Here is a 55,918-nt window from a genome sequence, read left to right as displayed (position 1 = left end):
GGAACAGATCATCAACGACATCCTCGACCAGTACGAGCGGCACATGCAGTTCCTGCACCTGGTGCGCTGATTGGGCTGAACGTCAGACCAGGCCGCCGTTGGCTCGCAGGATTTGCCCGTTCACCCAGCCGGCGGCCGGGCTGACCAGGAAAGAGATGATGCTGGCGATGTCCTCTGGCTGCCCGAGGCGTTCCAGGGGCGGCATTTTGGCGAAGTTCTGGATCTGTTCTTCGCTCTTGCCGTGCAGGAACAGTTCGGTCGCGACCGGGCCGGGGGCTACGGCATTGACCGTGATTTGGCGGCCGCGCAGTTCCTTGGCGAACACTTGCGTCAGTGATTCGACCGCGGCTTTGCTGGCGATGTACACCGAATAGCCGGGCAGGTTCAGGCCAACGGTGCTGCTGGAAAAGTTCACGATCCGGCCACCGTCGTTCAGACGGGCTGCGGCTTCGCGCAGGGTGTTGAAGGTGCCGCGGGTGTTGATGGCGAACGTCTGGTCGAACAGTTCGTCAGTGTGCTGGGCCAAGGGCATCACTTGGAGGGTGCCAGCGTTATTGATCAACACATCCACCTTGCCCAGTTGCGCTTCGGTTTCATCGAACAGCCGGCGGACGTCGCCGGCAGAGGACACATCCGCCTTGATCGCTATGGCTTGGTGGCCGGCCTGGCGCAATTGCACTACCAGTTTCGAGGCTTCGGCGGCGCTGTTGGCGTAGTTGATGACGACGGCGAAACCATCGAGGGCCAGTTGCTTGGCGATTTCGGCACCGATGCCGCGGGAGGCGCCGGTTACGATGGCAACTTTGGAGGTTTGAGGGGGCATGGCAGGGGTCCTTTTGAAGTGGATGAAGCCAGATTCACATGTTTACCCTCGGCGATAAATATCCGACGGTTGCCTTGACTGTTTAATAATTGATAACAATACCCGCGCTGGACGACTCCTCGTTGATTGGCCGATGCATTGCCAATCTGCGGCAGATCACCTGCGTCGACGAGCCCTCGTCCACACCTGATATGCGAACTTTCAGCCTGACGGAGGCGTCTGTGAGGTGTTAGTTTGCGCCTAGTGGCCTGTGTGGTTAGTTCTGTTAGTCAAGTTCGGCGCCAGAAGCCCATATCCTGCGTTGCTGTTCCTCGCCATAGCGGGCTATGACTCGTCACGGCGCCTTGGCTATGGACTTCTGGCATCCGAACTTGAATTAACGAACTAACCACACAGGCCACTAGCATCCGCCATCCGAACAGAGAGACTTTCGATGACCTACACCGCTGCCGAGAATCGCTACGAGTCCATCCCTTACCGCCGTGTCGGTCGCAGCGGTCTGGTGCTGCCGGCGCTGTCGCTGGGGTTGTGGCACAACTTCGGCGACAGCACGCCGATCGACACACAGCGTTCCTTGCTGCGTACGGCGTTTGACCTGGGTATCAATCACTTCGACCTGGCCAACAACTATGGCCCGCCCTACGGCAGCGCCGAGATCAATTTTGGCCGCTTGCTGCGCGAAGACTTCAAGCAGTACCGCGATGAATTAATCATCTCCAGCAAGGCCGGTTGGGACATGTGGCCGGGTCCTTACGGCCAGGGTGGTGGTTCGCGCAAGTACGTGCTGGCCAGCCTGGACCAGAGCCTGCAACGCCTGGGCCTGGACTATGTGGATATCTTCTATTCCCACCGCTTCGACCCCGATACCCCGTTGGAAGAAACCGCCAGCGCGCTGGCCACGGCGGTGCAGCAGGGCAAGGCGTTGTACATTGGCATCTCTTCGTATTCCGGTGTGAAGACCCGGGAAATGGCTGCGCTGCTCAAGGAGTGGAAAGTCCCACTGCTGATTCACCAACCGGCCTACAACCTGCTCAATCGCTGGGTCGAGAAGGACCTGCTGGACGCCACCGATGAATTGGGCGCGGGTGTGATTGCCTTTACGCCGCTGGCCCAGGGCCTGCTGACCGACAAGTACCTCAAGGGCATTCCGGCCGATGCCCGGGTCAATCGCCCAGGGGGTGGTTCGTTGCAGGCTTCGCACCTGTCGCAGGAGAACATCGCCCATGTGCGTGCCCTCAATGAAATTGCCCAGCGTCGCGGCCAGAGCCTGGCGCAAATGGCCCTGGCCTGGACCCTGCGCGATCCACGGGTAACCTCCGCCCTGATCGGCGCCAGCCGGCCGGAGCAGATTATCGAGAACGTCGGGGCGTTGAAGAACCTGAGTTTCAGCGCTGAAGAACTGGCGCAGATCGATCGGTTTGCCCAAGAGGGCGGGATCAATCTGTGGGAGAAGCCTTCGTCGGCTGAGTAACGCCTACACCCCTGTGGCGAGGGAGCTTGCTCCCGCTGGACTGCGCAGCAGGCCTATTTTACGGCCGCTACGCAGCCGAGCGGGAGCAAGCTCCCTCGCCACAAAAGCGTCCTCGTCAAAGAGGGGTTAGTGACTGACCGCCAGAATGCTTGCCTGGTACGCCCCTACAAACACATCGAAATCCTCCACTTCGTTCTGCTCAAGCTCAGCTTGCTGAACCAGGGATTGACGGGCGTTTTCTTCGAATGCGCTCTGTTCCCGGGCAGGCAAGGGCTCGGCGCGGAAGAATTCGGCATGGGCCTTGCTCTGGCGCAGGGAAAACTGGGCGAAACTTTCCTGATGTTCTGCCATGGCGGCCAGCACTTGGGCGGAGGGCGTCAGAGACGCGTCCCGCACCTTCGCCAATTGCGCGTCCAATGCCTGGCGGTGGGCGTCGCCCCCCTGGCTCTGGTCGAGCAGCGATGCCAATGGCGCGATTTTCTCCAATAACTCGACGGCCCAGGATTGCATGTCCACCGCTTGACCCTGGCGCTGCAACTGCAAGCCCGGCCGACGGCCCTCCTTGACCACCGTCAGGAAGTTGTTCGTCGCGTTGCTGCATTCGTTGTTTTCCAGGAGCGGACTGTCGTTGAGGCCGCAATACAGCAGGAACGCATCGAGGAAGCGCGATTCGGTGAGGTCGATGCCCATCGGCAGGAACGGGTTGATGTCCAGGCAACGGACTTCGACGTACTGGATGCCTCGGGCCACCAAAGCCTGGACCGGGCGCTCGCCGGTATAGGTCACGCGTTTGGGGCGGATGTTGGAGTAGTACTCGTTTTCGATCTGCAAAATGTTGGTGTTGAGCTGCACCCACTCACCATTCTTATGCGTGCCGACTTCGACGTAGGGCGCGTACGGTGTCGCCACCGCCTTGCGCAGGCTGTCGGTGTAGCTCGTCAGGTCGTTGTAGCAGGGTGTCAGGCCTGCCTGGGCGTTGCTCTGGTAACCCAGGTCGCTCATGCGCAGGCTGGTGGCATACGGCAGGTACAAGGTGTCCGGGTCCAGCTGTTCCAGCTGGTGCGGGCGGCCACGCAGGAAGCCGGCATCCAGCGCCGGCGAGGCACCGAACAGGTACATCAGCAACCAGCTGTAGCGACGGAAATTACGGATCAGCGCGATGTAGGCCGACGACTGGAAGTCGCGGTCGTTCGCTTCAACGTCTTCGGCCTGGCGCAGCAGCGGCCAGAGTTTTTCCGGCAGGGAAAAATTGTAGTGGATCCCGGCGATGCATTGCATGGTCTTGCCATAGCGCAGGGCCAGACCCTGGCGATAGACATACTTGAGCCGACCGATGTTCGAGGTGCCGTAATAGGCGATCGGGATGTCTTCCTCGGCCGGCAGCGGGCACGGCATCGAAGGACTCCACAGGTACTCGTCGCCGAGCTTGCTGTAGGCAAACCGGTGGATCTTGTCGAGGCTGTGCAAGGTATCGGCCACGTCAGCCTGGGCCGGGGTGATGAACTCCAGCAACGACTCGGAATAGTCGGTGGTGATCTGCTCATTGGTCAGCGCCGAGCCCAGGGCCGCAGGGTGCTGGGTCTGCGCCAGATGCCCCGTGTCCGTGACGCGCAGGCATTCACGTTCGATGCCGTGCAGGCACTGCTCGAGGAGGGATAGGTTGGCGCGCTCGCCGAGCAGAGCCAGGCGGCGGTTTAAAAGGTCGCTCAAGTTGAATTCCTTCACGCGTCAGTCGCCCCAATATGGGGGTGGTCAAGACGGTCTACAAGGGTGAAGTTAAAACTGGCGTTTTCGCCTGGTTTTTGTGCTGCCCAAGGCCAGTCGCGCAACCCTCTGTGGGAGCGGGCTTGCTCGCGAAGAGGACGTGTCAGTCAGCATTGGAGTCGCCTGACACACCGCCTTCGCGAGCAAGCCCGCTCCCACAAGGGATTTCGACACCGCATTCGCAGCGTCGAAATTAACCCAAATCGATGAGAGGGAGCTATAGGACTGCGAAGGTGCCTTGTGCTTTTGCGACCAGTTTGTCGCCTTGCATCACCTCAGCCTCGACCACCAGCGTGCGCCGGCCCGGGTGAATGACCCGGGCCGTGCAGAGCACCTCACCGTCGGAGACGGCGCGAATGTAGTTGATCTTGCATTCGATGGTCGCGCTCTGCTGGTCAAAGCCGTGGACACTGGAACAAGCCAGGCCCATGGCGATGTCCACCAAGCTGAACAACGCTCCGCCGTGCAGTTTGCCGCCACGATTGCGCAGCGGTGGCTCAAGGCTCAGGGCGACTTGCGCCACCCCGTCCTCGAGACTGTGCAGCTGGCAGCCGAGCAGCTTGAAAAACGCGCTTTCCACCAACCCGGCTGGCGCATCCATCAGCGTTTCTTCAACTGTTTGGCATTGGCGAACAGAGAAGCCATGGCGTTGTTCGCCGGGGCCTGCGTGGCGGTTTCCTTGCGCGGCGCGGTGTTTTGCGACTGGCGTGGCGTAGAACCGGGACGCGCCCCGCGGGCGCCGTCGACCTTCTCGCCGGGCGTGTCGCTCATGCGCATCGACAGGCCAACGCGTTTGCGCGGGATGTCGACTTCCATGACCTTGACCTTCACCACATCACCGGCCTTCACCGCTTCGCGTGGGTCCTTGATGAACTTCTCCGACAGCGCCGAGATGTGCACCAGGCCGTCCTGGTGTACGCCGATGTCGACGAAGGCACCGAAGTTGGTGACGTTGGTCACCACGCCTTCGAGGATCATGCCCGGTTGCAGGTCCTTGAGGTCTTCGACGCCGTCCTGGAACTCGGCGGTCTTGAACTCGGGGCGCGGGTCGCGGCCGGGTTTCTCCAGTTCCTGGAGGATGTCGGTCACGGTGGGCAGACCGAAGGTTTCGTCGGTGAATTTTTTCGGGTCCAGGCGCTTGAGAAACGCCGCATCACCGATCAGCGAGCGGATGTCGCGGTCAGTCTGGGCGGCGATGCGTTGCACCAGCGGATAGGCTTCAGGGTGGACAGCCGACGAATCCAGCGGGTTATCGCCGCTCATGACACGCAGGAAACCGGCGGCCTGTTCGAAGGTTTTTTCACCCAGGCGCGGGACTTTCTTCAATGCGGCGCGGGTCTTGAACGCGCCGTGTTCATCGCGGTGGGTGACGATGTTCTGCGCCAGCGTGGCGTTGAGGCCCGAGATACGCGCCAACAGCGCTACCGAAGCGGTGTTCACATCCACGCCCACGGCGTTCACGCAATCTTCCACCACAGCGTCCAGGCCACGGGCCAGTTTCAACTGGGAAACGTCGTGCTGGTACTGGCCGACGCCGATGGATTTCGGGTCGATCTTCACCAGTTCCGCCAGTGGGTCCTGCAGGCGGCGGGCAATGGACACCGCGCCACGGATCGACACGTCCAGGTCCGGGAATTCCTTGGAGGCCAGTTCCGACGCCGAATAAACCGAAGCGCCGGCCTCGGAAACCATGACCTTGGTCATCTTCATGGCCGGGTATTTCTTGATCAGTTCGGCGGCCAGTTTGTCGGTCTCGCGGCTGGCGGTGCCGTTGCCGATGGCGATCAGGTCCACCGAATGCTTGGCGCACAGCGCGGCGAGCACGGCGAGGGTCTGGTCCCACTTGTTATGCGGCACATGGGGGTAGACCGTGGCATGGTCCAGCAGCTTGCCGGTGGCGTCCACCACGGCCACTTTGCAACCGGTGCGCAGGCCCGGGTCCAGGCCCAGGGTGGCGCGCGGCCCGGCCGGTGCGGCCAGCAGCAGGTCGTGCAGGTTGTGAGCGAAGACGTTGATCGCCTCGGTCTCGGCGTTGTCACGCAACTCGCCCAGCAGATCGGTTTCCAGGTGGGTGTAGAGCTTGACCTTCCAGGTCCAGCGCACCACTTCGGCCAGCCATTTGTCGGCGGCGCGGTTCTGGTTCTGAATGCCGAACTGCTGGCCGATCATGCCTTCGCAGGGGTGCATGGTGCCGGGCAACTCATCGCCCACCTTCAGCGCGGAGCTGAGAATGCCTTCGTTACGGCCGCGGAAAATCGCCAGGGCGCGGTGGGATGGCATGCTCTTGAGCGGCTCGTCGTGTTCGAAATAATCGCGGAACTTGGCGCCTTCCTCCTCTTTGCCGGCGATCACTCGGGCGCTGAGAGTGGCTTCCTGCTTAAGGTAATTGCGCAGCTTTTCCAGCAGGTTGGCGTCTTCGGCGAAGCGCTCCATAAGGATGTACTTGGCGCCTTCGAGCGCCGCTTTCACGTCCGCCACACCTTTTTCGGCATCGACGAAACGCGCGGCTTCGGTTTCCGGGGCCAGGCTTGGATCGTTGAACAGGCCATCGGCCAGCTCGCCGAGACCGGCCTCCAGGGCGATCTGGCCCTTGGTGCGGCGCTTTTGCTTGTAGGGCAGGTACAAGTCTTCGAGACGGGTCTTGGTGTCGGCCAGCTTGATGTCGCGCTCAAGTTGCGGGGTCAGCTTGCCCTGTTCCTGGATACTGGCCAGGATGCTGATGCGCCGCTCGTCGAGTTCTCGCATGTAGCGCAGGCGCTCTTCCAGGTGACGCAACTGGATGTCATCGAGGCTGCCGGTCACTTCTTTGCGGTAACGGGCGATAAAGGGCACCGTGGAGCCTTCATCCAGTAGCGCGACGGCCGCTTCGACCTGTTGTGGGCGTACGCCGAGTTCCTCGGCGATGCGGCTGTTGATGCTGTCCATAAAACCACCTGAAAAATTGTGAAATCAGACTCGCCACCGCACATAGCAGGGTTCGGCGAGACTGGTTGAGCGGCCTGGCGTGCGCCGCTGCCTGGGTCAAGAGGCTGCCTGTTGACCCGCGAAATTCAGAAAGTGCTGCCTGGCAAGGGAAAAACGATGTATCGGGATCACGATCCGACATTCCCTGGCACAAAAGGCCGCGCATTATAACCAGCGTTGCGTTCTTAGGGGGGCGTCGTGGTCTGTAGGCTCAATACCTGGATTACTGGAGATAGAGGAAAAATCTGCTAACAATGCACACGGTGCGTATAACGGCAGCTAGGCCATAATGCGCGCCGAGATCAAAGGAGCTTCCTATGAGCAGCACAGCACAAACTGCTGAAGGCGAAAAAATTCTTATTGTTGACGACGATCCGGGGCTGAGCAGCCTGCTGGAGCGCTTTTTCGTCAGCAAGGGCTACCGCGCCCGCACCGTACCGAACACCGAACAAATGGATCGGTTGCTGGCCCGTGAAGTCTTCAATCTGGTGGTCCTCGACCTGATGTTGCCTGGCGAAGACGGTTTGACGGCCTGCCGTCGCCTGCGTGGTGCCAACAACCAGATCCCGATCATCATGCTCACTGCCAAGGGCGATGAGCTGAGCCGTATCAAGGGGCTGGAACTGGGCGCCGACGATTACCTGGCCAAGCCGTTCAACCCGGACGAACTGATGGCCCGGGTCAAGGCGGTGTTGCGTCGTCAGTCGGCCCCGGTGCCTGGCGCCCCGGGCAGCGAAGATGAAAGCGTGACCTTCGGCGACTATGAACTGTCCCTGGCCACCCGCGAACTCAAGCGTGGCGACGAGATACACATGCTCACCACCGGTGAGTTCGCCGTGCTCAAGGCCCTGGTAATGAACGCCCGTCAGCCGCTGACCCGCGACAAGCTGATGAATCTGGCCCGTGGCCGTGAATGGGATGCACTGGAGCGCTCCATCGACGTGCAGATTTCCCGCCTGCGCCGGATGATCGAGCCCGATCCTTCCAAACCGCGTTATATCCAGACCGTCTGGGGCGTGGGGTACGTCTTCGTGCCGGATGGCGCCGCCAGCAAGTGATCGGTGATTTGTAGGAGCGGGTGGCCCGGCTGGTTGAATGTCTTCCTCCAGGCGACTCGCGGTCCGTTATTGTGCGAGCATCGCTCGCTCCTGCAAGTGTGTAGCGGCTATTCATGAAAACCCCCGTTTGGTTCCCCCAGAGTTTCTTTTCCCGCACCCTCTGGCTGGTGTTGATTGTCGTGCTCTTTTCCAAGGCGCTGACGCTCGTCTACTTGTTGATGAACGAAGATGTGCTGGTGGACCGGCAGTACAGCCACGGCGTTGCCTTGACCCTTCGAGCCTATTGGGCCGCCGATGAAGCCAACCGGGAGAAGATTGCCGAAGCGGCGACCCTGATCCGGGTGGTTGGCGCCGGTGTGCCGGAAGGCGAGCAACACTGGCCTTACAGCGAGATCTATCAACGGCAGATGCAGGATGAACTCGGCGCCGATACCGAAGTGCGATTGCGCATGCACTCGCCTCCGGCGCTGTGGGTGCGTGCGCCGAGCCTGGGGGATGGCTGGTTGAAGGTGCCGTTGTACCCCCACCCGTTGCGCGGCCAGAAAATCTGGAACGTGCTTGGCTGGTTCCTGGCCATCGGCCTGTTGTCGACCGCTTCGGCGTGGATCTTCGTCAGCCAGCTCAATCAGCCGCTCAAACGCCTGGTCTACGCGGCCCGGCAACTGGGCCAGGGCCGTAGCGTGCGGTTGCCCATCAGCGACACTCCCAGTGAAATGACCGAGGTGTACCGCGCGTTCAACCAGATGGCCGAGGACGTCGAGCAGGCCGGGCGCGAGCGTGAACTGATGCTGGCGGGCGTCTCCCACGACCTGCGCACACCGTTGACCCGTTTACGGCTGTCGCTGGAGTTGATGGGCGAGCACACCGACCTGACCGATGAAATGGTCCGCGATATCGAAGACATGGACGCGATTCTCGATCAGTTCCTGGCGTTCATTCGCGACGGTCGGGACGAGTCTGTGGAAGAGGTCGACCTCAGCGAGCTGGTACGGGAAGTGGCCGCGCCCTATAACCAGAACTCCGAAAAAGTGCACCTGCGCCTGGAGCCGATCCAGCCGTTCCCGCTGCGTCGGGTGTCGATGAAGCGATTGTTGAATAACCTGATCGGCAATGCCTTGAATCACGCCGGCACGGGCGTCGAGGTGGCGGCCTATGTCTCCGGTGATACCAGCGCGCCCTATGTGGTGCTCAGCGTCATGGACCGTGGTGCCGGGATCGATCCGTCGGAACTGGAAGCCATTTTCAACCCCTTCACTCGGGGCGATCGCGCTCGGGGCGGAAAGGGCACGGGATTGGGCCTGGCCATTGTCAAGCGCATCGCTTCGATGCACGGCGGCAATGTCGAACTGCGCAACCGCGTCGGCGGTGGGCTGGAAGCGCGGGTGAGGTTGCCGTTGGGGTTGTTGTTGCCTAGGGATGCGGTATAGAGGCAGCTGCAAGCCTCAAGTTTTAAGCTGCAAGTGAGCGGCGGCTAACTCTTGCAGCTTGAAGCTTATAGCTTGCCGCTGCTCTTCAGCCCTTCCCCTTGGTCCGGGTCATGTTCGGCCCGCCATTCTTTTCCAGATGCTCGATGATGATCCCCGCCACGTTCTTGCTCGTGGTGGTCTCGATCCCTTCCAGGCCCGGTGAGGAGTTGACCTCCATCACCAGCGGCCCGTGATTGGAGCGCAGGATGTCTACGCCCGCCACGGCCAGGCCCATGACTTTTGCGGCGCGCAGGGCGGTCATGCGTTCTTCGGGGGTGATCTTGATCAGACTGGCACTGCCGCCGCGATGCAGGTTGGAGCGAAACTCCCCGGGTTTGGCCTGACGCTTCATCGAGGCGATCACCTTGTCGCCGACCACGAAACAGCGAATGTCCGCGCCACCGGCTTCCTTGATGTATTCCTGAACCATGATGTTCTGCTTCAGGCCCATGAACGCCTCGATCACCGACTCTGCCGCCGTCGCGGTTTCACACAAAACCACGCCGATACCCTGGGTGCCTTCCAGCACCTTGATGACCAGGGGCGCGCCGTTGACCATGGCAATCAGGTCGGGAATGTCGTCGGGAGAGTGGGCGAAACCGGTCACCGGCAAGCCGATCCCACGGCGGGACAACAATTGCAGCGAGCGCAGCTTGTCCCGGGAGCGGGCAATGGCCACGGACTCGTTGAGAGGAAACACGCCCATCATTTCGAACTGACGCAGCACCGCGCAGCCATAGAACGTTACTGACGCACCAATGCGCGGGATCACTGCATCGAATCCCTCCAGCGGCTTGCCACGGTAGTGGATCTGCGGCTTGTGGCTGGCAATGTTCATGTAGGCGCGCAGGGTATCGATCACCACCATTTCATGGCCACGTTCGGTCCCGGCTTCAACCAGGCGACGAGTGGAATACAGACGCGGGTTACGCGACAGCACAGCGATCTTCATGCAACACCTGTGGCAGAGGTAGTGGACACCGGGAACACCGGCTTGTCTTGAACGTATTTGATGCCTGGATTGACCACCAGTTGGCCGTCGATCAAGGCTTTTGAACCCAACAACAGGCGATATCGCATGGATTTGCGGCAGGCGAGGGTGAACTCTACTCGCCAGATCCGATCCCCCAGTGCCAGCGTCGTGCTGATCACGTAGCGGACCTGAGCGTGGCCGTTGGAGCTTTTTATCGTTTTGCGCGCCACCAACGGGGCTTCGCAGCGGCGATGGCGCAACTGCACCACCGTGCCCAGGTGCGCGGTGAAACGCACCCATTTTTCACCGTCGCGCTCGAACGGCTCGATGTCGGTGGCGTGCAGGCTGGAGGTGCTGGCGCCGGTGTCGATTTTTGCCCGCAGGCCCGCGACACCCAGATCCGGGAGCGCCACCCACTCGCGCAGACCGACAACGGTCAGATGGTCAAAAGTCTTCAATAAAAAAACCTGCGATCAGTACATCGGATCGTGGAGCCCGCGAATCGCGGTATTCACGCAGAATAATCACAAAATGGCGACAGTTATCTACACACCTGTTTCCGCTCGTAACCGACACCGACCCCTTACCGGGCCGCAAGTCAGTTCGGCCGGCATTCTATCCGTCAGACCGGATTCGTGCGCCCGACAAAAACGGTAGTACAGTTCTGACTATTGACTGAAAGAGGAATTGCAGTGGCACAAAAAAAGGAAGAAGACGACAAGGTCCGTCTCGATAAATGGTTGTGGGCAGCGCGATTCTATAAAACCCGCGCCCTGGCCAAGACCGCCATCGAAAGCGGCAAGGTCCATCACCGGGGCGAACGCTGCAAACCGGGCAAGGAGCCTCGCATCGGCGACGAATATGTCATTCGCGCCGGCTTCGATGAAAAGACCGTGGTGGTCGAGGCTCTGTCGATCGTGCGTCGCGGCGCACCTGAAGCGCAGGCGCTGTATCGCGAAACCGAAGCCAGCATCGCCAAGCGTGAAACCGCCGCCGCGCAACGCAAGGCCGGCGCCCTGGGTGTCAGCACCGACGGCAAGCCGAGCAAGAAGCAGCGCCGGGACCTGTTCAAGTTCCATGGCAGCAATAGCGAATAAGGCACCGGCCATTTGAGCTCATCCGTGGCGAGGGAGCTTGCTCCCGCTGGGCTGCGCAGCGCCCCAAAATCTTACGGTCGCTGCGCAACCGAGCGGGAGCAAGCTCCCTCGCCACAATGTGTCAGGCCTGCACATTCAGATGAGGTGTCAGCGCCGTCCCGTCAGGCAAACCCAAGCCTTGCTTGGAACCCACCCTGAATGCCCATAAAATGCCCGCCATCAATTGTCATCACCTCAGATACCAGACCTTATGACTGATTTACCGGATACCGACTACACCCAGCGCTTCATCTTCGATGACAGCGACACTCGAGGCGAACTGGTGGCGCTGGAGCGTAGCTACGCCGAAGTCCTTGCCAAGCATCCCTATCCGGAACCGGTCGCCCAACTGCTCGGTGAACTGATGGCGGCTGCGGCGCTGCTGGTCGGAACCTTGAAATTCGATGGCTTGCTGATTCTCCAGGCGCGTTCCGAAGGCCCGGTGCCGCTGCTGATGATCGAATGCTCCAGCGAGCGCGAGATCCGCGGCCTGGCCCGCTACCACGCCGAGCAGATCGCCCCCGACGCGACCCTGGCCGACATGATGCCCGATGGTGTGCTGGCCCTGACGGTCGATCCAACCCACGGCAAGCGCTACCAGGGCATTGTCGATCTCGATGGCACGTCGCTGGCTGAATGCTTCACCAACTACTTCGTCATGTCCCAACAGACCAACACTCGCTTCTGGCTCTACGCCGACGGGCGGCGCGCCCGCGGTCTGCTGCTGCAGCAATTGCCCGCCGACCGCCTTCGCGACCCGGAAGAACGTGACGCCAGTTGGCAGCACATCACCGCTCTGGCCAGCACCCTGCGCGCCGATGAGCTGCTGAGCCTGGACAATGAAACCGTGCTGCATCGCCTCTACCACGAAGAGCAGGTGCGCCTGTTCGACGGTCAGTCGTTGCGCTTCCAATGCAGCTGCTCCCGTGAACGTTCCGCCAATGCGTTGGTCAGTCTGGGTCTGGAAGATGCGCAGCAACTGGTGATCGAGCATGGTGGCGCCATCGAGATCGATTGCCAGTTTTGCAACGAGCGCTACCTGTTCGACGCCGCGGACATCACTCAATTGTTCGCCGGTGCGGGTGTCGACACACCGTCAGATACTCGTCACTAAAACGGTTCAGCGCAGGTAAATCTCCTGGCAAACGCCGGATTTACGCCGTACTGACGGGAGGGCCCTACTTTTTTTGGGCTTTTCTGGCATAATCCGGCCCACTTTTTTCGGGTAGTAGTGCGCGACTTCCTACTACAAAACGTTTGGAGCACTCGGCCACAGGCCGACGGGGAATCTCATGACGCAAGCCAATAACGCCGTGTACACCGATCTGAGTGTCGATGATCTGGTCAAAGAAGCCCTGAGTCGCGGTGAAGGCGAGCTTGCCGATACTGGCGCGCTGGTTGTTCGCACCGGTCATCGTACCGGTCGTTCGCCGGTTGACCGTTTCATCGTTGAAGAGCCGACCACCCAGGGCGCCATCGCCTGGGGCCCGATCAACCGCAAGTTCCCGGCCGACAAGTTCGACGCCCTGTGGGACCGCGTAGAAGCCTATCTGGGCGAGCGTGAGCGTTTTGTGTCCCACGTGCATGTAGGTTCCGATCCTGCGCACTACCTGCCGGTCAAGATGACCACCGAGACTGCCTGGCACAACCTGTTCGGTCGCTGCCTGTTCATCAATCCCGAGCAGTACAACGCCGGTGGCAAGGATGAATGGCAGATCCTCAACGCGCCGAACTTCGTCTGCGAGCCTGAGCGCGATGGCACCAATTCCGACGGCACCGTGATCATCAACTTCGCGGCCAAGAAAGTGCTGATCGCCGGCATGCGTTACGCCGGTGAAATGAAGAAAGCCCTGTTCTCCGTCCAGAACTTCCTGCTGCCGGCGGTTGACGTACTGCCGATGCACTGCGCGGCCAACATGGGCGAAGAGGGCGATGTGACCCTGTTCTTCGGCCTGTCGGGCACGGGTAAAACCACGCTGTCCGCCGATGAAAGCCGTTACCTGATCGGCGACGACGAGCACGGCTGGGGCGTTGGCGTGGTCTTCAACATCGAAGGCGGTTGCTATGCCAAGTGCATCGACCTGTCCGAGAAGAACGAGCCGGTTATCTGGAAAGCCATCCAGCACGGCGCCGTGCTGGAAAACGTCGTCCTGGACCCGGTCACCAAGAAAGCTGATTACGCCGACGACAGCCTGACCCAGAACAGCCGCGCCGCGTACCCGCGTGAACTGATCGAAAAACGCGCACCGAAAAACCTCGGCGGCGAGCCAAACGCCGTGATCTTCCTGACTTGCGACCTGACCGGCGTACTGCCACCGGTATCGATCCTCAGTGAAGAACAAGCCGCCTACCACTTCCTGTCCGGCTACACCGCACTGGTGGGCTCGACCGAAATGGGTTCGGGCAGCGGCATCAAGTCGACGTTCTCCACCTGCTTCGGCGCCCCGTTCTTCCCGCGTCCTGCCGGTGAATACGCTGAGCTGCTGATCAAGCGTATCCGTGGCTTCGGCTCCAAGGTCTATCTGGTCAACACCGGCTGGACCGGCGGTGGCTATGGTGTCGGCAAGCGTTTCAACATCCCGACCACCCGTGCGGTGATCGCGGCGATCCAGAGCGGCGCGCTGATCGGTGTGGAAACCGAGCACCTGGACATCATCAACCTGGACGTGCCGCTGGCTGTTCCGGGCGTTGATACTGGTTTGTTGAACCCACGCAACACCTGGGCTGACAAGGTTGCCTACGACGAAGCGGCCAAGGCATTGGCTGGCTTGTTCATTGAGAACTTCAAGAAGTTTGAAGTGAGCGACGCGATCAAGGCCGCTGGGCCGCAGCTGTAAGGCTTGGTTCGCGAATGAAAAAAACCGCCCTTTTTAGGGCGGTTTTTTTATGGACGGCTTTTTTGAGGGGGGTGCGGATGCAATGCTGTGCTGCTCCCGGCTCGAAAGCAGCCATTATTACAGCTGAGATCACGGCAAACAGCCAGAATAATGCCACTTAAGGCGTGCCATTCGGCTACACCCCTTCCACTTCCTGCGTCTCCCAGCGCTGAGCCTTGATTGCCTTGTAGAGCATCCCAATGGTCAGTGGCACCTTGCTGCCACGGCCCTTGGCCCTGCGCTTTTGAAACACATCAAATCCTTCCGGCTGAAAGTAGCGGTACGCGTCGTAGTCAATGAGGTCGAGGGCGAACCGCTCCTCCAAGGCCTCCATCAGATGCCGAGCATCCGCGCCATCGCAGCCAAGATCGAGATTGATCGCCGTGTCCAGTCGAAGGGTCTTGCGCTCGGGCAGGCCGATTTCTTCGTGGAGCAGTTCCATGAGTTGGCGCATGGCGTGATCGTCGGGGAAGTCTGGGGCGAGGTGCATGGCGAGGTTTCCGGGGTATTGGGGCGCATCTGTATGGGTGGAAAGTTTAGGGTGAAATCGTTGCCGTTGGAAAAAGAAGAAACGTCTCACAGCAGTCTAGGAACTGTCTGCTGAGTATTGCTTTGGTTCGCCCGGTAAGGTTCGCCACCCTTGAGCGGGGCGGCACTGGCCTCGATCGGTGCCGACGTCGGTGCTGTGGCTGGCGCGATCACCGCGCCGGTGGCTGCGGGCGCGCTCATTGGTCTGGTGGGATTACTGGCGCCCACGAACCTGGCCGACGGCTCCTTGTACACCGAAGAGCAACTGCGCTCCCTGGAGCATGCTCGCACCCGGGTTCGGTTGCATGTCGAAACCCAGGTTGACGGAACGCTCAAGGGGTACGGCTACAACACCCAGACACGACGCGACTGGGAAATGATTCCCGTTGTGACGTTCCTGGCTCGCGGCGAGCAGCAAGTGGCGGAGTTTGGCGATGGGGTCGAGTTGATCTGGACGCCGGCAGTGGACCCCAGCGCAACGTTGGGCATCCCGGCTTTGGAGGCGGCGCCACAGGCTCCGCACATCTGGATCTTTCCCCCGACGCCGGCGGCGGACAGCATTATCGTTAACCCGATTTATCCGCCGGAGTATAAGGATTTCATTCTTGTGTTTCCGGCGGATTCTGGGGTTTCGCCGTTGTATGTTGTTTTCAGCATTCGGAGTAAAGGCCTGCCAGAGGCAGGACATGATTATCATCGGGCACCGAAGACAGAGGAAATTATTGGGTTTTCTGACTTAAACATCGCCAAACAAAAGACGCCTCGCCAGGGCGGAGGTGGTTTTCGAGAGCGCTGGACCGATAAAAAAGGGAGAACTATTTATGAGTGGGATTTCATGCACGGCGAGCTAGAGGCATACCGTGCAAGCGATGGGAGCCATCTAGGTTCTTATGATCATTTAACGGGCGAGCAAATTGATCGCCCCAAACCAAATCGTAATATAAAAAAATATTTGTGAGGGAAGTATGGGGTTAAAGCTGAAGTTGAGTTGGTATGACAAAATAACCGAGCTAGGTGAAGGGCGTGAGTATTCGAAGGATTTCGGCGACGATCCTTGGGTGCTTGATGCTCTTGGGGTTCCTGTAGAGGACAATATTAATGTGGGTGGGTTTAACGTAAATAATGAGTGGGCTGGGATACTACAGCCTCATTTCGAGCACGCTTTGGATTTATCGATGTATGACTATCAAGTGTCTTTTGATTACCGGGATGTCTGGTAACCATAAAACTTAAAGCCAACCCTCAACGCAACCGCTGCCGCACCACCTCCAGCAGTTCGCTGCCATCCTGAACCAGCAGGTAAAGCGCGTGGACAATGCTGGGGATGTCCTTCACGTCGGCATGTTTGAAGCAGAGGCAGTGAAGGGTTTCGAGCAGGTCGCTGGAGGCGCGGATTCTTTGGGCGGCGGCGTCGCAGAGGTCGTGGATATCGGTCTCGGTGTCGATGGCCAGGACCGGTGTGCTGTTGAGCGGTTGGTATCGGTCGGCAGGCGAATTGTGTGTTTGCATTTGAGCTTCTCAGTACGATTTCGGATCGCGCCCCGGACTATAGAGAGCTCTGTCCATACGCGGCAATATGGCTTGGAGGGACAGATTGTGTAGGGCGTTTACCAACGTCTGACGCCCGGCTTGGCGCTTTTTCCTGGTTGTTGCAGCCTGTTTTCACTTTCCATTCAAACATCAGGCGGATCCTACAAATCTGCTGTAAGAAGGGTCTCAGAAGCGGTAGGCCACTTCCGATAAACCCGTAATAGCGGCATTCGATCCGTCGTCCATGAATACGTACTGGCGGGGGCTCAAGCGCTAAAGCGCGCATGAGCCCGGGTCTTGGTGGGTCAAGCGGGCGATCAGGAGGTTGCAGGCATCGCGGCTGGGGATTCGACAATCGCCAGCAGTGGTGGCTCTTCGGGAATTTTCATGCATCCGCCCAGCAGCAGGGACAGGATGAGGGTGGTGGCTAAAGTCAGTTTGTGCGACATGATGGTTTCCTTTTTTGACGTCCGCGAGCATTAGGCGTCCTGCCGTTACGGGGTTCGCGGAGAATGTGTCCTGGATGTCGTGAGCGAGCGGGGCGCGGGGTTTCAATCAGCCATTTGTTCAGGAGCGCGTAGCGCGGCAGCCTCAAGGTCCATCAACCCTCTGCCGTAGGCTTCGCTGTTGGCGTAGATGCCAGTGCGGTTTGCTGTCGCCAGCAGATGTTCGCGCACTTGCTGTGCGTTGAGCTGCGGGTAGAGGCTTTGCAGTGCAGCCAGTGCGCCACTGACCAACGCAGCGGCCGGGGATGTGCCGGCGGTTTGCACGTAACGGCCATCCTTGCCCACTGTAAGCAGGCCTGCCTCTGGACCTGCGTCGCCGCCGGGTACGGCGATGCACCAGGCGGCTGCGACGCCGCAATAGTTGGATTTTCCATTGATGGTGCTGCCATCGTTTTTCAACGCCACGACCGCGATCCAGCCTTTCTCCAGTTCCGGCAATGCTGCCGGTAATCCAGGTTCGGCCAAGGGCTCGCGCTTGAGCTCATTGCCGGTCGGGAAGACAAATACGGCGCCGTCTTCCACCAGTTTTCGGGCAGCGGCCAGGGAGTTGGGCATCACCTGGTTGTAACGTGCTTCAGTGATTTCGGTGGCGGGAATGGCGTTGGCCCACGAGTTATTGAACAGGCGCGCGCCCTTGTCGAAACCGCTTTGCCAGGACTGCGCGATTTCGCTATCGAAGAAAAACGGTTCGTTGTCGTCGCCGAAACGAAAAGGGATCAACCGGGCGTTGAACGCAATGCCATGCATGCCCTGGTCGTCCTTGTTGGCGGCGAGGATGCCGGCCATTTGCGTGCCGTGACCGACCCGGTCAAGGGTGCCGGGACGGTTTTCGACATGGTCGAATCCGGGATCACCCAGCCTGCCCTCGAACTCCGTCAGCCTGCTGTTCAGTCCAGAGTCGATCAGCGCGACGGTCACGTTCTGGCCGGTGCCACCTCGGGCATACAGAGCTGAGGCTTTGACGATGGCCAGACCTTGCTGGGCGCGGTATTCCGGTGTTTCGAACACGGTGGTTCGCATGTCGGGTTGTGCTGGGATGGTCAAGCAACCGGCCAGCAGTGAGGCCGACGTTAGCGCCAGGGTGCGTAGCGCGGAAAATGGATGTGACATGGTTCAGTCCTTGAGCGGAGTCTTGAGCGCCAGGCTTCCAGGCCTGTAACGCATGAGTGGACGGCGCACCTTACCTTGCAAGCGAAACGAGGACGAGGCATCAAAGTGCCTGGATTTGTATCACCTCATGGCAAAGCACAAGGGGGCTGAGGCTGTATCATCCGGTATCGTTTTTCCCCCAAACCTTTTCTCGACTCCCTGCGCCGTCCGGCTAGGCTTTTGGCATCGCAGCAGTCAAGGAGTGACCGCCTATGCACAGCACCCTGGAACAGGTTTTCGGTTATCCGCAGTTTCGCCCCGGTCAGGAAGCTGCCGTCAGCGCAGTACTTGCCGGTCGGTCGGCAGCGGCCATTTTCCCTACCGGCTCGGGCAAGTCCCTGTGCTATCAATTGCCAGCCCTGCTATTGCCGCACCTGACCCTGGTGGTCTCGCCGCTGCTGGCGCTGATGCAGGACCAACTGGCGTTCCTGCATCGCCATGGCATTGCGGCGGCGAGTATCGATTCAGTCCAGCGTCGTGACGAAGCCAGCGAGGTCATGGCACGGGCCCGCTCGGGCGAGTTGAAGATTCTGATGATTTCGGTGGAGCGGCTGAAGAACGAACGCTTTCGCAATTTCCTGCAGCAGGTGCCGATCTCGTTGCTGGTGGTAGATGAAGCCCACTGCATTTCCGAATGGGGGCATAACTTTCGTCCCGACTACCTCAAGCTCCCCGATTACCAGCGTCAGTTCGACATTCCCCAGGTGTTGCTGTTGACGGCCACCGCAACGCCCAAAGTCATCGCGGACATGCAGGCGAAGTTTGCCATCGCCCCCGACGACGTGGTCACCACCGGCTTCTACCGAGCCAACCTCAACCTGCTGGTGGAACCGGTGCGCGGCGCGGATAAGCGGCGGCGACTGGTGCAATGGCTGGGCGAGCGAGCCGGACAGCCGAGCATCGTCTATGTCACCTTGCAGCGAACCGCCGAGCAGATTGCCGAGCACCTGAGCCGGCATGGGATTGAGGCCCAGGCTTATCACGCCGGCTTACCCCATGAGCAACGCGAAGCCATCCAGCGACGGTTCATGGGCGGGCAGTGCAATTGCATCGTTGCGACCATCGCCTTCGGCATGGGTATCGACAAGAGTGATATCCGCAACGTGGCGCATTTCGACCTGCCTAAATCCATCGAGAACTACAGCCAGGAGATCGGCCGGGCGGGGCGTGACGGGTTGCCGTCCGATTGTCTGGTGCTGGCCAACCGTGACAGCCTCAACGTGCTGGAAAACTTTGTTTATGGTGATACGCCGGAGCTGGCGGGTATTCGGTGCGTGCTTGATGAGTTGAAGGCCGCAGCTGCCGATGGGCAATGGGAGTTTTTGCTGGGGCCGCTGGCGGACAAGAGCAACATCCGGCAACTGCCGCTCAAGACGCTGCTGGTGCAATTGGAACTGCGCCGGCTGATCGCGCCGCGTTATGCCTATTTCGCGGAGTATCGCTTCAAGTTTCTGGTCGAGCCACAGGTGCTGCTGGAGCGTTTCGAAGGTGAGCGAAGGGACTTCGTCTCGGCCATCATCCAGACCTCCAGCCGTGCCCGTACCTGGGCCACGGTGGATTTCGAGGGGATGTACCAGCAGTATCACGCCGAGCGTAACCGCGTGGTCAAGGCACTGGATTACTTTCAGGAAAAGGGCTGGATCGAGCTGGAAAGCAAACAGATGACCGAGGTGTATAACGTGCTTGAAGCAGGGTTCGACGTTCAGGTGCTGAGTGCCGAGTTGCACGGCTATTTCACCCGGCACGAGCGTGGGGAAATCGCGCGGATCCACGCCATGCTCGAGCTGTTCGCCACTGATCGTTGCCTCGGTTATCGGTTGGCGCAGTATTTCGGCGATGAAAATGCTCCGCAGCGCTGTGGTCATTGTTCGGTGTGCGACGGACATGTCGCTCGTCTGCCGGAACCACCGTCATTGCCGTTATTGGTCGATAGGGACTTCGACGCACTGTGTAGCGACTTTATCAACAGGCACGAGCAACATACCGGCAGTGCGCCATCTGCGGAACGGATGACCCGGTTCCTGTGTGGCATCAGCGTGCCGTTGTTCACCAAGCTGAAGGCGCGGAAGATTCCAGGCTATGCGCAACTGGAGGATTACCCATACGCCGAAGTTCGCCGCTGGGTTCAAGCAGCTTCGTGATCCGCATCCATCCGATGAATGCCCGCCATCACACGAATAAATTTCAAAAATACTCTGCGGCTGACTAAGGTGAGGGCTGTCTTCGGATCGCCAACAAGAGAGCAAACATGAGCCAGACACCCTTCGATATTCAGCGCGCCGCCGTGGTCGGTGCAGGCACCATGGGGCGGGGCATCGTGATGTGCCTGGCCAACGCCGGCGTGACGGTGCAGTGGGTCGACAACAACCCGCAGATGCTGGAGCAGGCGCTGGCTGCCGTGGCCGATACGTATGCCCATAACGTGCGCCAGGGCCGTATCGACCAGGGTGAAGCCGATGCCCGAATCGCCAGGGTGACGCGGGCAGATGACTACGCGGCGATCCGCAATGTGGATCTGGTCATCGAGGCGGTTTACGAGAACCTTGAGCTCAAGCAGAAGATCTTCCGCGAGCTGGACGGCTTGCTCAAGCCGCAAGCCATTCTGGCGAGCAACACCTCGGCGCTGGACATCGATGCGATTGCCGCCGTCACCCGCCGGCCCAGCCAGGTGTTGGGTCTGCACTTCTTCAGCCCGGCGCACATCATGAAGTTGCTGGAAATCGTTCGTGGTGCGCAAACCTCCCAAACGGTGCTGGACGCAGCCCTGGCATTGGGCAAGCGCATGGGCAAGGTCAGCGTGGTGTCGGGCAATTGCCACGGGTTCATCGGCAACCGGATGCTTCACCCCTATGTGCTGGAGGCGCGCAAGATGCTGCTGGAAGGGGCGTTTCCCCATCAGGTGGATGCCGCATTGCAAGGTTTCGGCTTTGCCATGGGGCCGTTTCGCATGTACGACGTTGTCGGGATCGACCTGGAGTGGCGCGCCCGGGAACTGGCGGGCAAAGGCCAGGACGCGCCCGAGGTGCAGGTGGACAACCGCTTGTGCGAGCTGGGGCGGTTCGGCCAGAAAAGTGGCAACGGGTACTATCACTACGAAGCCGGCAGTCGGCAGGCCGAGCATGATGTAGAGGTCGATGCGCTCGTGCAGCGGGTCAGCGAAGCGTTGGGTTTTCAGCGTCGCGAGATCGGACCCGAGGAAGTTCTCGAGCGTTGTTTGCTGGCGCTGGTCAATGAAGGTGGGAAGATCCTGCAGGAAGGTATTGCCGAATCGGCTCACGACATCGACCTGGTGTACCTCAACGGCTACGGATTCCCTGCGGACAAGGGCGGTCCTATGGCCTGGGCTGACCGGCAGGGACTTGAAGACATCCATGCACGGTTGCTGGAGCTCGAAACGAAGCAGGGGGACCAATGGAAGCCCGCGCGTCTGATCGGGGAGCTGGCGGCACAGGGCAAGGGATTTGCACAACGCCAGGCCTAAAAATCCTGAACAACGCATGAACCATTGAGCAACCGTAAAGGACCCCTGATGCCCCAACGTAGTGAATACCCACACCTGCACCACATCACCACGCGCTGGCATGACAACGATGTGTACGGTCACGTCAACAACGTCACCTACTACAGTTTTTTCGATACGGCGGTGAACACCTACCTGATCGAGGTCGGCGGTCTGGATATCCATGATGGAGAGGTGGTGGGGTTCGTGGTGAGCTCGGCTTGCGACTACTTTGCCTCGATCGCATTTCCCGAGCGAATAGAAATCGGTCTACGAGTCGGGAAACTGGGCAGTAGTTCAGTGCAATACGAACTGGCGGTGTTCAAGGCGGGTGAGGAGGAGGCCTGCGCGACGGGACGCTTTGTACATGTATTTGTGGAACGGGCGTCAAATCGGCCAGTGGCGATTCCGGATCAATTGCGCGCGGCTTTGGAGCGGTTGGTGGTCTGAAACGAAAAATCGCAGCCTCCGGTCTGGCTCCGAGAAGAGCTGCCGAAGGCTGCGATCTTTTACCAGCAGGTATTAAACCCAGCGGTCAGTCACGATAGCGATGCTTGTGCTTGTGCTTACGATGCCCGTAGGCATGGCCGCGACCCGGATGGCCGTCACGGTAGTAGCGGCGATCACCACGGCGACCGTCATAACGACGGTCGTCGTCATCGTCCTTGCCCATGTAGTTGCCCAGCGCGCCGCCCGCGCCACCGCCTGCTGCAGCACCGATCAGGCTGCCGGTGGTGCCACCTACGCTTCGGCCGACCACGTTACCGCCGGCTGCGCCCAGCGCACCGCCGATCGCTGCTTCGCCGCGGCTGCGTTTGTCCGCACCGACCGCACTGCCACCTGCGCCGCCCAAGGCTGCGCCGATAGTGGAACCGGTGTTGCCGCCCAAAGACTGGCCGACGACCGAGCCCAGAACCCCGCCCAATGCGCCGCCCACGCCTGCTTCGGTGGTGCCACCGGCAGAGGCTACGCCACTGACCAGGCCAAGGGACAACAAGAGAATCGAGGAGAACTTCATAGAGGAGCCTCAAAGGGATGACGGCGCGATCCTGAGGCTGGCTTCGCTTGGTTACAATCAAAATCCGACGAGTAACACGACTTGTGCACAATTCGATAAGTTATTGTTTTTTAGGCGGAACTTAATGGATTTTTACCGGTCTTTAGCTACTTCGGACAGGCCGTTTTCTATGGAAAACGGCCTTTTTTGTGGGCGTTCGAACACTATGATTGGGGGAGCAAAGCTGTGTCGGAGCTAAGCTTGCTCGCGACACAGGCAACTCTATTTCTGAAAGACCGCACCGCTTTCATCGCGGGCAAGCCTTGCTCCCACACAACCTCATCTCCTCGCACGTTGTGTCAGGCTGACTTGGCCATTATCAGCCCATTCTCGCTCGCCGCTTCCAGGCGGATCGCCACGAATTTCGAGGTCGGGGTATGGCTGCCGTCGCCAGTGCTCTCCAACGGCACCAACGGATTCACTTCAGGGTAATAGGCGGCGGCCTGTCCGGCGGGAATGTCGAACGCCAGCAGGGTAAAGCCCTTGACCCGCCGCTCGCGCCCGTCGTCCCAGAGCGAAACGATGTCGGCCTTCTGCCCTGGCTTGAAGCCCAGGCGAATGATGTCCGCTTCGTTGACGAACAACACGTCACGCTGGCCCTTCACGCCGCGATAGCGGTCATCGAGGCCATAGATGGTGGTGTTGTACTGATCGTGGGAGCGCATGGATTGCATGATCAGGTCAGGCAACTGACCGGTGGCACGGGTGCGTTCATGCACCAGGTCGGTTGGCAACCGGTTGGGCTTGAAGTTGGCGCGGCCGGAGCCAGTGTTCCAGCGACGTGCACCGGCGCTGTTGCCCAGGTAGAAGCCACCGGGGTTCTGGAGCTTCTCATTGAAGTCTTTGAAGCCTGGGATGGTGTCGGCGATCAGGTCGCGGATGCGGTTGTAGTCCGCCACCAGCCAGTTCCAGTCCACCGGGCGACTGCCCAGCGTGGCGGCGGCGATGCCGGCGATGATCCAGGGCTCGGAACGCATCTGGTTCGACAGCGGCTGCAATTGGCCATTCGACGCGTGGACCATGCTGAAGGAGTCTTCCACGGTCACCGCTTGCGCGCCTTCGACTTGCAGGTCGATGTCGGTACGGCCCAGGCACGGCAGGATCAGTGCTTGTTTCCCGTGCGCCAGATGGCTGCGGTTGAGCTTGGTGCTGATTTGTACGGTCAGGTCGCAATTGCCCAAGGCCTGGAACGTCCGATGACTGTCCGGGGTGGCCTGGGCGAAGTTGCCGCCCAGAGCGATGAAGACCTTCGCCCGGCCGTCAGCCATGGCGTGGATTGCTTCGACCACGTTGTGGCCGTTCTCGCGCGGCACCTTGAACTGGAAGCGACGCTCCAGTGAGTCAAGGAACGCCGCTGGCGGACGCTCATTGATGCCCATGGTCCGGTCGCCCTGCACGTTACTGTGGCCGCGCACCGGGCACAGGCCCGCGCCTGGCCGGCCGATGTTGCCGCGAAGCAACATCAGGTTGGCGATTTCCTGGATGGTTGCCACCGAGTGGCGATGTTGGGTGATGCCCATTGCCCAGCACATGATCACGTTCTTGCTGATGGCGTACATACGCGCCGCTTGTTCGATCTCGACCAGGGTCAAGCCCGACTGCTCAACGATCTGCTCCCATGGCGTGTCATCGACCACGGCCAGGTAATCCAGTACGTCGATGCTGTGCTCGTTCAGGAACGCGTGGTCGAACACCGCTGGAGCGCCGGTGGCTTGCGCCTCACGTTCCCATTGCAGCAGGAACTTCGCCATGCCCCGCAAGACCGCCATGTCCCCACCCAAGGCCGGGCGGAAATAGGCGGAGTTGGTTGGTTTATCCCCGTTGGTGAGCATCTCTATCGGGTTTTGTGGGTGCTGGAAACGCTCCAGGCCACGCTCCTTGAGCGGGTTGATGCACACCACCTGGGCACCGCGTTTCACTGCTTCACGCAGCGGTTCGAGCATCCGTGGGTGGTTGGTACCCGGGTTCTGGCCCCAGACGAAAATCGCGTCGGCGTGCTCGAAATCGTCGAAAGTCACTGTGCCTTTGCCCACGCCGACACTCTGGGACAACGCTACGCCGCTGGCTTCATGACACATGTTCGAGCAGTCGGGAAAGTTGTTGGTGCCGTAGGCGCGCACAAACAACTGATAGAGGTAGGCCGCCTCGTTGCTGGCCCGGCCCGAGGTGTAGAACTCGGCCTGGTTCGGGCTGCTAAGCCCCTGCAAGTGTTGACCGATCAGGGTAAATGCCGCTTCCCAACTGATGGGTTTGTAGCGGTCGGTTTCGGCGTCGTAGCTCAGTGGCTCGGTCAGGCGCCCCTGGTATTCCAGCCAATAGTCGCTCTGCTCCAGCAGCGACGTCACGCTGTGTTTTGCGAAGAATGCGCCATCGACACGGCGTTTGGTCGCTTCCCAGTTCACGGCTTTGGCGCCGTTCTCGCAGAACTTGACCATGCCGCTTTCCGGCGAGTCGCCCCAGGCACAGCCTGGGCAGTCAAAGCCGCCGTTCTGGTTGGTCTTGAGCATCATGCGCAGGTTCTTCAGCGCATTGTCGCTGGTCAGCCAGGCCTGAGCGACGCTGATCAGCGCGCCCCAACCACCGGCCGGGCCCTTGTAGGGCTTATAGCGTGGTACGGGTTTCTGGTCGGCTTGTTGATGATTGCTCACGCTTGATTCTCCATCGCAGGGCTGTAGACCCGCGGCGCACTTTTTTGCGGCAGGTGGATAAGATTGAGGTTGTGTCGGCGCGCCCATTGCACGGCAAGGCCGGTGGGTGAGGACAGGCTGACCAGGGTCTGGATGCCGGCGCGCAACACTTTCTGGATCAATTCGAGGCTGCAACGACTGGTGACGATCGCCAGGCCTCCGTTCACGGGGATCTGTTGTCGGATCAGCGCGCCGATCAGTTTGTCGAGGGCGTTGTGCCGGCCGATGTCTTCACGCCCCAGTAGCAATTCCCCCTCGGCGTTCATGAACAGTGCCGCGTGCACTGCGCCGCAATGCTGGCCCAAAGGCTGGAATTGGCCAATGCGTTGACGCAGACCCTCAAGCCACTGGGCTGCAGGCAATGGCGCGCCGGGCAGCGTTTTGAGCTCCGGCAGTGCCTGCTCTACCGCTTCCACCCCGCAAAGCCCGCAGCCACTGGTGCCGGCCAGTTGCCGACGCTGTTGCTTGAGGTTCCAGAAGGCGCGGTTGGCGATGGTCACCTGGGCGTATTGCGCAGAACCGGCGCCGCTCAGTTGCACGTCATAGATGTCCGCAGGGTCTTCAATGATGCCGCTGCCGAGGCTGAAGCCGACGATGAAGTCTTCAAGGTCAGAGGGCGTAACCAGCATGACGGCCTGACTGATGCCGTTATAGGCGATCGCCAGCGCCACTTCCTCGGCCAGCGCGGTGCTGTCCGATTGGGAATGGTCCAGGTTGCAGTAGCGATAGCTCTGGCTGGCGGCTGGCGCGGGTGTTTTCTCCGCAGGCGCAGAACAGACCGGAGGCTTGTCGTTCATAGGCATCACTGACAGTGGGAATAGTGATAAGACTAAATGCGGCAATCTGCCACGTCTAATTGCTATTACTGATCTATCAATAGATGACGTCGATCAAGATGTCGCCGGTGATTTCTGATAGAGGGCGAAGCAAGCCTCCGCCAAAGCCGAGCGCGGAGCGCCGCGGCGCATGATCAGCCCCAGCGGGACCAGGGTTTGCGCGTCTTCGATGGGCTGGATGCGCAGGTCCTGGGTGAGGATACCCAGGCCACTGTCCAGCGGCATCACCGCGCAACACAGTCCGCCGTGTACGGCTTGTAACAATTGATGCACCGCGTCGGTTTGCAGCAGAGGGCGGGGTGTGAGGCCCCGACTGTGGAAGTTGTGGTCGATGGACTGACGAAAATGCATGCCGCTGGTGAGCATGCCCAGGGGCAACTCGATCAGCGCTTCCCAGCTCAGCGGCTGCTCGCCGAAATAGAAGTATCGCTGGTCATAGAGCAGGCCCATGCGCGTGTGGCTGAAGGGCAGGGAGTCGAAGCGCTCGGTGTCCAGGCGCTCCAGATAGGAAATGCCCAGGTCGATGCGGTTGTTCGCCAACTGTTCGAGGATGCGTTCGGAGCTCAGGGATGACAACTCGAAATGCAGGTTAGGGTGCTCGCTGTGCAGGCGCTGCATCATCGACAACGGGTCGAAGTCCGACAATGGCACTACGCCCAGGCGCAGAGTACCCACCAGGTTGCCACGGCAGGCCGCCGCTTCGGCCTGCAGACCGTCATAGGCAGCCATCACCGTGCGTGCCCAGGCCAGCACCCGCTCCCCTGGTGCGGTGAAACCTTCAAAGCGCTGGCCTCGATTGACCAGCGGCAGGTCAAGCTCCTCTTCAAGACTGCGCAGACGCATGGACAGGGTGGGTTGGGTGATGTGGCAGCGCGCGGCCGCCTGGCCGAAGTGGCGGGTTTCGTCGAGCGCGATGAGAAATTTCAGTTGCTTGATGTCCATCTTCGTTCCAGGGCGCGGGAAGGTTCAGATTCTAGCGCTTGCGCGTGGCGGGGTCATTGGTCGGTTGGGAACCGGGTTCGTCTCGCTTGGTCTAGTCTTTGCGTCTGGACACTTAAATCAAGGAGCGTGTGCCATGAGTATTTTTAGTTTTGTGAAGGAGGCCGGCGAAAAACTGATCGATCTGCTGACCCCCGGCAATGCCAATGCCAGTGAGCAGTTGAAAGAACACATCAATAAGGTTGGCTTGGGTAACCCGAATGTTCAGGCGACCATTGAGGGCGATAAAGTCACCGTTATCGGTGAGGTGGGTAGTCAGGAAGAGAAGGAAAAGATTCTGCTGGCTGTAGGCAACATCGCAGGTGTAGGCAGTGTTGACGATCAGATCACGGTAACCGGGCCAGTGGCTCAGGCGGCTCGCTTTGTTACCGTAAAAAAGGGCGACACACTCAGCGCCATCTCCAAAGCCGAATACGGCGACGCGAACAAGTACAACAAGATTTTTGAAGCCAACAAACCGATGCTGTCGCATCCGGACAAGATCTATCCGGGGCAGGTACTGCGTATTCCCGAGTAAAGCTTAAGGTCTGCGTCGTATCCATCGCGAGCAGGCTCGCTCCCACACTGGATCTGTGGCAACAAGGAATCCTTGTGGGAGCGAGCCTGCTCGCGATGAAGGTAGTGCGGCATCAAAGCCCGGCAATCAAATCCCGATAATCCCCCAGCGCCTCAAACTCCCCGGTATCTTTCGGCCCTTTGCGGCTGTCCGGTACGCTAACCGCCAGCAGGTGCGCCACGCCAAATTCCCTGGCGCTACGCAGCACCGGCAAGGTGTCGTCGATAAACAGGCTGCGGGCCGGGTCGAAGTTCAGGTCGGCTTGCAGCGCATCCCAGAACTGCGGGCTTTCTTTGGGGAAACCGTAGTCGTGGGAGCTGATCAAACGCTCGAAGTAGGGGGCCAGTTCGATGCGTTCCAGCTTCAGGGACAACGAATCGCGATGGGCGTTGGTGATCATCACAACCCGTTTACCCGCCCGCTGGATCGCCGTCAGGAACGTATCGGCGTCCGGGCGCAGGGCAATCAGGTGTGCGGTTTCCAGCTTCAGTTCGCGCACCGGCAGTTTCAGCTCGGCGCTCCAGAAGTCCAGGCAATACCACTGCAATTGACCGGCGTTGCGGTCGAAGAGCGGCTGCAACTCCAGTTCGGCCATGGCCCGGCTCACGCCATGCAGTTCGGCGTAGCGTTGGGGTAAGTGTTCCATCCAGAAATGGTTGTCGTAATGCAGGTCCAGCAGGGTGCCGTCCATGTCCAGCAGCACCGTATCGATCTCGTGCCAGGGCAGCAAGGCCATAAAACTTCTCCAACGGTAATCGGATATCCGACACAAACAATCAGAATAGGCCGGGTATAGTAGCCTGCTATCGCCCAGGGAGCCGTTTATGCGCCAGAAACCCACCATACTCGATCGACGGATCGTCGCCACCAGCCGCCTGTTTTGCGTGGAAGAACTGAAACTGCGTTTTTCCAACGGCGTGGAGCGCACCTATGAACGTTTGGCGGGCAAGGGCGCAGGTTACGGCGCGGTGATGATCGTGGCGATGCTTGACGCCGATCACGCCGTGCTGGTGGAAGAATACTGCGGCGGCACCGATGCCTACGAATGGTCCCTGCCCAAGGGCTTGGTCGAGCCGGGTGAAGACGTGCTGGCGGCGGCTGAGCGGGAGCTTAAGGAAGAAGCCGGTTTTGGCGCACGTCAATTGGAACACCTGACTGAACTGTCCCTGTCTCCCGGCTACATGAGCCAGAAGATCCAGGTGGTGCTGGCGACCGATCTTTATGAAGAGCAGCTGGAAGGCGACGAGCCCGAGCCGATGCGCGTGGATAAGGTCAACTTGCGTGAGTTGTCGGCCTTGGCGCAAAACCCTCAATTCACGGAGGGCCGGGCTTTGGCGGCGCTGTACCTGGCCCGTGACCTGCTGACCCAGCGCGGAGCGTTCCTGTCATGAGTTTCCCCCATCCCCTGATGGCCCCCGTGGTCGAGCTGGCGCTCAAGGCTGGTGAGGCGATCCTGCCGTTCTGGCGAGCCAATGTGCAGGTCAACCACAAGGCCGATGCATCGCCGGTGACCGCCGCGGACATGGCCGCCCACAATGTGATCGTGGCCGGGCTGACGGCACTGGCGCCGGATATTGCAATTCTCTCCGAAGAGGACGCCAACATTGCGCAAAGCGTGCGCGCTGGCTGGCAACGCTGGTGGCTGGTGGACCCGCTGGACGGCACCAAGGAGTTCATTTCCGGCAGCGAGGAGTTCACCGTCAACATCGCCTTGGTCGAGCAGGGCCAGGTGGTGTTCGGCGTGGTGTCGATACCCACCAATGGCCGCTTCTACGTCGGTGGCGCGGGGCTTGGTGCCTGGCGTGGCGACAAGGGAGGTGAGCCTTTGCCGATCGAGGTCCGTAACGTGCCGGCGCCGGGAGAGGCCTTCACGGTGGTCGCCAGCCGTCGCCATAGCAGTCCGGAGCAGGAGCGCCTCTTGGGCGGCTTGAGCGAGAGCCTCGGTGAGTTGCAACTGACCAGTATCGGCAGCTCGTTGAAGTTCTGCCTGCTGGCCGAGGGCGCGGCCGATTGCTATCCGCGACTGGCGCCGACGTCCCAGTGGGATACCGCCGCCGCCCAGGGTGTGCTGGAGGGCGCGGGGGGCGCGGTGCTGGATCTGAGCGGCGAGCCGTTCTGGTATCCGCCGCGGGAGTCGCTGTTGAATGAATCCTTCCTGGCGTTGCCGGCGAAAGCGGCGTGGCGTGGGAAACTGCTGGAACTTGCCCGCTCCTGAATCGGCTGCCCCTTGCTAGACCTGGGAGAGTTGTTGTGGCGAGGGAGCTTGCGAAGCGGCCCCAATGCGTCTGCTGCGCAGCCGAGCGGGAGCAAGCTCCCTCGCCACAGGGTTTTGTGTGATGCTCGGGGGTCAGCGGTGCAACACGTACTGCCCGACAAACTGCACCGCCGCTTCCTCGCTTGCGGCGTTCATTACCTGGGTCTGCAAGGTCAGCCGCGCCCGTCCATAACGCCGGTAGGTGGCCAGGAAACGTTTCCAGACCTTTTCTTCAGGGGCCTGGCAAATGACCGAGGCGTCACTCGTGACCGGCAGGGGATAGCTGATCTGCCCTTCCTGAATGACGATATGTCCGTCCTCAATGCCTTCTTCGCGCAAGGCCAGGTGCAGCCAGCCCCAGCCGCCCAGCACCGCGCCGCAGTACAGGCTGCCACCGAACATGGTGCTCTTGTGGTTGACGTTGGCTTGCAGCGGTAAAAACAGGAGCAATTGCCGGGCCTGCCAGTCGAGCACCTTCAGGCCCATGTCCCGCGTCAACGGGATGTCGTGGTGCAGGATCGATTCCAGGTAGCGACTGTCGCGGTTCATGCAGGGCCTCTTGTTTGAAAGGGAAGATGCAATAACTCAAGCAGGACTTAATCGGTCTCGTCGGCAGGGCCATGGCTGTTGTCGCCGAAATTCAGCCCATGCTTGCGTAACTTGTCGTGCAACGTCTTGCGCGGAATGCCCAAGGCTTCTGCGAGGCTGCGCACCGAGCTGTGGGGGCGGGCCAGTTCGGCGGCGATCAGGGTTTTCTCGAAATTCTCCACCTGCTCGCTCAAGCCGCCGCTGACCACCTCGATCGGTGCGCCGGGGCTGCCGTCCGGCGCGCTGTTGTCCAGGGCCAGTTCCAGGCCCAGGGCAAAGCGTTCGGCGGCATTCTGCAATTCTCGCACGTTGCCCGGCCAGCTATGGCGCAGCAGCAGTGCCCGTTGGGCCGGTTGCAACGCGTGGGGCGGCAGGCCGTGACGGGTGCTGGCTTCGTCGGCGAAATGCTGGAACAGCATCAGGGCATCCTCACCGCGTTCACGGAGCGGGGGTATGCGTAGCGGCGCGACGTTCAGGCGGTAATACAGGTCGGCACGAAAACGACCCTGATCAGCGGCCTGGCGCAGGTCTTCCTTGGTGGCGGCGATGACGCGGATGTCCAGCGGGATCTGTTGATTGCCCCCCAGTCGCTCCACTACCCGCTCCTGCAGAAGACGCAGCAGCTTGACCTGAACGTCCAGGCTCATGCTTTCAATTTCATCGAGAAACAGCGTACCGCCGTTAGCGAACTCAAACTTGCCGATGCGGCGCTTCTGCGCGCCGGTGAAAGCGCCGGGCTCGTGACCGAACAGCTCGCTCTCCACCACCGACTCGGCCAGGGCCCCGGCATTGATCGCGACGAAGGGGCCGTTGCGCCGGCCCGACAGATCGTGCAGGGCTCGGGCGACGACCTCCTTGCCGGCCCCGGTTTCGCCAAGGATCAGCACGTCGGCGCGGGTCGCCGCCAACGCACCGATCTGCTCGCGCAGGCGCAGCATTGAGGGCGATTGGCCGACGAGCCGGGCGCTGAGCTCATGACGGTCGCTCAGGGCCAGGCGCAGGCTGCGGTTGTCGAGCACCAGGCGCCGCAAGGCCAGGGCCCGGCGTACGCTGTCGAGCAGGTGATCGCTGGGGAAAGGTTTCTCAAGGAAGTCATAAGCGCCGGCGCGCATGGCCTGGACCGCCAGCGGCACGTCGCCGTGACCGGTGATCAGCAACACCGGCAGATCCGGGTCCTGGGCGTGGAGTTCGCTCAACAGCTCAAGGCCGTCAATGCCCGGCATGCGGATGTCACTGACCACCACGCCCGGCCAGTCGCGGGACAGTTGCCCGGCCACGCCCTTGGCCTCGGCCAGGGGCAGGATCTTCAGGCCGGCCAGGTCGAGGGTCTGGCTCAAGGCCTGACGCAAGTGGGGATCGTCGTCGATCAGCACCACCTCAATCCGGTTATCGATGGTCATACGCTACGGTCCTCGGACGGTTGCAGGCTCACACCGGGCGCGCCGGCGCGCAGCTTCAGGGTGATCAGGGCGCCGCCTTCCTTGTGGTTGGCGAACGACAGTTCACCGCCGAAGGCGCGCATCAGGGTGTCGCAAATCGCCAGCCCCAGGCCAAGGCCCTGGGTGCGGGTCTTGGTGGTGTAGAAAGGCTCGCCGGCGCGGCCAAGGGCTTCCATGCAAAACCCCGGGCCGTTATCGCGGATGTACAGGTTGACGCCGGTTTCGGTGGCCTCGGCACTGAGCCAGAGTTTGCGCGGCGGGCCTTTTTCAGTCAGGGCGTCGAGGGCGTTGGCCAGCAGGTTGCCGAGCACCTGGCGCAAGCGCGTCTCCCCGGCCTCGACCCACAGCGTGGCGGCCGGCAGGTCGCGGATCAACTCCACTTCCATGCTGCGACGACGTTTGGCGAGCAGTGCCAGGGCATCGTCCAGCGCCGGTTGCAGGGCGACGCTTTCCGGGGCATGACGGTCGCGGCGGGCGAAGGCGCGCAAGTGGGCGATGATCGAGGCCATGCGACCGGTCAGTTCACTGATCAGCTTGAGGTTGCCCCGGGCGTCCTCGGTGCGCTGGTGATCGAGCAATATTTCGGCGTTTTCGGCATAGCTGCGGATCGCCGCCAGCGGCTGGTTGAGTTCGTGGCTGATGCTGGCCGACATGGTGCCCAGGGCCGACAGCTTGCCGGCCTGCACCAGGTCATCCTGGGCGCGGACCAGTTCCTGTTGGGCCTGCTCGCGTTCCAGTACCTCTTGCTTGAGACGCCGGTTCAGGCCTTCCAGGTCGCTGGTGCGCTCGGCCACACGGCCTTCCAGCTCCTGACGGGCCTTGGCTTCGAAGGCGATACGATCCAGGTAATGCCGCCGGCGCTGCATCATCAACCCGAGCAACAGCATCAAGACCAGCAACGCCGCACCGCCGATGACCACCACGGTGCGCACCGGACGGTCGATCAGGGTGCGCGGGGCGAGAATGCTCACGCTCCAGCCGGTCTCTTCGATGGACTCGGTCTGGGTCAGCCAGGCGTTCGCATTCAGGTTCAGCGGCTTGGGATCACGGGTCGGGTAGGGCTGTACGGCACTGATGGACGTGCGTTCTGCGTCACTTAAAGGGCGGGTCGAGCGGAATCGCCATTCCTGTCGCGAAGTGAGGATCACCACGCCGTTGTGATCGGTTACCAGCAGTTGCTCAGGGGTTTTGCCCCAGAGGCTTTCGGTGTGGTCCAGATCAACCTTGACCACCAGCACACCGATCACTTTTTCACGGTCGCGCACGGCAGCGGCGAAGAAATAACCGCGTTTGGCTGAGGTGGTGCCCAAGCCGAAGAAGCGCCCCAGCCGCCCGGCCATCGCTTCGATGTAATACGGCCGGAAGGCAAAATTGCGTCCGACAAAACTGTCGTGTTTGTCCCAGTTCGATGCCGCCAGGGTCTTGCCGGTGGGGTCCATCAGGTACATGACTTCTGCACCGGTCTGGGCGCTGATGTTTTTCAGCAGTCGATTGGCGTTGCCCTGGATGATGCCGTCGTCCGGTGTCAGTAATGTCGCGCGCAGGGCCGGCAGCTCACCGAGAATCTGCGGCAGCACTTCATAGCGGTGCAGGGTGCCTAACAGGTTGGCGACGTAGAGGTCGAGGGTCTGGCGGTTCTGCCCGGCCAGTTCACTGCGGTAATAACGCTCGGCCAGATGCTCCAGCGGCCACAGCAACGGCGCCAGGCATAGCGCAAGCAAGGCCAGGCTGCGCCAGCGGGGTCTGCGGGGAAGAGTGGAGTTCATGAGCATCAGGCGCCTGTGGGGACAGGCGCATTATGCCTAGTGTCCGGCGGCAAGGCACTGGTGCAACGCGCTTCGCCAGTCTGGCTGACTTACGCCCCATTGCTGAAGCAGGCGCGTGCAATCCAGACGCGAGTTCAGCGGACGTGGGGCGGGAGTCGGATAAGCACTGGAGGGGATGGGCTCAAGCTCCGCGCACGGTTTGTGCTGCTCGGTCAGGTGTTCGCCGATGGCCTGGGCAAAGCCGAACCAGGACGTCTCACCTTGCGCGGTCAGGTGATAAGTCCCCCACGCACCACCCTGGCCGGCCTGCCAGCGTTCGATCAAGTGGGCGGTGCTGTCGGCGATAGTTGCGGCCCAGGTCGGTGCGCCGATCTGATCGTCCACCACCCGCAGGTGCGATTTTTCCTGCATCAGGCGTTGCATGGTCAACAGGAAGTTGCGGCCTTCGCTGGAGTACACCCAACTGGTGCGCAGAATCAGGTGCTGTCCGGCGGCGTCGCGAATGGCGTCCTCGCCAGCCAGCTTGCTACGCCCGTAGACACTCAGCGGGTTGGGTGTATCGGCCTCGGTATAGGGCTCAAGCTTGTGGCCATCGAAGACGTAATCGGTGGAGTAGTGGATCAGCGGGACGCCCAACTCGACCGCCACTTGAGCCAGGACGCCCGGCGCCGTGGCATTGATGGCGAAGGCCTGCTCCGGTTCGCTCTCGGCCTGGTCGACGGCCGTGTGGGCGGCGGCGTTGATGATCAGGTCAGGCCGCAGGGCATTGATGGGCGAGCGAAGGTGATCGGGGCGCGCCAGGTCGAGTTGGTCGCTGCCGCGCACGATCAACTCACCCATGCCGGCCAGGCGCGCCTGGAGTGCTCGGGAGACCTGGCCGTTCTGGCCGATGATCAGAATGCGCAAGGAGGTACTCATGGGAACAGGTCGGCCTCGTGCAGAGCCTTGCCGGCCTGGTCCTTGGGCGACAGGATCGGCGCGCTTTCCAGTTCCCAGTCGATGGCCAGGTCCGGGTCGTCCCAGCGAATGCAGCGCTCGGCCGAGGGCGCGTAGTAGTCGGTGGTTTTGTAGAGGAAATCGGCGTAATCGCTGAGCACGACAAAGCCATGGGCGAAGCCTGGCGGGACCCACAATTGCCGATGGTTCTGCGCCGACAGACGCACGCTCACCCATTGTCCGAAAGTGGCCGAGCTGCGACGAATGTCCACCGCCACGTCGAGCACTTCCCCAGCCGTGACCCGTACCAGTTTGCCCTGGGCCTGTTCGATCTGATAATGCAGGCCGCGCAGCACGCCCTTGGCCGAGCGCGAGTGGTTGTCCTGGACAAACTGCAACGGGCAACCGGTGGCTTCGGTAAATGCCCGGGCGTTGAAACTCTCATAGAAAAAGCCGCGATCATCACCGAAAACCTTCGGCTCGATGATCAGGACTTCAGGCAGTCGGGTTGCGATGACGTTCAACGTGTCTCTCCTGCGATCTGGAACAGGTACTGGCCGTAACCGGTCTTGCCGAAGTACTGGGCGCGCTCAAGGATGTGCTCGCGGCTGACCCAACCCTGTTGGTAGGCAATTTCTTCCAGGCAAGCGACTTTCAAGCCTTGGCGGTGCTCGATGGTTTGCACATATTGCGAAGCCTCCAGCAGACTGTCGTGGGTGCCGGTGTCCAACCAGGCGAACCCGCGGCCGAAACGCTCGACATGCAGGTCGCCGCGCTGCAGGTAGACGTTGTTGACGTCGGTGATTTCCAGTTCGCCTCGTTTAGAGGGCTTGATGGTCTTGGCAATCTGGATCACGTCGTTGTCGTAGAAATACAGGCCGGTTACCGCGTAGCTGGATTTGGGCGCGGTAGGTTTTTCTTCAATGGAAATGGCCCGTCCTTCAGGATCGAAGTCGATCACGCCAAAACGCTCAGGGTCCTTGACCCAGTAACCGAATACCGTTGCGCCAGTCTGCCGGGCGGCGGCCGTCTGCAGTTGTTCGCCGAAATGCTGACCGTGAAAAATGTTGTCGCCCAGGATCAGGCACACCGGGTCGTTGCCGATAAATGCCTCACCGATCAGGAATGCCTGGGCCAGGCCATCGGGCGATGGCTGCTCGGCGTAGCTAAATTTCACACCAAACTGGCTGCCGTCGCCCAACAGATTGCGGTATTGCGGCAAGTCCTGAGGGGTGGAGATCACCAGGATGTCCTTGATGCCGGCGAGCATCAGCACCGAAATCGGGTAATAGATCATTGGTTTGTCGTAAACCGGTAGCAACTGCTTGGAAACCCCAAGGGTAATCGGGTGCAGCCGGGTGCCGGAGCCGCCAGCCAGAACAATGCCTTTCATCATGCAATCGCATCCTTGTTGTCGAGCGAGCCCAGGCGCTCGCCCTGATAGCTACCGTCCTGGACACGCCGGCACCACAGCAGGTTTTCGAGGTACCACTGCACGGTTTTACGCAGGCCGGTCTCGAAGGTCTCCCGGGGCGTCCAGCCCAGTTCACGCTCGATCTTGCCGGCATCGATGGCGTAGCGCAGGTCGTGGCCGGGGCGGTCTTTGACGAAGGTGATCAGGTCGGCATAGTGCTCCACGCCGTCGGGCTTGTGGGGCGCCAGTTCTTCGAGCAGGGCGCAGATGCCGCGCACCACGTCGATGTTCTTCTGTTCGTTGTGGCCGCCGATGTTGTAGGTCTCGCCCACGGCACCTTCGGTCACGACCTTGAGCAGCGCCCGGGCGTGGTCTTCGACGTACAGCCAGTCACGCACTTGTTGACCATCGCCGTATACCGGCAACGGTTTACCGGCCAACGCATTGAGGATCACCAGCGGAATCAGCTTCTCGGGGAAGTGAAACGGCCCGTAGTTGTTGGAGCAGTTGGTCAGCAGTACGGGCAAGCCGTAGGTGCGTTGCCAGGCGCGTACCAGATGGTCGGAAGCTGCCTTGCTCGCGGAGTACGGCGAGCTGGGGGCGTAGGCGGTGGTTTCGCTGAACAAATCATCCACGCCGTGCAGGTCGCCATATACTTCGTCGGTGGAAATGTGATGGAAGCGAAACGCGTGCTTCTGTGGCTCGGCCAGGGTCTGCCAATAGGCGCGGGTGGCTTCCAGTAGGCTGTAGGTGCCCACGATATTGGTCTGGATGAAGTCTGCCGGGCCGTCGATGGAACGGTCCACGTGGGATTCGGCCGCCAGATGCATGATGGCCTCAGGCTTGAACCGTTCCAGTATTGTACTGATCGCCGGTTGATCGACGATATCGGCCTGGACGAACTCGTAGCGGCTGTCGTGATCGATGCTGCTCAGCGATTCGAGATTGCCGGCATAGGTCAGCTTGTCGAGGTTCAGGACCTGATGTCCGGTATCAAGGATCAAGTGCCGTATAAGCGCCGAACCGATAAAACCGGCACCTCCAGTGATGAGAATACGCATCAGATCAAGCCTTTTTCCGTGGAACAACAAAGCATTGGAGCATAGCTTGTCGGCATGGCGAGGGCGGTGCAAGCGGGATATTTCGTGGGATGTTCACGCGTTTGGCAATTGAGCTGTGGCGAGGGGGTTGCTTATCCCTCGACTCAATGGCGAGATAGGCATCCGATAAAACCATTCAGGGGTCGTTGTATGCCGCTCGCCACGTTGGTTCACCGTGCCAGTTTGCCAAGCCCACAGATCAGTGCCGAACAGGCACTGGTGCTGCTGCGCTCGAATTACGGACTCAGCGGTGACCTGCGACCCCTGGGCAGCCAGCAGGACCTCAACTATCGCGTCGACAGCGAGCGCGGGCGGTTTGTGCTGAAGATTTGCCATGGTGACTACGCCGTCCAGGAACTCCAGGCCCAGCATGCCGCCCTCAGGCACCTGGCCGAGCACGGCGCGGTGAAAGTGCCGCGGGTGATCGCCGCCAACAATGGCCAGGATTTGTTGACCCTGGAGATCGCAGGGCAAGCGGTTCATGTGCGACTGCTGGAATACATCGACGGACAGCCGCTCACCCAGCTCAACCATTGGGGACCTGAACTGGTCACGGGGCTGGGGCGCTTGTGCGCACAAATAGACTTGGCGCTGGCCACGTTCGATCACCCCGGCCTGGAGCGTACCCTGCAATGGGATGCCCGCCACGCCAACGCGCTGATCGGCCATTTGCTGCCTGTCATCGGCGATGATCAGGCGCGCAACCTGATCGCCGAGGCGGCGCAACAGGCCGAACGACGCTTGCAGCCGCTCAAGGCCAGCCTGCCGGTGCAGGCGATCCACATGGACATCACCGATGACAACGTGGTCTGGCAGCGCGATGCCCAGCGCCAATGGCAATTGCAGGGCGTCATCGATTTCGGCGACCTGATCCGCACCTGGCGCGTTACCGATCTGTCGGTGACCTGTGCAGCCTTGTTGCACCATGCCGACGGCGATCCGTTTTTCATCTTGCCGGCGATCAAGGCCTACAACGCGCTCAACCCGCTGCAGCATGAGGAATTGCTGGCGCTTTGGCCGCTAATCGTCGCCCGCGCTGCCGTGCTGGTGCTCAGTGGCGAACAGCAGGTCTGCATCGACCCGGAAAACCAATACAGCCGCGACAACCTGGACCATGAGTGGGAGATTTTCCGGATTGCACAGTCGGTTCCGTTCGAACTGATGGAAGCAGCCATTCTCACGGCGGTCGGTCATGATCTGCCACCCGTTGTCAGCGAAGGTTTCGCGCCGCTGTTGCCGACCTTGGTGGGTCGCGAGTTCGCCCTGATCGACTTGGGTGTGCTGAGTCCGCATTTCGAAGCCGGCAACTGGGAGCAGGAGGGGATCGACCAACGATTGCTGAGCGAAGCCGCCGCGGTCCATGAATTGGCCGCCAGCCGCTACGGGCAGTATCGATTGTCGCGCACCCGGCCGGACAGCCCCGTTGAACCGGATACTTATCCATTACACGTGGAATTGCAGGTGCCGCGGGGCACGCCGCTGGAGTCGCCATTCGCCGGTGTGGTGCACAAGGCCGCCGACGGCATGCTGCAACTGGACAGCGTGCAACTGAGCGTTCGGCTGTGGGGCGTGACATCGCCGCTGCATTCCGGGGCTGCGCTGGTCAAGGGTCAGGTCTTGGGCGAAGTCGATGGGCCGTTGCGAGTGCAGTTGTGTCGCGGCGCCCAACTGACCCCGCCGTTGTTCTGCACGCCATCCAGGGCGCCGGCCTGGCAGGCGCTCTGCCCCTCGCCGGCGGTGCTGCTGGGGCTTGCCTGCGATGCCGAGCCAGAGATCGACCCCCAGGAGCTGCTGGCCCGTCGCGAGGCAAGCTTTGCCCGCTCGCAGAAGCACTATTACGTCGATCCGCCGCGCATTGAGCGCGGCTGGCGCAATCACTTGATCGACATGCAGGGTCGCTCCTACCTGGACATGCTCAACAACGTCGCGGTGCTGGGGCACGGGCATCCGCGCATGGCGGCGGTGGCCGCCCGGCAGTGGTCGCTGCTCAACACCAACTCACGCTTTCACTATGCCGCGATTGCCGAGTTTTCCGAGCGCTTGCTGGCACTGGCGCCGCCCGGCATGGACCGGGTGTTTCTGGTCAACAGCGGCACCGAAGCCAACGACCTGGCGATCCGCCTGGCCTGGGCCTACAGCGGCGGTCGGGACATGCTCAGTGTGCTGGAGGCCTATCACGGTTGGTCGGTAGCGGCCGATGCGGTCTCGACGTCCATTGCCGACAACCCCCAGGCTTTGAGCAGTCGCCCGGACTGGGTGCATCCGGTGACTGCGCCGAACACGTATCGCGGTGAATTCCGCGGCCCCAACAGCGCGCCGGACTACGTGCGCAGCGTCGAGCACAACCTGGCGAAAATCGCCGAACACAAGCGCCAGCTCGCCGGCTTCATCTGTGAACCGGTGTACGGCAATGCCGGCGGGATCGCATTGCCACCGGGGTATCTGAAGCAGGTCTACGCGCTGGTGCGCGAGCGCGGTGGTGTCTGCATCGCTGACGAGGTGCAGGTCGGCTACGGGCGCATGGGCGAGTTTTTCTGGGGGTTCGAAGAACAAGATGTGGTGCCGGACATCATTACCATGGCCAAGGGCATGGGGAACGGTCAGCCGTTGGGGGCGGTCATTATTCGCCGAGAAATCGCCGAGGCGCTAGAAGCAGAGGGGTATTTCTTCTCGTCGGCCGGCGGCAGCCCCGTCAGTTGCCAGATCGGCATGGCCGTGCTGGATGTCATGGAAGAAGAAAAGCTGTGGGAAAACGCCCAGGTGGTGGGCGGGCATTTCAAGGCCCGCCTGCAAGCCTTGATCGACCAATATCCGCTGGTCGGTGCGGTGCATGGCTCCGGTTTTTACCTGGGCGTGGAGCTGATCCGCAACCGCGACACCCTTGAGCCGGCCACTGAAGAAACCACAGCGCTGTGCAATCGTCTGCGGGAGCTGGGCATTTTCATGCAACCGACCGGCGACTACCTGAACATCCTCAAGATCAAACCGCCGATGGTCACCAGCCGCCAGAGTGTGGATTTCTTTGTCGATATGTTGGCGAAGGTGTTGGACGAGGGGGTTTGACTAACTGAGGCAAACGCTTTTCCTGTGGGAGCGGGCTTGCTCGCGAAAGCGGTGGGGCAGTTGCAGGCGATATTAATGTGCCGCCGTCTTCGCGAGCAAGCCCGCTCCCACAGGGCTTTGCGCGATTAATAGTCCGATTTATGTCGAGTTTTAAGGCGTCTGGTGAGAGACTTCGAATCTATTTTGCTTCTAAAGCCGATTTTTATCGGCTATAAAGTCGACACCACCCATGCTCTGGAGCTCCCTTCATGAGTCGTATCGTCACCGTTGCCGCCACCCAGATGGCCTGTTCCTGGGATCTGGAGGCCAATATCGAGATCGCTGAACAGCGGGTCCGCGAGGCCGCCGCCAAAGGGGCGCAGATCATCCTGCTCCAGGAGTTGTTCGAGACGCCGTACTTTTGCCAGAAGCCCAACCCGGACTACCTGCAATTGGCGACTCCGGTCGAAGATAACGTCGCCATCCGGTACTTCCAGAAAGTCGCCAGGGAGCTTCAGGTCGTCTTGCCCATCAGCTTTTTTGAACGGGCCGGTCGTGCGCGTTTCAACAGTATTGCGATCATTGATGCCGATGGCCGTAACCTGGGGGTATACCGCAAGAGTCACATCCCGGACGGTCCTGGTTACCATGAGAAGTACTACTTCAACCCTGGCGATACCGGTTTCAAGGTCTGGGATACTCGCTACGCCAGGATCGGCGTGGGCATCTGCTGGGACCAGTGGTTTCCCGAGTGCGCCCGCAGCATGGCGCTGCAAGGCGCGGAAATTCTGTTCTACCCGACCGCCATTGGCAGCGAGCCGCACGACAAGAGCATTTCGTCCCGCGATCACTGGCAGCGTGTGCAACAAGGCCATGCCGGCGCGAACCTGATGCCGCTGGTGGCCAGTAACCGCATCGGTAACGAAGAGCAGGATGGCTACGACATCACGTTCTACGGCTCCTCGTTCATCGCCAATCAGTTCGGTGAAAAGGTCCAGAAGCTGAATGAAACCGAAGAAGGCCTGCTGGTGCACAGCTTTGACCTGGACGAGCTGGAACACATTCGCAGTGCCTGGGGCACTTTTCGTGATCGTCGTGCGGACCTGTACGGCTCGATCAAAACCCTCGATGGCTCACTGGAGTCCTGATTTATGACAACGTTGCACAGCACTCCCCGCGTGGATGGTTTCCACATGCCTGCCGAGTGGGCACCTCAGACCCAGGTCTGGATGGTCTGGCCCGAGCGCCCGGACAACTGGCGCCTGGGCGGCAAACCCGCGCAGGCCGCTCATGTGGCGGTCGCCAAAGCCATCGCCCGCTTTGAGCCGGTGACCGTGGCGGTGTCCGCGAGCCAATACGAAAATGCCCGGGCGCGGCTCGACGTGCCGAATATCCGCGTGGTGGAAATGTCCAGCGATGATGCCTGGGTCCGGGACACCGGCCCGACGTTCGTCATCAACGACAGTGGCGAAGTACGCGGCGTCGACTGGGATTTCAACGCCTGGGGTGGTTTTGAGGGGGGGCTGTATGCGCCGTGGAACCGAGATTCGCAAGTAGCCAGCAAGATTCTCGAGATTGAACGCAGCCCGCGTTACCGCACCGAAGGCTTCGTGCTTGAGGGCGGCTCGATTCACGTCGATGGCGAGGGCACCCTGATCACCACCGAGGAATGCCTGCTCAACCGTAATCGCAACCCGCACTTGAGCCGCGAAGACATCGAGGCGGTACTCAGCGCGCAGTTGGCGGTGGACAAGATCATCTGGTTGCCGGATGGCCTGTTCAACGACGAAACCGATGGGCATGTGGATAACTTCTGCTGCTACGTGCGCCCTGGCGAAGTATTGCTGGCCTGGACCGACGACCCGCAGGATCCGAACCACACTCGCTGCCACGCCGCGCTGGAAGTGCTGCAAAACAGCACTGACGCCAAGGGACGCCCGTTCACAGTGCACAAGATGCCGATTCCGGGGCCGTTGTATGCCACTGAAGAGGAGTGTGCCGGCGTGGACGCGGTGCAAGGCTCCCAGGAGCGCAATCCGACCGTGCGGTTGGCCGGCTCCTACGTGAATTTCCTGATCGTCAATGGCGGCATCATCGCGCCGAGCTTTGACGATCCGCTGGATGGCCCGGCGCAGGCGCTTCTGCAAAGCCTTTTTCCACGGCACGAAGTGGTCATGGTGCCGGGTCGCGAACTGTTACTGGGGGGTGGGAACATCCACTGCCTTACCCAACAGCAGCCTGCACCGCGCACAAAATGAGTGGTGATGTAACAGACCGCTGATAGCGCTCGCGGCGGCTCTGCGCGGGTGTTTTTGGATCCATTCTGGTATGGCCCGCGGCCTGGTTGGGGATGCGGGCCTTTTTTTGTTTGTCTATTGGCCGCGCGGATACATTGGCACAGCTCTTGTATCTGCTTCCTGGCAGTTCTGGGGAGCGGAGCTGAGTTGTTTTGTCATAAACCTTGGATAAATTGGCCGCTCATCAACCAGGAGAGGGCGCTGGAATGAATATGATAAGCGAGCGCACATACCATCCCTTGGCCGTTGTGAATGGTGAGTCGCTTAAAGCCTTGGCACAGTGGTTGAAGTCCAACGGAACGCGTCAGATCAGAGAACCCGACCCGCGTCGGATGATCATGGAACGCTATCCGGCTGGCCTGTTCAGCGAGGCTGAGCTGGAAGCATTATGGGATGTGATGCAAGGCTAGCATTCAACGGATTGATAAAAGGCGTTTGCCAGGATGGCAGCGCTTTTTTTGTGGCTGATGGTTTTGTGCCGGATACTGAACCTTTGAAAGTTGTTTTTAGAGTTTTTTAGCCTAATTACAGACGATTCACGAAATTGACACATTGTTGAGGGCGGGACTAGGATTCGTCCACGCCTGTGGCTAACAGCCATGACTCTTAAATAATAAAAAGGCCCGCCACGCTCATTCGTGGCCGGGCCTTTTCGTTATTTTCAGGAGCAAGAGTCCGAAAAAGAGCGCAAAAGCGCCGTTTCGGCTGCCCGTCGCAGTGCGTATCAACCCGTACAAGGAAAATAATCATGTTGAACAAGCGCATTGCTCTGATCGCACTGGGGATTTTAAACACGACACACGCCATGGCCAGCGACCAGGCTGAGTCCAAGGGGTTCGTTGAGGACAGCAGCCTGAACGTGCTGTTACGCAACGCCTATATCAATCGCGACTACAAAAACGGTAACGAAGACAAAGCCGAATGGGGCCAGGCCGCCATCGGAACGTTCTCGTCCGGTTTTACCCAAGGCACTGTAGGTGTGGGTGTTGACGCCTTCGGTCTGTACGCGCTGCGTCTGGATGGCGGCAAAGGTCGCAGCGGTGCGGGCGGCATCGACTTCTTCAAGCAAGGTGACAGCGGCAACGCGGCCGATGACCTGTCCAAGTTTGGTGCGGCGGTCAAATTCCGTGTTTCCAATACCGTGTTGGCCTACGGCGACCAGATGCCGGCCCTGCCCGTGCTGAACTATGACAACTCGCGCCTGCTGCCAGAAAGCTACACCGGCACGCTGATCACCTCCAAAGAGATCAAGGGCCTGGAGCTGAACGCTGGACGTTTTACCGCCGAATCGCGCAAGAGCGCCGAGGGTCGTGACAGCGGTGGTCTGAAGTCGATCAATGTATTGGGCGGCAGCTATCAGTTCACCGAGCAGTTCAAGGCTTCGCTCTATGCCTCGGATGTCGAGGACGTGTTGAAGAAACAGTACGTGAACGCCAACTACGTATTCCCGCTGGCCAAGGATCAGTCCCTGACCCTGGACTTCAACGGCTATCGCACCAAGCTGGACAACAGCTATGTTCGCGAAAACAACGTCACTGGCGACGACAACAAGATCTGGAGCCTGGCCGCCACTTTCGCCAGCGGGCCGCACAGTTTTACGCTCGCCCACCAGCGCAGCACCGGCGACAGCAACCTGGGCTACGCCTACGGTGGTTATCAGCGTGAGCAGAATCGTGTGGGTGACGGCGGCAATACGATCTACCTGGCCAACTCCTACTGGTCCGACTTCAATGCTGAAGACGAACGTAGCTGGCAACTGGGTTATGGCCTGGATTTCACCACGTTCGGGATTCCCGGCCTGACGTACAACGTGGCTTATGTGCGCGGCGATAACATCACCACGTCCACCAGCGAAGGCGGCACCGAGCGCGAGATCTTCAACCAGTTCAAGTACGTGGTCCAGAACGGCCCCGCCAAAGACCTGAGCGTGCGGTTGCGCAGTTCGTTCCTGCGTGTTTCGCAGAAATCCAGCGAGTACAACGTCAGCGGCAACGAGCTGCGGGTGTTCGTGGATTATCCGATCAGCGTCTTCTGATGCCTGATCACGTTACAAACGCCTGATGAAAAACCCCGAGCGCAAACTCGGGGTTTTTTCTTTGGGCGGCGAAAATACCGTTGAAACAGTCTGTTTTCCCGAGAAAAAGTCGTACTAATGAAACATTCTGCACCGTTTCAAGCACGGCTTGAAATGCCTCAAATACTTTCTCATGGACGTAAATCCTGTACCTACTAGATTAGGCCGCTCAATGCAGTGGAGACCTATGAAAAATGATCGTTCTGAACAGGGAAGTAGGCGAAGCGCTGAGGCGTGACAAATACGTCAACGTCCGCGGTGGAGACTTCAATCTCTACGGTCATTTCGGCGACTTTGTCCGGCTGACCAAAAGCTGGGAAAACATGGAGCCCGACAGTTACTACGGCCAGGCCGAGTCAGGCATGCGTTTTCGCCGCTACAGCGACTTCGAATACAACCCCAGGACCCGCGACCTCACGCAGCTCGAACACCGGGCCTACATTCAGTCCAAGACCAACAACAGCTATGTCGGTGGACTGGAGCGGCACTTCCAGGACTTTTCCAACGAAGTGATCAACTCACCGGTGATGCGCAGTCTGATCGACACGGACTTTGAGGTGTACAAGAACGTCCTCCCCCAGGAACTGCACGAGGAAATCTGGCAGTGCCAGATCCATCAGATCCGTATCGAGATCAAGCCGGGCAAGCAACTGGAAATCACCCCTGAAGGGATCCATTGCGACGGGTATCCGTTCAGCGGCGTGCATTTCTGGGGCCGTCATAATGTGGCCGGCGCAGAGAGTCGTCTGTACACCGCCCAGGAAGAACAACTGGCGGCGATGACCTACGAGGACATTCTCGACACCACCTTCTTCCTCGACCGCGACATGCGTCATTACGTCACCCCGGCCCGGAACGCCCACAGTCATGAAATGGCTTTCAGGCAGATCCTGGCGATTTCCTTCTCGCGGCCCGGGACCGCTTTTGACATTGTTCGCTGAACAGCTCGAACCCATGGACGATCTGGAGCAACAGGTTCTGTTGCGCCGGGCAATGGTCAGGGACGCCGAACGACTGGAGCAGTTCTTTCGCGGTTTCGACGAAGTGTCGTTCTGCGAGTGGCAGGATGCCCGATTCTTGCGTGGGGTGTTGTTGCAGGACACTACCACTGCGTACCTGGCCGTCGATGTCAGTGGTGAAGTGGTGGGGGCGGTGATTGGCGGCATGCTCGGCACCCGTGGCACCATCAATCACCTGGCGGTCAGCCCAAGGCATCGTACCCGAGGCCTGGGCCAGCGCTTGGTGGAGGCTGCATCGGCCGACATGAAACGGGTCGGCGTACTGCGCATGTTCCTGTTCGTCGACGATGCTAATCTGGCCGGCAAGCGGTTTTGGGCAGCCCAAGGCTTTTGCGAGCCTCGGGGTGAAATCACTTTCGAGAGGGATCTATGAGCAAGACTTCCAGCCAGCCGCTGGTGGTCGAACAACAAGCCTCGCGTACCTTTGCTGAAGCCAGTCCGGTGGTAGCGGGTTATTTTACGGTTTCGTTTGTGTTCGGTCTGATGGCGGTCAACGCCGGGTTGCCCTTGTGGCTGCCGGTGGCGATGTGCCTGTTCGTTTACGCGGGCGCTTCACAATTTGCGGCGCTGGCGTTGATTTCCAGCGGAGCCTCGCTGACCACCATCGTGCTCACCACCTTCCTGATCAACGCGCGACACATGCTGATGTCGGTGTACATGGCCAAGGCACTGCGTGCGTTGGGGCTCAGTCGTTTCGAGCGCTGGTGCTACGCGGCGGGGCTCACGGATGAGTCGTTCGCCTTCCACAGCGTCAAGCTCGGCACCGGGGCACCGGTCAGCGTGCGTTACCTGATCGGCTTCAACCTCTTTTGCCACACCTCCTGGGTGCTTGGCGGCCTGTTGGGAGCGGTGTGTGCGCAATACGCGGCGCACCTGATCAAATACCAGCTCGACTACGCCCTGACCGCGATGATGCTCTACGTGCTGGTTTCGCTGTGCAACACCCGGAACAAACTGATCGCTGCCCTGGCGGCGGTCGTCTGCATGGGCGGGCTGAGCCTGCTGGGCAGCTCGCCGTTCAATGTCTTCATTGCCACGTTCGTTGGCTGCGGGGTGGGCGTATGCCTGACCAAACGTTCCTGATCCTGGTCGTGGCACTGATGATGGCGGTGACCTTTCTGCCAAGGGCCCTGCCGCTGCAGGTCAACACTGAAAACTGGCCTCCTTTCGTCGCCCGAGCCCTGGAGTACCTGCCGGTGGCGATCGTCGCTGCCATCAGCCTCACCCCGTTGTTGATCAAGGATCAGCAGATACAACTCGACCGCCCGGAATTTTATGCCGCGATTCCGACGCTGTTATGTGCGTACTTCAGCCGCAACCTGTTTCTCAGTGTGGCGGTGGGCACGGCGGCGTATATCGCGCTCGGTTCGTTCCTTTAGCGTCAGGTCCACAACATCGTGCAGCGCCTGGCCGGACAGCTCCGGATTATTCACCGCCAGGCGGACTTCGAGGAAATCCTCGAAGTCCGGGAAGATCGTCAAGTCGTTACGCAACGCCGCTTCCCGGGACACCAGCCCCAAGCCATCGAGCTGAGTGATCAACGACAACGTCAGCGTTTCACTGCAGGAATACACCATCCGCTGGCTCGAGCCGTACTCGCCCAGGCCGGCATCCAGGAAACGAAGGAAACTGTGGGAATACGGACATTCTTCTGCCGGACGCACCTGAAACTTATCGCCGAGCAAACCGAGGGAATCGTCCTCGTCGCCACAATGGGCGCCGACCACCTGCACCTGAACATCCGGCATGGTGATGCTGGAATAGCCGCTCTGCTGCGGGCCGATGAGGATCGCCAGGTCAAAGTCTTCGTTTTTGAGCTTGCTCAGGTTCTCCATCGACTCGGCGTAACTGAACTCCAACTGATATTGGGGAAACACGGCGATCAGCCGATCGATCATCCGCCGGTTGAACTCCGCCGGCAGGGTGGTATTGAGCGCCACTCTCAGCGTGCGCTGCCGGGGCGTCTTCAGCGCTGCGACCTTCTCTTCCAACTGCCGCGTGGCAACCAGCACCTGATCCATGAACGGCGTCAGTTCCGAGCCTTGGCTCGTCAACGTCAGGCCTTTGTTCGAACGCCGGAACAGCCGGAAGCCGAACTGCTCCTCAACTTTGTTCAACTGTGCCGCCAATGCCTGCACCGTGAGGCACGAATGTTCCGCCGCCGCCGACAAGGAGCCGGTCTGCACGATGCGCATGAGGTTGCGTAAGGTTCTGCTATCCATAAGGTAATGCCCTCTGCTTAAGTGGGCTCGCTATTGTTGTGCACCTGGCCAGGGTCAGGCAGTGCATACCGGCTATCATCATGTACCTTGCCACGATTGTCGCGGTTTTGTGGCGAAAAGCTCTGGCAGGCGATGGTTGGAGCTTATGCGGGATTTGGGGATTTTGCCCAGTTGGTGCTGACCAGGATCAGTTAGCGGGGGGCATATGGGGCGGCCTTGCGAAAAATCCTGCACGGATCTCGGAGCACTCTCAGTCTCATGGCTGATCGTTCTGATATTCGCCCTTAGAAACTCATGTTGGAATACACCCCTTAATACAGACGATGCCAAACCTGCCTTTTATCCATACAGGCCGCTTATCCACCTGACGTTGACCCATGGCGGCAGTCCTACCACAATGCTCTGAGGTAGCGCCAATGTAGCTACAAAGTTAATGATGAGGTTGATTCCATGGGTGCATTATTGAAAACCACCGACGTGCGTTGCCGCATTGATGAGGAATTGAAGGCCCGTGCCACCGAGGTTTTGAACGCTTGCGGATTGAGTGTTAGCGACGCGATGCGTCTTTTCCTGCGTCAGGTTGTTGAGACTCAGGGGCTTCCATTCGAGGTGCGAGTGCCTTCGGAAAAGACCGCCCGGGCCATGATTGAGGCACGGGACATCCGTCAACGATTCAATTCGATAGACGACATGCTGAGAGAGGCTGATGGCGAAACCGGGAGAAAAGCAAAAGCGCGCTGAATTACCGAAGCAATGCGCATATACGTCTGAATTCAAAAAGTCCTGGGAGCGTTACAAAAGAGCGGGACGGCGCGATATGAATGAAGTGCGTCATGTGATGGTTATGCTTTTTTTGGGTGAGCAGCTACCGAGTGAATACATGGATCATGCATTGACTGGTAACTGGGATGGGTTTCGAGAGTGTCATATTGGCGGTGACTTCCTTTTGATTTATGAGCATTCGCGCTCGGACTTGGTGACGTTTGTTGACTTGGGAAGCCATGCCGAGTTGTTCAGATAATCGGTCGATAGAATCCACTTGCGAATAAAAATTTACGAATTCTCCATATCTGTACTACCCTCTAAGCATCACCCCGCGACAAAGGAGCCCAAACCTCATGGCGACTTCCTCCATCACCCTCAACGCACAGCAACAATTGGACTCCCCGGACGCGGGTCGGGTCGCGTTGAAGTTTTTCTTCAATCTCATGGCGCTGTGGGGCTGCAGCGTCGAGCAGCAACGCACGTTGCTGGGCAAGGTAGGCAACACGACTTTCTATAAGTACAAACAATTACCGGAAAACGTAAAGCTGCCCCGTGACACCTTGGAGCGCATTTCCTACCTCATGGGCATTCACAAGGCGCTGAGCATCATCTTCAGCAACAGCCGGGACCGCGCTTACCAGTGGGTCAGCAGCCCCAATACCGCTGCGCCCTTCAACGGCCAGTCGGCACTGGCCTACATGCTCGCCGGGCGGGTGGTGGACATTGCCGATGTGCGGCGTTACCTCGACGGAGTGCGCGGTTGATGACGCCACCACTGGCGGACCCGCAATGGAAGCGTGCCTACCGGATCGTCAACAGCAGCTTCCCGCCGATTGCGCTATTTGAAGACGTGCTTGATCCTGAGGACCTGCCCACCGCGTATGCCCTGGAAGCACTGACCAACGACCGGCTCATGGAAGCAGCCGGTGTGCTGTCCCGCGTCCGCCCCGAGGACCGCATTTCCGGGCCCGGCTCCTCGCCGGTGATGGCCGCGTTTACCCATATCGGCAAAAGCAGCCGCTTCAGCGACGGCACCTTCGGCGTCTACTACGCCGCCAGCAGCCAGGAAGCCGCCATTGCCGAGACCTGCTACCACCAGGCGCGATTCCTCGGGGCGACCAACGAGCCGGATCTGGAATTGACCATGCGTACTTACGTCAACAAGGTCATCAAGCCGCTGCACGACATCCGCCACGACTACCCGCACCTGCACGACCCGGACCCCGCCGCCTACGGTCCGTCCCAGGTGTTCGCCCGGCAACTGCGCGAAACCCTGTCCTGGGGCTTGCTGTACAACAGCGTCCGCCTGTCCGGGCACGAATGCGTGGCGGCGTTTCGCCCCCCGGCGGTTTCGGTTCCGGTGCAGGGCAAGCATATCCGGTACGTCTGGAGTGCCCAGAAGCGGGAGATTTCGTTTGTGTTTGAGGTGAGCGAGGTGTGAGTCAGGCTTATGGCTGGGCAATAATTATTGCCCAGCCATAATTTTCAATAATTCGCGATTATTGAAAGCAGAGGCTGTTATGTCGCCCAGCGGGAGCAAGCGCCCCCGCCACAAAAGTGAATGCAGCCGATTGATCAAATCTTGAACTGCTGCACCGAAGACTGCATCGACCCCGCCGCATCGTTCAGTTGATCCGCTGTTTGCGTCAGGTTGTGAATCGAGCGGGTGTTCTCGCGGGACTGCTCGGCAATCGACTCCACCCTCTGAGCCATTTCATCGCTGGCCTTCGATTGTTCGGCAATGGTCTGGGAAATTTCCTCCACCACTTCTGCCGCATGCCGGGCGCCGGTGCGGATTTCGCTGATGGACACCCCGGCCTGCTGGGCCAGTGAGACGCCTTCGTCCACGCGGCTGACGCAAGCCTGCATGTTCGCCACCGCATCCCGGGCGCTGGTCTGGATGCGCTCGATCATCGCGGTGATTTCCTGGGTGGACTGGGTGGTGCGCGCCGCCAGGTTACGCACCTCATCGGCCACCACCGCAAAGCCGCGCCCCGCCTCACCGGCGCGGGCGGCTTCGATGGCGGCGTTGAGGGCCAACAGATTGGTTTGCTCGGCAATGCTCTTGATCACTTGAATGATGGAATGAATGTCCTCGGACGACGCATCCAGCGCGGTGATCTTGCTGGACGACTGATTGACCACTTCGGCGATCCTGTTCATGCCCTCCACCACCCCAAGGATCACTTGCCCGCCGCTGCTGGCCAGTTGTTCGGACTGCGCCGAGATCGTCCGGGCGCTGTCGGCGTGCTGATGGATCTGGCTGATGTTCGCCATCATCTGCTCCATGCTCGCCGCCATGCTGGTCGCACTCTGAGCCTGATGATCGGCGCTGGACACAATTTGCCGCGCCGTATCGCCCAGCACGCGCGACGTGCCATGCAACTCGTCACTCTGGCTGCGGATCGTGGCGATCATCTGTCGCAAATTGACCTGCATCTGTTCGATCACACCTTGCAACTGACCCAGCTCATCCTTGCTTTGAGCCCCCATCGAGCGCTGCAAATCCCCTTGGGAAATCGCCTGGGTATTGAGGATGATCTTGTTCAGTGGCGTAAGCACCGCCTTGAGCAGGCTCCACGACAACAGCGCCAACGCCACGCAGGTGGCCAGCAACGTGAAAACCAGCCAGCGCTCCGACGTTTGAATGCTGTGGTCCTGTTGCTCGCGGGTGGCATGGGCCTGGCTCTCGATCAACTCGCTCACCGCCTCGTTACGCTCCTCCAGCGCCGAAAACGCCCCGTCGAACTCCGTCCGCAACGCCCGGCCATCCTGGGCGCCAGCCAGCGCCTTACCGATCACCTGTTGCGCCGACGCGATATAGCTTTCGACTTGTGGTTTCAACTCGGTAACGGCCTGGGCGATCGCTTGCGGCAACTGGGCCTCGGCATTCTCGGCGATGACCTTGCGCATCCGTTGCGCATGCTCATCGAACGCGTCCCTCACCTCCTTGGCTCCCGCAGCATCCCCCGGCGCCACCAGCAAAGCGGCCAACACATCGCCACGAATGGCGTCGTGCATCATGTCCGCCTCCATGTGCTTGCGCATCGCCGAAATACTGGTCTCGCTGCGCGCCAGAGCACTGGTCATGCTGATATAGCCCCACAACCCGATGCCGCCGAGCACGAGGGCAAAGAAAAGGCTGATCAACCCCGAGCCTATGATCTTGGTCCTGATCTTCATCGCCTACTACTCCTGGGGCGGGGATTTCAGGGCAAGTGTAGTTGAGGGCCGGCGGAGCGCTCGGAGGTTCGCTTTGATTGCTTCGGGCGCTCACGCCCGCTTGCCGATAACGCCAACGACCGATGGGCCCGAAGACAAGCGATGGGAGCGATTGCACAATAGATGATTAATGCCAGCAGGCGTTTCTCGACGCCGGGCATCGAAATACCCGTATAAACAAGGAGATCCTGATGGCCACTGCACATGTTTTCATCGCCACCAGCCTGGATGGCTTTATCGCCAGGCCCGACGGTGACATCGACTGGCTTTTACAGCGCGATGATCAAACCGAGGACCATGGCTACTCAGACTTCATCGCTGACAAGGACGTGATCGTGATGGGGCGCGGAACCTATGAGAAGGTCCGGACCTTCGACACCTGGTTCTATGAGCGCCCCGTGGTGGTGCTGTCTGAAAGCCTGGCGGATGCGCCAGTGCCCGGGGCACTGAAGGGCAAGCTCCGGTTCTCCGGCCTCGCGCCCAAGGACGTGATGGAGGAACTGACGAGACAAGGCGTACGTCGGGTCTATGTCGATGGTGGACAGGTGGTGCAGTCATTCCTGCGCGATGGATTAATCACCGACATGGTGATTACCACTGTACCTGTGCTGATCGGTTCCGGAAGGCCATTGTTCGGGGCGCTTGAGCAGGACGTAGATCTAAAACTGGTATCCAGCCGCTGGTTTGCTTCGGGGTTGGTGCAGTCTACCTATTGCTTGGCGACATGATGCGCTTGCGTGGGTATTGGGCCCGCAGCGCCAGAGCGTTCTCGTAGGAAAACGGGGGACAGACCATGGTTGATTTGGTGTCCGCCTATTCATTGCAGCCAGTGATCGTGCTCTGTCCGTAGCCCCCGTGGCGAGGGAGCTTGCTCCCGCTGGGCTGCGAAGCAGCCCTTCTTTTATCCGCTTCTGCAAATACAATTCAATGCTGCCCCTCGGAGCAGCATTGCCCCCGCAGCTCTTAAGCAGGATGACTCCCCGGCGCCTCCAGCACCTTCACCACGTCATCAATCACCGCTTTGCTCATATCCTGCAAATAACACGACGCCCAGGCGTACCGATCCGTGCTGCGAATCATCGCCGCGTCCTCGGCCAAGAGCTTGGCAACGTGGAGCAGGTCGGAGGCGTGGGACAGGGCTTCGCCGATGGGAATGCCGCTGTTGACGCGGAAGAGGGGGAGGTCGGAGTGGTAGGAGAAGGGGGTTAGGCCTGGGGTTTTGATGTCTTGCGGGTTTGGCATTGTCTGGCTCCTTGACTTGAAAGAGCTGCCACCGACCTTCTCACAGGTTGGGGTGGCAGCCATGCGCGGGGTGAGAATCCGGCAATCAAGGTAACCGGTAGACCCGAAGGTCTCCCACGCACGGCCGCCATAAAACGACATCGCAGACGAAAAAAAGCGCCACGATGGATTATGGGCGCTTTTGCGCCTTGATTGCTTCGGGTTCTCACGCCCGGTCGCCGATTTGGCAGCGACGGTCAGAGAGTAGCGGGCGCTTGGGGGAGGCTGCACTCGTGGCGCGATGCTGGCGGGCGAGGTTTAGGTATTTTTATGGATGGGCAATAATTTACGTCGTTGTGGATGTCACCTGCCAACCACGGGGTAAAGGCAAGCGGTGAGAGTAATCAGCAAGGAATGATGAATGTAAGCATTCCGCAAGATTTGCTCGACTCTGTGCATCAAATGACAGTCGCGGAATCGGCTCGTCTGAGTGAGCGAGTTGAAACAGAGGATAGAGATGATGGAAAAGAATTTATTCAACCGATTGGTCGAGAGCATGACGCAAATGGACGAAATTGAGCGTAATAAGCGCCCACCTTCTCGCGTGCACCATTTCGAAGTGGCGAAAGACAACGCGATGCGTGTCCGAGCTCAGGTCGCGAAATCAGTTAAGCAGTAAATTGATCGTGGTCTGTTCCTGGCAGCCTTACACCAGACACCATTGCTGACGTTTCCAATCATTTGGAAATCCCATGAGTGTCAAATAACCCGGTTTCTGCTGATCCATGATTTCGGTGAGGCGGGGTTTCCATTGGCTGTCCGCGCTGATCAAGTCGGTTACATCACATCGTTTTTAACTCAGAAAAAACCCGCACGATTTGAGCATGCTGATCGAGTCAACCTAGGCTTGGCGGGTATTTGGTAGGCATTTTAGGTTGCTGGGGGAGGTCGTCAACGTCCTGATGAGTTGGATTTGTAACCCTGGATAGGATGTGGGTGAATTCTGATGTAATGGGTAGGTGGAGTAGCCAAGGCGTTGATGCCCGAACGAAGGCCTTTTTGACTTTATCGAGCCGGGCCATCTGGCAGGAGAGGAGCCTAGGGATTGTTGATCACTGGGTGTCACTAGCGAGGGGATACCATCAGGTCGGACAGAGCGAGCTTGCGCATGTATGGCAGAGTGCTAGCTTTATTGGCGTTGCCGTAAATGATCACGCTTAGCGCCGAGCCAACACCCTCCAAGGAACGCCCGTAATGGACCTACACAACGAATTCGAAAACAGCAAATTCTTCCACCGCGCCCGTATCGACCGACGCGCTGCTGACGCATTGGTCGGGCTGGCTGCCGGGATTGCCGCAGATGGTGTTGTGAATACCACTGAAGCGATGTTCCTGAAGCAATGGTTGGAAAGCAATCTGGCGCACCTGAACGATCCGGTGATCAATCTGTTGTATTCGCGTTTGGCGTGCATGCTTCAGGACGATGTTCTGGACCCGGATGAGTCTCTTGAGCTGCTTAATATCCTGCATGGTTTTTCTGGACTGGATATAGAGAGGCCAAAGGTCGGCGGTGCTGTTGCCGTTGCTCCTACGGATCTTCCATTCAACACGCCGGCTCCTGAATTGGTGTGGAATGGCCGGATGTTTGTGTTTACGGGGGTCATGGCCTTTGGGCCGCGCAAAGATTGCCAGGTGTTAGTCGAAGAACGGGGTGGTTTGATTGGGGGCGGCGTGAGTAAGAAGGTGCATTACCTGGTGGTCGGCAGCGTGGGTAATGAGCAGTGGCGCCACAGTACCTACGGAGCGAAGATCATGAAGGCAGTGGAACTGCGGGAGGCGGGGGCTTCGATCGCCATTGTGGGTGAGGATCATTGGCTAAAGGTGTTGTTTGGTTGAGATTGTTTCGGGCGTGATGCTCCAGGACGGGCAGCTCTCCATCCCGGCCGGCAGAGTGTCGGTGGTGGTGATGGCCTCATCGCGAGCAGGCTCGCTCCCACAGAGTTCAGTGTATGGACAGAAAGTGGATGTGCAGGAGCAGCAAAGCCCTTGAATTTTTGCGAGGACTTCGTTTTGTATGGTAGCACCAGACGAACGGTATATTTCGGCGAGACGAGGTTTTTCGGGCGACTGGAGTTCGTTGGAAAATTCGCCGTACCCCCAGCTAGTAACTATAGATAAATCAGTTGGTTATCGAATTTAGTGGAATTGTGCATCATAGAATTGCTGATTTTGAGCTCCCGTAGCCTTCTCTGTGTCTACTCAGCATTGGCGAAATTCGCAATTTACGCATGCTTCTTGAAGCAGTGGACTTCCGACTTGGCTGGGAGTCAATTGAAGTCTAAAGTGTGTGTGCTGGCGACTTGCTAGTCTCAAGAGGTGAGAAGCATGGAGCGTTACAAAAATCTCAGTGGTCAGTCAAATGTGGTGGCATATGAACTGGCCCACGGGTCGATATCCGTAGAGTTTGCCTCAGGAACCTATAGGACCTATGTGTATGATTCCAATCGCCCCGGGCCAGTAATGGTCACGGAATTGCAGCGACTTGCGGTGGCAGGCCGCGGACTCAATAGCTATATTTCCAGTGTGGTTAAATCAAATTTTTCTCGTAAATATTGACTTGCAAAAAAACGGGGACAGACCCTGAGGGATCCCCACAAATCTACTCCAATGCCTGCGCCTCT

General features: G+C 59.9%; 56 protein-coding genes and 1 pseudogene (1 of these 57 cut by a window edge). 32 read left to right on the top strand and 25 right to left on the bottom strand.

Features of this window, described 5'->3' with window-relative positions:
- Positions 1-70 carry the 3' portion of a choline transporter BetT gene (gene betT, locus MA884_RS21385; RefSeq protein WP_256232417.1) on the top strand. The gene continues 1,892 nt to the left of window position 1, outside the view, so 70 of the gene's 1,962 nt are visible here — the last part of the coding sequence; its start codon lies off the left edge, out of view; it ends in the stop codon at positions 68-70.
- A 12-nt stretch (positions 71-82) separates the two neighbouring features.
- On the opposite strand, the gene MA884_RS21380 is transcribed toward betT, so the two are convergent.
- Positions 83-823 carry an SDR family oxidoreductase gene (locus MA884_RS21380; protein ID WP_256232384.1) on the bottom strand — a complete coding sequence of 247 codons (741 nt, stop codon included), beginning with the start codon at positions 821-823 and terminating at the stop codon, positions 83-85.
- 433 nt (positions 824-1,256) lie between these two features.
- Between MA884_RS21380 and mgrA the strand changes: the two genes are divergently transcribed.
- On the top strand, positions 1,257-2,294 hold the full coding sequence (mgrA, locus tag MA884_RS21375) for an L-glyceraldehyde 3-phosphate reductase (protein ID WP_256232383.1): 1,038 nt from the start codon (positions 1,257-1,259) through the stop codon (positions 2,292-2,294).
- 126 nt (positions 2,295-2,420) lie between these two features.
- Here the strand turns inward: mgrA and gshA are convergent, their stop codons facing one another.
- The 3 genes from gshA to MA884_RS21360 form a co-directional block, all read right to left on the bottom strand.
- Positions 2,421-4,004 (bottom strand): glutamate--cysteine ligase, encoded by a 1,584-nt coding sequence (gshA, locus tag MA884_RS21370; RefSeq protein ID WP_256232382.1) that lies wholly within the window; start codon positions 4,002-4,004, stop codon positions 2,421-2,423.
- Between the two features lie 271 nt (positions 4,005-4,275).
- Positions 4,276-4,659: a PaaI family thioesterase gene (locus MA884_RS21365; RefSeq protein WP_256232381.1), complete on the bottom strand. Its 384-nt coding sequence runs from the start codon at positions 4,657-4,659 to the stop codon at positions 4,276-4,278.
- Positions 4,659-6,983: a Tex family protein gene (locus MA884_RS21360; protein ID WP_256232380.1), complete on the bottom strand. Its 2,325-nt coding sequence runs from the start codon at positions 6,981-6,983 to the stop codon at positions 4,659-4,661. The genes MA884_RS21365 and MA884_RS21360 overlap by 1 nt, the downstream gene beginning before the upstream one ends.
- 356 nt (positions 6,984-7,339) lie before the next feature.
- On the opposite strand from MA884_RS21360, the gene ompR reads away from it, so the two are divergent.
- Entirely contained in the window at positions 7,340-8,080 is a 741-nt protein-coding gene (gene ompR, locus MA884_RS21355; protein WP_025211284.1) for a two-component system response regulator OmpR, read from the top strand.
- Positions 8,081-8,193: 113 nt separating this feature from the next.
- A complete protein-coding gene (locus MA884_RS21350) occupies positions 8,194-9,507 on the top strand; it encodes an ATP-binding protein (protein WP_139048809.1) in 1,314 nt (437 codons plus the stop codon).
- 85 nt (positions 9,508-9,592) lie between these two features.
- Here MA884_RS21350 and rimK read toward each other — a convergent pair whose 3' ends face one another.
- Together rimK and MA884_RS21340 are read right to left on the bottom strand one after the other, a co-directional pair.
- Positions 9,593-10,498, bottom strand: coding sequence for a 30S ribosomal protein S6--L-glutamate ligase (gene rimK, locus MA884_RS21345; protein WP_003196697.1), 906 nt, complete (start codon positions 10,496-10,498; stop codon positions 9,593-9,595).
- Entirely contained in the window at positions 10,495-10,959 is a 465-nt protein-coding gene (locus MA884_RS21340; RefSeq protein ID WP_171061301.1) for an ATP-dependent zinc protease, read from the bottom strand. The genes rimK and MA884_RS21340 overlap by 4 nt, the downstream gene beginning before the upstream one ends.
- A gap of 252 nt (positions 10,960-11,211) precedes the next feature.
- On the opposite strand from MA884_RS21340, the gene MA884_RS21335 reads away from it, so the two are divergent.
- The 3 genes from MA884_RS21335 (at position 11,212) to MA884_RS21325 (ending at position 14,492) form a co-directional block, all read left to right on the top strand.
- Positions 11,212-11,616 (top strand): S4 domain-containing protein, encoded by a 405-nt coding sequence (locus MA884_RS21335; RefSeq protein ID WP_256232379.1) that lies wholly within the window; start codon positions 11,212-11,214, stop codon positions 11,614-11,616.
- 250 nt (positions 11,617-11,866) lie between these two features.
- Positions 11,867-12,769, top strand: a complete 903-nt coding sequence (gene hslO, locus MA884_RS21330) for an Hsp33 family molecular chaperone HslO (protein WP_256232378.1) — start codon at positions 11,867-11,869, stop codon at positions 12,767-12,769.
- A gap of 178 nt (positions 12,770-12,947) precedes the next feature.
- Complete coding sequence (locus MA884_RS21325; protein WP_256232377.1) at positions 12,948-14,492, top strand: phosphoenolpyruvate carboxykinase; 1,545 nt, start codon at positions 12,948-12,950, stop codon at positions 14,490-14,492.
- A 175-nt stretch (positions 14,493-14,667) separates the two neighbouring features.
- Here the strand turns inward: MA884_RS21325 and MA884_RS21320 are convergent, their stop codons facing one another.
- A complete protein-coding gene (locus tag MA884_RS21320) occupies positions 14,668-15,021 on the bottom strand; it encodes a DUF1493 family protein (RefSeq protein WP_256232376.1) in 354 nt (117 codons plus the stop codon).
- Between the two features lie 138 nt (positions 15,022-15,159).
- Between MA884_RS21320 and MA884_RS21315 the strand changes: the two are divergent.
- Positions 15,160-16,017: pseudogene (locus tag MA884_RS21315) on the top strand (colicin E3/pyocin S6 family cytotoxin); the annotation flags it as partial.
- 7 nt (positions 16,018-16,024) lie between these two features.
- Positions 16,025-16,279, top strand: a complete 255-nt coding sequence (locus tag MA884_RS21310) for a colicin E3-like toxin immunity protein (RefSeq protein WP_256232375.1) — start codon at positions 16,025-16,027, stop codon at positions 16,277-16,279.
- A 22-nt stretch (positions 16,280-16,301) separates the two neighbouring features.
- Here MA884_RS21310 and MA884_RS21305 read toward each other — a convergent pair whose 3' ends face one another.
- The 3 genes from MA884_RS21305 to MA884_RS21295 form a co-directional block, all read right to left on the bottom strand.
- The gene (locus MA884_RS21305; protein WP_256232374.1) at positions 16,302-16,568 is read right to left on the bottom strand and encodes a hypothetical protein; all 267 of its coding nucleotides are present in this window, start codon (positions 16,566-16,568) and stop codon (positions 16,302-16,304) included.
- 338 nt (positions 16,569-16,906) lie between these two features.
- Complete coding sequence (locus MA884_RS21300; protein WP_256232373.1) at positions 16,907-17,038, bottom strand: hypothetical protein; 132 nt, start codon at positions 17,036-17,038, stop codon at positions 16,907-16,909.
- A gap of 102 nt (positions 17,039-17,140) precedes the next feature.
- Entirely contained in the window at positions 17,141-18,205 is a 1,065-nt protein-coding gene (locus MA884_RS21295; protein ID WP_256232372.1) for a S8 family peptidase, read from the bottom strand.
- Between the two features lie 251 nt (positions 18,206-18,456).
- Here MA884_RS21295 and MA884_RS21290 point away from each other — a divergent pair, with 251 nt between their 5' ends.
- The 3 genes from MA884_RS21290 to MA884_RS21280 all read left to right on the top strand — a co-directional run bounded on the left by MA884_RS21290 (position 18,457) and on the right by MA884_RS21280 (position 22,193).
- On the top strand, positions 18,457-20,385 hold the full coding sequence (locus tag MA884_RS21290; protein WP_256232371.1) for an ATP-dependent DNA helicase RecQ: 1,929 nt from the start codon (positions 18,457-18,459) through the stop codon (positions 20,383-20,385).
- Positions 20,386-20,492: 107 nt separating this feature from the next.
- Positions 20,493-21,725, top strand: coding sequence for a 3-hydroxyacyl-CoA dehydrogenase (locus MA884_RS21285; RefSeq protein WP_256232370.1), 1,233 nt, complete (start codon positions 20,493-20,495; stop codon positions 21,723-21,725).
- A 48-nt stretch (positions 21,726-21,773) separates the two neighbouring features.
- Positions 21,774-22,193, top strand: coding sequence for a thioesterase family protein (locus tag MA884_RS21280; RefSeq protein ID WP_256232369.1), 420 nt, complete (start codon positions 21,774-21,776; stop codon positions 22,191-22,193).
- A gap of 85 nt (positions 22,194-22,278) precedes the next feature.
- On the opposite strand, the gene MA884_RS21275 is transcribed toward MA884_RS21280, so the two are convergent.
- From MA884_RS21275 to MA884_RS21260, 4 genes are all read right to left on the bottom strand, one after another.
- Positions 22,279-22,761 carry a glycine zipper domain-containing protein gene (locus MA884_RS21275; protein ID WP_256232368.1) on the bottom strand — a complete coding sequence of 161 codons (483 nt, stop codon included), beginning with the start codon at positions 22,759-22,761 and terminating at the stop codon, positions 22,279-22,281.
- A gap of 338 nt (positions 22,762-23,099) precedes the next feature.
- Positions 23,100-25,448 (bottom strand): FdhF/YdeP family oxidoreductase, encoded by a 2,349-nt coding sequence (locus tag MA884_RS21270; RefSeq protein WP_256232367.1) that lies wholly within the window; start codon positions 25,446-25,448, stop codon positions 23,100-23,102.
- Positions 25,445-26,284, bottom strand: coding sequence for a formate dehydrogenase accessory sulfurtransferase FdhD (fdhD, locus tag MA884_RS21265; protein WP_256232366.1), 840 nt, complete (start codon positions 26,282-26,284; stop codon positions 25,445-25,447). The genes MA884_RS21270 and fdhD overlap by 4 nt, the downstream gene beginning before the upstream one ends.
- 93 nt (positions 26,285-26,377) lie before the next feature.
- Positions 26,378-27,265: a LysR family transcriptional regulator gene (locus MA884_RS21260; RefSeq protein ID WP_256232365.1), complete on the bottom strand. Its 888-nt coding sequence runs from the start codon at positions 27,263-27,265 to the stop codon at positions 26,378-26,380.
- 133 nt (positions 27,266-27,398) lie between these two features.
- Here MA884_RS21260 and lysM point away from each other — a divergent pair, with 133 nt between their 5' ends.
- Entirely contained in the window at positions 27,399-27,839 is a 441-nt protein-coding gene (gene lysM / locus MA884_RS21255) for a peptidoglycan-binding protein LysM (protein WP_256232364.1), read from the top strand.
- 112 nt (positions 27,840-27,951) lie between these two features.
- Here lysM and yrfG read toward each other — a convergent pair whose 3' ends face one another.
- Entirely contained in the window at positions 27,952-28,614 is a 663-nt protein-coding gene (yrfG, locus tag MA884_RS21250; protein ID WP_256232363.1) for a GMP/IMP nucleotidase, read from the bottom strand.
- A gap of 88 nt (positions 28,615-28,702) precedes the next feature.
- Here yrfG and nudE point away from each other — a divergent pair, with 88 nt between their 5' ends.
- Complete coding sequence (nudE, locus tag MA884_RS21245; protein ID WP_256232362.1) at positions 28,703-29,269, top strand: ADP compounds hydrolase NudE; 567 nt, start codon at positions 28,703-28,705, stop codon at positions 29,267-29,269.
- Entirely contained in the window at positions 29,266-30,093 is an 828-nt protein-coding gene (gene cysQ, locus MA884_RS21240; RefSeq protein WP_256232361.1) for a 3'(2'),5'-bisphosphate nucleotidase CysQ, read from the top strand. The genes nudE and cysQ overlap by 4 nt, the downstream gene beginning before the upstream one ends.
- 132 nt (positions 30,094-30,225) lie before the next feature.
- On the opposite strand, the gene MA884_RS21235 is transcribed toward cysQ, so the two are convergent.
- Genes MA884_RS21235 through rfbB form a run of 7 tightly spaced genes read right to left on the bottom strand, consistent with a single transcriptional unit; the run spans position 30,226 to position 37,336 of the window.
- The gene (locus MA884_RS21235) at positions 30,226-30,681 is read right to left on the bottom strand and encodes a YiiD C-terminal domain-containing protein (RefSeq protein WP_256232360.1); all 456 of its coding nucleotides are present in this window, start codon (positions 30,679-30,681) and stop codon (positions 30,226-30,228) included.
- A 47-nt stretch (positions 30,682-30,728) separates the two neighbouring features.
- The gene (locus MA884_RS21230; RefSeq protein WP_256232359.1) at positions 30,729-32,120 is read right to left on the bottom strand and encodes a sigma-54 dependent transcriptional regulator; all 1,392 of its coding nucleotides are present in this window, start codon (positions 32,118-32,120) and stop codon (positions 30,729-30,731) included.
- Positions 32,117-33,925 carry an ATP-binding protein gene (locus MA884_RS21225; RefSeq protein WP_256232358.1) on the bottom strand — a complete coding sequence of 603 codons (1,809 nt, stop codon included), beginning with the start codon at positions 33,923-33,925 and terminating at the stop codon, positions 32,117-32,119. Before MA884_RS21225 ends, MA884_RS21230 begins: the two co-directional genes overlap by 4 nt.
- 36 nt (positions 33,926-33,961) lie before the next feature.
- On the bottom strand, positions 33,962-34,843 hold the full coding sequence (gene rfbD, locus MA884_RS21220) for a dTDP-4-dehydrorhamnose reductase (RefSeq protein ID WP_256232357.1): 882 nt from the start codon (positions 34,841-34,843) through the stop codon (positions 33,962-33,964).
- Positions 34,840-35,385, bottom strand: a complete 546-nt coding sequence (gene rfbC, locus MA884_RS21215; protein WP_256232356.1) for a dTDP-4-dehydrorhamnose 3,5-epimerase — start codon at positions 35,383-35,385, stop codon at positions 34,840-34,842. The genes rfbD and rfbC overlap by 4 nt, the downstream gene beginning before the upstream one ends.
- On the bottom strand, positions 35,382-36,257 hold the full coding sequence (rfbA, locus tag MA884_RS21210) for a glucose-1-phosphate thymidylyltransferase RfbA (RefSeq protein ID WP_256232355.1): 876 nt from the start codon (positions 36,255-36,257) through the stop codon (positions 35,382-35,384). The genes rfbC and rfbA overlap by 4 nt, the downstream gene beginning before the upstream one ends.
- Positions 36,254-37,336 carry a dTDP-glucose 4,6-dehydratase gene (gene rfbB / locus MA884_RS21205; protein WP_256232354.1) on the bottom strand — a complete coding sequence of 361 codons (1,083 nt, stop codon included), beginning with the start codon at positions 37,334-37,336 and terminating at the stop codon, positions 36,254-36,256. Before rfbB ends, rfbA begins: the two co-directional genes overlap by 4 nt.
- A 189-nt stretch (positions 37,337-37,525) precedes the next feature.
- Here rfbB and MA884_RS21200 point away from each other — a divergent pair, with 189 nt between their 5' ends.
- From MA884_RS21200 to MA884_RS21160, 9 genes are all read left to right on the top strand, one after another.
- A complete protein-coding gene (locus MA884_RS21200) occupies positions 37,526-40,438 on the top strand; it encodes an aminotransferase (RefSeq protein ID WP_256232353.1) in 2,913 nt (970 codons plus the stop codon).
- Between the two features lie 248 nt (positions 40,439-40,686).
- Positions 40,687-41,565 (top strand): N-carbamoylputrescine amidase, encoded by an 879-nt coding sequence (gene aguB / locus MA884_RS21195; protein ID WP_256232352.1) that lies wholly within the window; start codon positions 40,687-40,689, stop codon positions 41,563-41,565.
- 3 nt (positions 41,566-41,568) lie between these two features.
- Complete coding sequence (gene aguA, locus MA884_RS21190; RefSeq protein WP_256232351.1) at positions 41,569-42,675, top strand: agmatine deiminase; 1,107 nt, start codon at positions 41,569-41,571, stop codon at positions 42,673-42,675.
- A gap of 245 nt (positions 42,676-42,920) precedes the next feature.
- On the top strand, positions 42,921-43,124 hold the full coding sequence (locus MA884_RS21185) for a hypothetical protein (protein WP_256232350.1): 204 nt from the start codon (positions 42,921-42,923) through the stop codon (positions 43,122-43,124).
- A gap of 338 nt (positions 43,125-43,462) precedes the next feature.
- A complete protein-coding gene (locus tag MA884_RS21180; RefSeq protein ID WP_256232349.1) occupies positions 43,463-44,749 on the top strand; it encodes an OprD family porin in 1,287 nt (428 codons plus the stop codon).
- Between the two features lie 233 nt (positions 44,750-44,982).
- Positions 44,983-45,729, top strand: a complete 747-nt coding sequence (locus MA884_RS21175; protein WP_256232348.1) for a 2OG-Fe dioxygenase family protein — start codon at positions 44,983-44,985, stop codon at positions 45,727-45,729.
- A gap of 13 nt (positions 45,730-45,742) precedes the next feature.
- Complete coding sequence (locus MA884_RS21170) at positions 45,743-46,180, top strand: GNAT family N-acetyltransferase (RefSeq protein WP_256232416.1); 438 nt, start codon at positions 45,743-45,745, stop codon at positions 46,178-46,180.
- Positions 46,177-46,890, top strand: a complete 714-nt coding sequence (locus MA884_RS21165) for an AzlC family ABC transporter permease (RefSeq protein WP_256232347.1) — start codon at positions 46,177-46,179, stop codon at positions 46,888-46,890. Before MA884_RS21170 ends, MA884_RS21165 begins: the two co-directional genes overlap by 4 nt.
- Positions 46,869-47,186, top strand: coding sequence for an AzlD domain-containing protein (locus MA884_RS21160; RefSeq protein ID WP_047226873.1), 318 nt, complete (start codon positions 46,869-46,871; stop codon positions 47,184-47,186). The genes MA884_RS21165 and MA884_RS21160 overlap by 22 nt, the downstream gene beginning before the upstream one ends.
- Here the strand turns inward: MA884_RS21160 and MA884_RS21155 are convergent.
- A complete protein-coding gene (locus MA884_RS21155; protein WP_256232346.1) occupies positions 47,103-48,029 on the bottom strand; it encodes a LysR family transcriptional regulator in 927 nt (308 codons plus the stop codon). The genes MA884_RS21160 and MA884_RS21155 overlap by 84 nt on opposite strands.
- A 450-nt stretch (positions 48,030-48,479) precedes the next feature.
- On the opposite strand from MA884_RS21155, the gene MA884_RS21150 reads away from it, so the two are divergent.
- The 4 genes from MA884_RS21150 to MA884_RS21135 all read left to right on the top strand — a co-directional run bounded on the left by MA884_RS21150 (position 48,480) and on the right by MA884_RS21135 (position 50,235).
- A complete protein-coding gene (locus MA884_RS21150) occupies positions 48,480-48,770 on the top strand; it encodes a type II toxin-antitoxin system RelB/DinJ family antitoxin (protein WP_256232345.1) in 291 nt (96 codons plus the stop codon).
- Entirely contained in the window at positions 48,736-49,050 is a 315-nt protein-coding gene (locus MA884_RS21145; RefSeq protein ID WP_256232344.1) for a type II toxin-antitoxin system YafQ family toxin, read from the top strand. Before MA884_RS21150 ends, MA884_RS21145 begins: the two co-directional genes overlap by 35 nt.
- A gap of 97 nt (positions 49,051-49,147) precedes the next feature.
- The gene (locus MA884_RS21140; protein ID WP_256232343.1) at positions 49,148-49,558 is read left to right on the top strand and encodes an MbcA/ParS/Xre antitoxin family protein; all 411 of its coding nucleotides are present in this window, start codon (positions 49,148-49,150) and stop codon (positions 49,556-49,558) included.
- Complete coding sequence (locus MA884_RS21135; RefSeq protein ID WP_256232342.1) at positions 49,558-50,235, top strand: RES family NAD+ phosphorylase; 678 nt, start codon at positions 49,558-49,560, stop codon at positions 50,233-50,235. The genes MA884_RS21140 and MA884_RS21135 overlap by 1 nt, the downstream gene beginning before the upstream one ends.
- Positions 50,236-50,369: 134 nt before the next feature.
- Here the strand turns inward: MA884_RS21135 and MA884_RS21130 are convergent, their stop codons facing one another.
- Entirely contained in the window at positions 50,370-51,977 is a 1,608-nt protein-coding gene (locus MA884_RS21130) for a methyl-accepting chemotaxis protein (RefSeq protein ID WP_256232341.1), read from the bottom strand.
- A gap of 230 nt (positions 51,978-52,207) precedes the next feature.
- Here MA884_RS21130 and MA884_RS21125 point away from each other — a divergent pair, with 230 nt between their 5' ends.
- Positions 52,208-52,744, top strand: a complete 537-nt coding sequence (locus MA884_RS21125) for a dihydrofolate reductase family protein (RefSeq protein ID WP_256232340.1) — start codon at positions 52,208-52,210, stop codon at positions 52,742-52,744.
- Between the two features lie 235 nt (positions 52,745-52,979).
- Here MA884_RS21125 and MA884_RS21120 read toward each other — a convergent pair whose 3' ends face one another.
- Positions 52,980-53,258 carry a DUF3077 domain-containing protein gene (locus MA884_RS21120; RefSeq protein WP_256232339.1) on the bottom strand — a complete coding sequence of 93 codons (279 nt, stop codon included), beginning with the start codon at positions 53,256-53,258 and terminating at the stop codon, positions 52,980-52,982.
- Between the two features lie 499 nt (positions 53,259-53,757).
- Between MA884_RS21120 and MA884_RS21115 the strand changes: the two genes are divergently transcribed.
- The 3 genes from MA884_RS21115 (at position 53,758) to MA884_RS21105 (ending at position 55,853) form a co-directional block, all read left to right on the top strand.
- Positions 53,758-53,916: a hypothetical protein gene (locus MA884_RS21115; protein ID WP_256232338.1), complete on the top strand. Its 159-nt coding sequence runs from the start codon at positions 53,758-53,760 to the stop codon at positions 53,914-53,916.
- A 575-nt stretch (positions 53,917-54,491) separates the two neighbouring features.
- The gene (locus MA884_RS21110; protein WP_256232337.1) at positions 54,492-55,133 is read left to right on the top strand and encodes a BRCT domain-containing protein; all 642 of its coding nucleotides are present in this window, start codon (positions 54,492-54,494) and stop codon (positions 55,131-55,133) included.
- Between the two features lie 489 nt (positions 55,134-55,622).
- Complete coding sequence (locus tag MA884_RS21105; RefSeq protein WP_256232336.1) at positions 55,623-55,853, top strand: hypothetical protein; 231 nt, start codon at positions 55,623-55,625, stop codon at positions 55,851-55,853.
- The last annotated feature ends 65 nt before the right edge of the window (positions 55,854-55,918 follow it).

This window comes from Pseudomonas sp. Q11 (genome assembly GCF_024494355.1).
GTDB lineage: Bacteria > Pseudomonadota > Gammaproteobacteria > Pseudomonadales > Pseudomonadaceae > Aquipseudomonas > Aquipseudomonas hefeiensis.
This window is presented reverse-complemented; position numbering and strand designations above follow the sequence as displayed.

Coding starts and splice junctions, on each gene's coding strand:
- MA884_RS21305 (WP_256232374.1), bottom strand. CDS start 16,568: ATGCAAACACACAATTCGCCTGCCGACCGATACCAACCGCTCAACAGC.
- MA884_RS21125 (WP_256232340.1), top strand. CDS start 52,208: ATGGCCACTGCACATGTTTTCATCGCCACCAGCCTGGATGGCTTTATC.
- MA884_RS21175 (WP_256232348.1), top strand. CDS start 44,983: ATGATCGTTCTGAACAGGGAAGTAGGCGAAGCGCTGAGGCGTGACAAA.
- MA884_RS21230 (WP_256232359.1), bottom strand. CDS start 32,120: ATGACCATCGATAACCGGATTGAGGTGGTGCTGATCGACGACGATCCC.
- MA884_RS21130 (WP_256232341.1), bottom strand. CDS start 51,977: ATGAAGATCAGGACCAAGATCATAGGCTCGGGGTTGATCAGCCTTTTC.
- MA884_RS21365 (WP_256232381.1), bottom strand. CDS start 4,659: ATGGATGCGCCAGCCGGGTTGGTGGAAAGCGCGTTTTTCAAGCTGCTC.
- hslO (WP_256232378.1), top strand. CDS start 11,867: ATGACTGATTTACCGGATACCGACTACACCCAGCGCTTCATCTTCGAT.
- rfbD (WP_256232357.1), bottom strand. CDS start 34,843: ATGAGTACCTCCTTGCGCATTCTGATCATCGGCCAGAACGGCCAGGTC.
- MA884_RS21155 (WP_256232346.1), bottom strand. CDS start 48,029: ATGGATAGCAGAACCTTACGCAACCTCATGCGCATCGTGCAGACCGGC.
- lysM (WP_256232364.1), top strand. CDS start 27,399: ATGAGTATTTTTAGTTTTGTGAAGGAGGCCGGCGAAAAACTGATCGAT.
- MA884_RS21145 (WP_256232344.1), top strand. CDS start 48,736: ATGGCGAAACCGGGAGAAAAGCAAAAGCGCGCTGAATTACCGAAGCAA.
- MA884_RS21180 (WP_256232349.1), top strand. CDS start 43,463: ATGTTGAACAAGCGCATTGCTCTGATCGCACTGGGGATTTTAAACACG.
- MA884_RS21320 (WP_256232376.1), bottom strand. CDS start 15,021: ATGCACCTCGCCCCAGACTTCCCCGACGATCACGCCATGCGCCAACTC.
- aguA (WP_256232351.1), top strand. CDS start 41,569: ATGACAACGTTGCACAGCACTCCCCGCGTGGATGGTTTCCACATGCCT.
- MA884_RS21280 (WP_256232369.1), top strand. CDS start 21,774: ATGCCCCAACGTAGTGAATACCCACACCTGCACCACATCACCACGCGC.
- rfbA (WP_256232355.1), bottom strand. CDS start 36,257: ATGATGAAAGGCATTGTTCTGGCTGGCGGCTCCGGCACCCGGCTGCAC.
- MA884_RS21235 (WP_256232360.1), bottom strand. CDS start 30,681: ATGAACCGCGACAGTCGCTACCTGGAATCGATCCTGCACCACGACATC.
- mgrA (WP_256232383.1), top strand. CDS start 1,257: ATGACCTACACCGCTGCCGAGAATCGCTACGAGTCCATCCCTTACCGC.
- yrfG (WP_256232363.1), bottom strand. CDS start 28,614: ATGGCCTTGCTGCCCTGGCACGAGATCGATACGGTGCTGCTGGACATG.
- aguB (WP_256232352.1), top strand. CDS start 40,687: ATGAGTCGTATCGTCACCGTTGCCGCCACCCAGATGGCCTGTTCCTGG.
- MA884_RS21225 (WP_256232358.1), bottom strand. CDS start 33,925: ATGAACTCCACTCTTCCCCGCAGACCCCGCTGGCGCAGCCTGGCCTTG.
- ompR (WP_025211284.1), top strand. CDS start 7,340: ATGAGCAGCACAGCACAAACTGCTGAAGGCGAAAAAATTCTTATTGTT.
- MA884_RS21275 (WP_256232368.1), bottom strand. CDS start 22,761: ATGAAGTTCTCCTCGATTCTCTTGTTGTCCCTTGGCCTGGTCAGTGGC.
- MA884_RS21160 (WP_047226873.1), top strand. CDS start 46,869: ATGCCTGACCAAACGTTCCTGATCCTGGTCGTGGCACTGATGATGGCG.
- rfbB (WP_256232354.1), bottom strand. CDS start 37,336: ATGCGTATTCTCATCACTGGAGGTGCCGGTTTTATCGGTTCGGCGCTT.
- MA884_RS21360 (WP_256232380.1), bottom strand. CDS start 6,983: ATGGACAGCATCAACAGCCGCATCGCCGAGGAACTCGGCGTACGCCCA.
- MA884_RS21135 (WP_256232342.1), top strand. CDS start 49,558: ATGACGCCACCACTGGCGGACCCGCAATGGAAGCGTGCCTACCGGATC.
- MA884_RS21300 (WP_256232373.1), bottom strand. CDS start 17,038: ATGTCGCACAAACTGACTTTAGCCACCACCCTCATCCTGTCCCTGCTG.
- MA884_RS21120 (WP_256232339.1), bottom strand. CDS start 53,258: ATGCCAAACCCGCAAGACATCAAAACCCCAGGCCTAACCCCCTTCTCC.
- MA884_RS21150 (WP_256232345.1), top strand. CDS start 48,480: ATGGGTGCATTATTGAAAACCACCGACGTGCGTTGCCGCATTGATGAG.
- MA884_RS21165 (WP_256232347.1), top strand. CDS start 46,177: ATGAGCAAGACTTCCAGCCAGCCGCTGGTGGTCGAACAACAAGCCTCG.
- MA884_RS21260 (WP_256232365.1), bottom strand. CDS start 27,265: ATGGACATCAAGCAACTGAAATTTCTCATCGCGCTCGACGAAACCCGC.
- MA884_RS21285 (WP_256232370.1), top strand. CDS start 20,493: ATGAGCCAGACACCCTTCGATATTCAGCGCGCCGCCGTGGTCGGTGCA.
- MA884_RS21105 (WP_256232336.1), top strand. CDS start 55,623: ATGGAGCGTTACAAAAATCTCAGTGGTCAGTCAAATGTGGTGGCATAT.
- MA884_RS21325 (WP_256232377.1), top strand. CDS start 12,948: ATGACGCAAGCCAATAACGCCGTGTACACCGATCTGAGTGTCGATGAT.
- MA884_RS21295 (WP_256232372.1), bottom strand. CDS start 18,205: ATGTCACATCCATTTTCCGCGCTACGCACCCTGGCGCTAACGTCGGCC.
- MA884_RS21350 (WP_139048809.1), top strand. CDS start 8,194: ATGAAAACCCCCGTTTGGTTCCCCCAGAGTTTCTTTTCCCGCACCCTC.
- MA884_RS21110 (WP_256232337.1), top strand. CDS start 54,492: ATGGACCTACACAACGAATTCGAAAACAGCAAATTCTTCCACCGCGCC.
- MA884_RS21185 (WP_256232350.1), top strand. CDS start 42,921: ATGAATATGATAAGCGAGCGCACATACCATCCCTTGGCCGTTGTGAAT.
- MA884_RS21310 (WP_256232375.1), top strand. CDS start 16,025: ATGGGGTTAAAGCTGAAGTTGAGTTGGTATGACAAAATAACCGAGCTA.
- MA884_RS21380 (WP_256232384.1), bottom strand. CDS start 823: ATGCCCCCTCAAACCTCCAAAGTTGCCATCGTAACCGGCGCCTCCCGC.
- nudE (WP_256232362.1), top strand. CDS start 28,703: ATGCGCCAGAAACCCACCATACTCGATCGACGGATCGTCGCCACCAGC.
- MA884_RS21290 (WP_256232371.1), top strand. CDS start 18,457: ATGCACAGCACCCTGGAACAGGTTTTCGGTTATCCGCAGTTTCGCCCC.
- fdhD (WP_256232366.1), bottom strand. CDS start 26,284: ATGAACGACAAGCCTCCGGTCTGTTCTGCGCCTGCGGAGAAAACACCC.
- cysQ (WP_256232361.1), top strand. CDS start 29,266: ATGAGTTTCCCCCATCCCCTGATGGCCCCCGTGGTCGAGCTGGCGCTC.
- rimK (WP_003196697.1), bottom strand. CDS start 10,498: ATGAAGATCGCTGTGCTGTCGCGTAACCCGCGTCTGTATTCCACTCGT.
- MA884_RS21140 (WP_256232343.1), top strand. CDS start 49,148: ATGGCGACTTCCTCCATCACCCTCAACGCACAGCAACAATTGGACTCC.
- MA884_RS21170 (WP_256232416.1), top strand. CDS start 45,743: ATGGACGATCTGGAGCAACAGGTTCTGTTGCGCCGGGCAATGGTCAGG.
- MA884_RS21200 (WP_256232353.1), top strand. CDS start 37,526: ATGCCGCTCGCCACGTTGGTTCACCGTGCCAGTTTGCCAAGCCCACAG.
- MA884_RS21115 (WP_256232338.1), top strand. CDS start 53,758: ATGGAAAAGAATTTATTCAACCGATTGGTCGAGAGCATGACGCAAATG.